The sequence below is a fragment of the Nevskia soli DSM 19509 genome (genome assembly GCF_000711955.1).
GTDB lineage: Bacteria > Pseudomonadota > Gammaproteobacteria > Nevskiales > Nevskiaceae > Nevskia > Nevskia soli.
Genome location: NZ_JONR01000001.1, coordinates 398,444 through 454,222, shown reverse-complemented (window position 1 = coordinate 454,222; position 55,779 = coordinate 398,444). Strand labels below are relative to the sequence as shown.

General features: G+C 65.4%; 43 protein-coding genes, 1 tRNA gene and 1 pseudogene (1 of these 45 running past the window's edge). 15 read left to right on the top strand and 30 right to left on the bottom strand.

Going from position 1 to position 55,779, the window contains the following annotated elements; genetic code table 11:
• Positions 1-13: 13 nt before the first annotated feature.
• The 10 genes from BP26_RS0102055 to BP26_RS0102010 form a co-directional block, all read right to left on the bottom strand.
• Positions 14-439 carry an ExbD/TolR family protein gene (locus BP26_RS0102055; RefSeq protein WP_169740624.1) on the bottom strand — a complete coding sequence of 142 codons (426 nt, stop codon included), beginning with the start codon at positions 437-439 and terminating at the stop codon, positions 14-16.
• Between the two features lie 152 nt (positions 440-591).
• Complete coding sequence (locus BP26_RS0102050) at positions 592-1,311, bottom strand: MotA/TolQ/ExbB proton channel family protein (protein WP_029918916.1); 720 nt, start codon at positions 1,309-1,311, stop codon at positions 592-594.
• Between the two features lie 269 nt (positions 1,312-1,580).
• Positions 1,581-4,469: a TonB-dependent receptor gene (locus BP26_RS0102045; RefSeq protein WP_084182694.1), complete on the bottom strand. Its 2,889-nt coding sequence runs from the start codon at positions 4,467-4,469 to the stop codon at positions 1,581-1,583.
• A 141-nt stretch (positions 4,470-4,610) separates the two neighbouring features.
• Positions 4,611-5,105, bottom strand: a complete 495-nt coding sequence (locus BP26_RS0102040; protein WP_029918914.1) for a RidA family protein — start codon at positions 5,103-5,105, stop codon at positions 4,611-4,613.
• Positions 5,106-5,158: 53 nt separating this feature from the next.
• Entirely contained in the window at positions 5,159-5,587 is a 429-nt protein-coding gene (locus BP26_RS0102035) for a c-type cytochrome (RefSeq protein WP_036515919.1), read from the bottom strand.
• A 32-nt stretch (positions 5,588-5,619) separates the two neighbouring features.
• Positions 5,620-7,215, bottom strand: coding sequence for a flavin monoamine oxidase family protein (locus BP26_RS0102030; RefSeq protein WP_029918912.1), 1,596 nt, complete (start codon positions 7,213-7,215; stop codon positions 5,620-5,622).
• An 86-nt stretch (positions 7,216-7,301) separates the two neighbouring features.
• On the bottom strand, positions 7,302-7,490 hold the full coding sequence (locus BP26_RS0102025; RefSeq protein WP_029918911.1) for a hypothetical protein: 189 nt from the start codon (positions 7,488-7,490) through the stop codon (positions 7,302-7,304).
• A 183-nt stretch (positions 7,491-7,673) separates the two neighbouring features.
• On the bottom strand, positions 7,674-8,768 hold the full coding sequence (locus BP26_RS0102020) for a FecR family protein (protein WP_029918910.1): 1,095 nt from the start codon (positions 8,766-8,768) through the stop codon (positions 7,674-7,676).
• Positions 8,769-8,788: 20 nt separating this feature from the next.
• Positions 8,789-9,370 (bottom strand): RNA polymerase sigma factor, encoded by a 582-nt coding sequence (locus tag BP26_RS0102015; protein ID WP_029918909.1) that lies wholly within the window; start codon positions 9,368-9,370, stop codon positions 8,789-8,791.
• 78 nt (positions 9,371-9,448) lie between these two features.
• The gene (locus BP26_RS0102010; protein WP_029918908.1) at positions 9,449-10,867 is read right to left on the bottom strand and encodes a DUF2252 domain-containing protein; all 1,419 of its coding nucleotides are present in this window, start codon (positions 10,865-10,867) and stop codon (positions 9,449-9,451) included.
• Positions 10,868-11,125: 258 nt separating this feature from the next.
• On the opposite strand from BP26_RS0102010, the gene BP26_RS0102005 reads away from it, so the two are divergent.
• The 3 genes from BP26_RS0102005 to BP26_RS0101995 are packed head-to-tail and all read left to right on the top strand — an operon-like array spanning position 11,126 to position 15,860.
• Positions 11,126-12,058: a histone deacetylase family protein gene (locus BP26_RS0102005; RefSeq protein ID WP_029918907.1), complete on the top strand. Its 933-nt coding sequence runs from the start codon at positions 11,126-11,128 to the stop codon at positions 12,056-12,058.
• A gap of 4 nt (positions 12,059-12,062) precedes the next feature.
• Complete coding sequence (locus tag BP26_RS0102000) at positions 12,063-14,381, top strand: bifunctional acetate--CoA ligase family protein/GNAT family N-acetyltransferase (protein WP_029918906.1); 2,319 nt, start codon at positions 12,063-12,065, stop codon at positions 14,379-14,381.
• Between the two features lie 24 nt (positions 14,382-14,405).
• The gene (locus tag BP26_RS0101995; RefSeq protein WP_051748059.1) at positions 14,406-15,860 is read left to right on the top strand and encodes a phospholipase D-like domain-containing protein; all 1,455 of its coding nucleotides are present in this window, start codon (positions 14,406-14,408) and stop codon (positions 15,858-15,860) included.
• Positions 15,861-15,875: 15 nt separating this feature from the next.
• Here the strand turns inward: BP26_RS0101995 and BP26_RS0101990 are convergent, their stop codons facing one another.
• The 3 genes from BP26_RS0101990 to BP26_RS0101980 are packed head-to-tail and all read right to left on the bottom strand — an operon-like array spanning position 15,876 to position 19,975.
• Positions 15,876-18,185 carry a xanthine dehydrogenase family protein molybdopterin-binding subunit gene (locus BP26_RS0101990; RefSeq protein ID WP_029918904.1) on the bottom strand — a complete coding sequence of 770 codons (2,310 nt, stop codon included), beginning with the start codon at positions 18,183-18,185 and terminating at the stop codon, positions 15,876-15,878.
• Entirely contained in the window at positions 18,178-18,651 is a 474-nt protein-coding gene (locus tag BP26_RS0101985) for a (2Fe-2S)-binding protein (protein WP_029918903.1), read from the bottom strand. Before BP26_RS0101985 ends, BP26_RS0101990 begins: the two co-directional genes overlap by 8 nt.
• A gap of 25 nt (positions 18,652-18,676) precedes the next feature.
• The gene (locus tag BP26_RS0101980) at positions 18,677-19,975 is read right to left on the bottom strand and encodes a cytochrome c (protein WP_029918902.1); all 1,299 of its coding nucleotides are present in this window, start codon (positions 19,973-19,975) and stop codon (positions 18,677-18,679) included.
• A gap of 450 nt (positions 19,976-20,425) precedes the next feature.
• On the opposite strand from BP26_RS0101980, the gene BP26_RS26335 reads away from it, so the two are divergent.
• Positions 20,426-22,504, top strand: a complete 2,079-nt coding sequence (locus BP26_RS26335) for a TonB-dependent siderophore receptor (RefSeq protein ID WP_157572310.1) — start codon at positions 20,426-20,428, stop codon at positions 22,502-22,504.
• Positions 22,505-22,858: 354 nt separating this feature from the next.
• Here the strand turns inward: BP26_RS26335 and BP26_RS0101970 are convergent.
• Positions 22,859-22,934: transfer RNA gene (locus BP26_RS0101970), tRNA-Ala, on the bottom strand.
• 268 nt (positions 22,935-23,202) lie between these two features.
• Between BP26_RS0101970 and BP26_RS0101965 the strand changes: the two genes are divergently transcribed.
• The gene (locus BP26_RS0101965; RefSeq protein WP_029918901.1) at positions 23,203-23,457 is read left to right on the top strand and encodes a hypothetical protein; all 255 of its coding nucleotides are present in this window, start codon (positions 23,203-23,205) and stop codon (positions 23,455-23,457) included.
• A 416-nt stretch (positions 23,458-23,873) separates the two neighbouring features.
• Complete coding sequence (gene clpB / locus BP26_RS0101960; protein ID WP_029918900.1) at positions 23,874-26,471, top strand: ATP-dependent chaperone ClpB; 2,598 nt, start codon at positions 23,874-23,876, stop codon at positions 26,469-26,471.
• Here the strand turns inward: clpB and BP26_RS0101955 are convergent.
• Entirely contained in the window at positions 26,468-27,448 is a 981-nt protein-coding gene (locus BP26_RS0101955) for an NAD-dependent epimerase/dehydratase family protein (protein ID WP_029918899.1), read from the bottom strand. The two genes, clpB and BP26_RS0101955, sit on opposite strands and share 4 nt — an antisense overlap.
• A gap of 174 nt (positions 27,449-27,622) precedes the next feature.
• On the opposite strand from BP26_RS0101955, the gene BP26_RS0101950 reads away from it, so the two are divergent.
• Positions 27,623-27,874, top strand: a complete 252-nt coding sequence (locus BP26_RS0101950; protein ID WP_029918898.1) for a hypothetical protein — start codon at positions 27,623-27,625, stop codon at positions 27,872-27,874.
• A gap of 12 nt (positions 27,875-27,886) precedes the next feature.
• Here BP26_RS0101950 and tadA read toward each other — a convergent pair whose 3' ends face one another.
• From tadA to BP26_RS30995, 3 genes and pseudogenes are all read right to left on the bottom strand, one after another.
• Entirely contained in the window at positions 27,887-28,315 is a 429-nt protein-coding gene (gene tadA, locus BP26_RS31005; RefSeq protein WP_051748093.1) for a tRNA adenosine(34) deaminase TadA, read from the bottom strand.
• A 99-nt stretch (positions 28,316-28,414) separates the two neighbouring features.
• Positions 28,415-28,741 (bottom strand): annotated as a pseudogene (locus BP26_RS31000) (endonuclease domain-containing protein); the annotation flags it as partial.
• A gap of 294 nt (positions 28,742-29,035) precedes the next feature.
• Entirely contained in the window at positions 29,036-29,128 is a 93-nt protein-coding gene (locus tag BP26_RS30995) for a DUF559 domain-containing protein (protein ID WP_084182710.1), read from the bottom strand.
• Between the two features lie 586 nt (positions 29,129-29,714).
• On the opposite strand from BP26_RS30995, the gene BP26_RS0101940 reads away from it, so the two are divergent.
• A complete protein-coding gene (locus BP26_RS0101940; protein WP_051748055.1) occupies positions 29,715-31,502 on the top strand; it encodes a cholesterol oxidase substrate-binding domain-containing protein in 1,788 nt (595 codons plus the stop codon).
• 112 nt (positions 31,503-31,614) lie between these two features.
• On the opposite strand, the gene BP26_RS0101935 is transcribed toward BP26_RS0101940, so the two are convergent.
• From BP26_RS0101935 to guaB, 5 genes are all read right to left on the bottom strand, one after another.
• Positions 31,615-31,971, bottom strand: a complete 357-nt coding sequence (locus BP26_RS0101935) for an ArsC family reductase (RefSeq protein ID WP_029918895.1) — start codon at positions 31,969-31,971, stop codon at positions 31,615-31,617.
• Between the two features lie 388 nt (positions 31,972-32,359).
• Positions 32,360-34,210, bottom strand: coding sequence for a UvrD-helicase domain-containing protein (locus tag BP26_RS0101925; protein WP_029918894.1), 1,851 nt, complete (start codon positions 34,208-34,210; stop codon positions 32,360-32,362).
• Positions 34,207-36,480: an AAA family ATPase gene (locus BP26_RS0101920; RefSeq protein WP_036515809.1), complete on the bottom strand. Its 2,274-nt coding sequence runs from the start codon at positions 36,478-36,480 to the stop codon at positions 34,207-34,209. The genes BP26_RS0101925 and BP26_RS0101920 overlap by 4 nt, the downstream gene beginning before the upstream one ends.
• A 163-nt stretch (positions 36,481-36,643) precedes the next feature.
• Positions 36,644-38,218: a glutamine-hydrolyzing GMP synthase gene (gene guaA, locus BP26_RS0101915; protein WP_029918892.1), complete on the bottom strand. Its 1,575-nt coding sequence runs from the start codon at positions 38,216-38,218 to the stop codon at positions 36,644-36,646.
• 66 nt (positions 38,219-38,284) lie between these two features.
• Positions 38,285-39,781 carry an IMP dehydrogenase gene (gene guaB / locus BP26_RS0101910; RefSeq protein WP_029918891.1) on the bottom strand — a complete coding sequence of 499 codons (1,497 nt, stop codon included), beginning with the start codon at positions 39,779-39,781 and terminating at the stop codon, positions 38,285-38,287.
• 161 nt (positions 39,782-39,942) lie between these two features.
• On the opposite strand from guaB, the gene xseA reads away from it, so the two are divergent.
• On the top strand, positions 39,943-41,322 hold the full coding sequence (gene xseA, locus BP26_RS0101905) for an exodeoxyribonuclease VII large subunit (protein WP_029918890.1): 1,380 nt from the start codon (positions 39,943-39,945) through the stop codon (positions 41,320-41,322).
• Positions 41,323-41,382: 60 nt separating this feature from the next.
• Here the strand turns inward: xseA and thpR are convergent, their stop codons facing one another.
• From thpR to BP26_RS0101890, 3 genes are read right to left on the bottom strand one after another with little or no spacing between them, the layout of a single operon-like run.
• Positions 41,383-42,087, bottom strand: a complete 705-nt coding sequence (thpR, locus tag BP26_RS27235; protein ID WP_051748051.1) for an RNA 2',3'-cyclic phosphodiesterase — start codon at positions 42,085-42,087, stop codon at positions 41,383-41,385.
• Positions 42,084-42,803, bottom strand: a complete 720-nt coding sequence (locus BP26_RS0101895; protein ID WP_157572308.1) for a thioredoxin domain-containing protein — start codon at positions 42,801-42,803, stop codon at positions 42,084-42,086. Before BP26_RS0101895 ends, thpR begins: the two co-directional genes overlap by 4 nt.
• 18 nt (positions 42,804-42,821) lie before the next feature.
• A complete protein-coding gene (locus tag BP26_RS0101890) occupies positions 42,822-44,063 on the bottom strand; it encodes a threonine ammonia-lyase (protein ID WP_029918887.1) in 1,242 nt (413 codons plus the stop codon).
• Positions 44,064-44,220: 157 nt separating this feature from the next.
• Here BP26_RS0101890 and ettA point away from each other — a divergent pair, with 157 nt between their 5' ends.
• The 4 genes from ettA to BP26_RS0101870 all read left to right on the top strand — a co-directional run bounded on the left by ettA (position 44,221) and on the right by BP26_RS0101870 (position 50,101).
• Complete coding sequence (ettA, locus tag BP26_RS0101885) at positions 44,221-45,885, top strand: energy-dependent translational throttle protein EttA (RefSeq protein ID WP_029918886.1); 1,665 nt, start codon at positions 44,221-44,223, stop codon at positions 45,883-45,885.
• Between the two features lie 197 nt (positions 45,886-46,082).
• Entirely contained in the window at positions 46,083-46,847 is a 765-nt protein-coding gene (locus BP26_RS0101880; RefSeq protein ID WP_029918885.1) for an ATP-binding protein, read from the top strand.
• A 173-nt stretch (positions 46,848-47,020) separates the two neighbouring features.
• Positions 47,021-48,253: a magnesium transporter gene (locus BP26_RS0101875; RefSeq protein ID WP_051748047.1), complete on the top strand. Its 1,233-nt coding sequence runs from the start codon at positions 47,021-47,023 to the stop codon at positions 48,251-48,253.
• A 162-nt stretch (positions 48,254-48,415) separates the two neighbouring features.
• Positions 48,416-50,101 (top strand): DUF885 domain-containing protein, encoded by a 1,686-nt coding sequence (locus BP26_RS0101870; protein WP_245611673.1) that lies wholly within the window; start codon positions 48,416-48,418, stop codon positions 50,099-50,101.
• Positions 50,102-50,586: 485 nt separating this feature from the next.
• Here the strand turns inward: BP26_RS0101870 and BP26_RS0101865 are convergent, their stop codons facing one another.
• Positions 50,587-51,084 (bottom strand): DUF1249 domain-containing protein, encoded by a 498-nt coding sequence (locus tag BP26_RS0101865; protein ID WP_084182691.1) that lies wholly within the window; start codon positions 51,082-51,084, stop codon positions 50,587-50,589.
• Positions 51,085-51,144: 60 nt separating this feature from the next.
• Here BP26_RS0101865 and BP26_RS0101860 point away from each other — a divergent pair, with 60 nt between their 5' ends.
• Positions 51,145-52,776, top strand: a complete 1,632-nt coding sequence (locus BP26_RS0101860; RefSeq protein ID WP_029918881.1) for an alpha-D-glucose phosphate-specific phosphoglucomutase — start codon at positions 51,145-51,147, stop codon at positions 52,774-52,776.
• Between the two features lie 101 nt (positions 52,777-52,877).
• Here the strand turns inward: BP26_RS0101860 and BP26_RS0101855 are convergent, their stop codons facing one another.
• The 3 genes from BP26_RS0101855 to ppsR form a co-directional block, all read right to left on the bottom strand.
• A complete protein-coding gene (locus BP26_RS0101855) occupies positions 52,878-53,183 on the bottom strand; it encodes a hypothetical protein (RefSeq protein ID WP_029918880.1) in 306 nt (101 codons plus the stop codon).
• A gap of 107 nt (positions 53,184-53,290) precedes the next feature.
• Positions 53,291-54,313, bottom strand: coding sequence for an NAD(P)/FAD-dependent oxidoreductase (locus BP26_RS0101850; RefSeq protein WP_051748045.1), 1,023 nt, complete (start codon positions 54,311-54,313; stop codon positions 53,291-53,293).
• Positions 54,314-54,638: 325 nt separating this feature from the next.
• Complete coding sequence (gene ppsR, locus BP26_RS0101845; protein WP_029918878.1) at positions 54,639-55,454, bottom strand: posphoenolpyruvate synthetase regulatory kinase/phosphorylase PpsR; 816 nt, start codon at positions 55,452-55,454, stop codon at positions 54,639-54,641.
• Between the two features lies 1 nt (position 55,455).
• Between ppsR and BP26_RS0101840 the strand changes: the two genes are divergently transcribed.
• Positions 55,456-55,779 carry the 5' portion of a DMT family transporter gene (locus tag BP26_RS0101840; RefSeq protein WP_245611672.1) on the top strand. The gene runs 6 nt beyond the window's last position, so only the first 324 of its 330 coding nucleotides appear in the window; the start codon lies at positions 55,456-55,458; the stop codon falls past the right edge of the window.

Sequence of the window (55,779 nt, the reverse complement as noted above, 5' to 3'; positions counted from 1 at the left end):
GACGTCTTTGCGCTCATGGACATAACGTCACCTTGCCGAAGCCGGAGCTGCCGACGATGGCCATCAGGTCGACCACGCGGTCGTAGACGGATTGGGGATCCGCGCACACGGTGACCAGCTCATCCGGGAACTGCTGCGCGATATCGTGCAGGCGCGCCGGCAGGTCGGCATACGGCACCGCTTCCTTGGCATCGTCGTTGTGCTGGATGAAGTAATTGTTCTGCAGATCGAAACTGACGCCGAGCTTCTCCGGCGGCTTGTCCGACTGGAACAGGCTGGGTTTGGGCAGGGTGATGGGCAACTGGTTCATCATCAGCGGCATCGTGACCATGAAGATGATCAGCAACACCAGCATGACGTCGACCAGAGGCGTGACGTTGATTTCCGCCACGGGCCCCATCTCCCCTTCGTCTCCGCCCGAAGAGGATTTGACGCTCACGCCCATGGCGAAAACTCCAACTGCCAGTGGCTAGTGGCCAGTGACCAGTGGCTAGTCACATCAAAAGACGGGCGCAGCCCATCCTGCTTTTCACTAGTCACTGACCACTGACCACTGACCACCTTCTTGCTCTTCACGGCCGCTCTCCCCGCTCAGGCCGCAATGGCCGGCGCGAAGCGCTTGGACAGGCGCCCGGCATAGATGCCGATGACGGTGTTGAGGCGGCCGACATAGCGGCCCATGTTGGTGGCGAAGCTGTTGTACGCCATGATCGAGGGGATGGCGGCAGCCAGGCCGATGCCGGTGGCGATCAGCGCTTCGGCGATACCCGGGGCCACGGTGGCCAGGCTGGTATCGTGCGCCGCGGCGATGCCGGTGAAGGTGTTCATGATGCCCCACACCGTGCCGAACAGGCCGATGAACGGAGCCGAGGAACCCACCGTCGCCAGGAACGGCAGGCGCTTGTTGATGCGGCGGGTTTCATTGGACAGTTCCAGGCGCATGGCGCGCTCGACGCGGTCGCGTACTTCGTGCAGCGCTTCGTGCTCGTGCTCGCCGGAGCCTTCGCGCCATTCCAGGTTGCCGGCGGCGATGATCTTGGCCACCGGGTGCGTGTCGCTGTAGTTGATGACGTCTTCCAGGGTGCCGTTTTCCAGCGTTTGTTCCAGGCGCTTCGCGGCGCCGAAAGCGGCGGTGAAGGCGAACAGCTTCTCGAACATCACGGTCCAGCACCAGAACGAGAAAAACACCAGGATCACCAGGACCACCTTCACCACCGGATCGGCCTGGGTCACCAGGTGCTGGATGGAGAGGTCGGCGGGATTGATCGCTTCGGCGGCATCCGCTGCCACGCTGAGAATGGAAACTGCCATTTTTGACTCCGGATAAGGGTTTGTTGAATGCCTTGCAAATTCCGGGCAAATGCCCGGCCAATCTCGAACTCGCTTCAATGTCGTGCGGCAGCGACCGCTGGCCTCGCGAACGGCGGCGCGCAATCACATCCGCCTGCTTGAAGAACGCGCCAGCATGGAGAAACGGAAATGGGAAACCGCCCAGGGCAATGTCGGAGAACGGAAAGCGCATGATCCGTCCGGTTTGTCTGGAGCACAGGCCACGGCGGCAGGCCGTGCGAAACGACCGCTCAGCCGTCGAAGCGGTACGACAGCCGCAGGTAATAGAAGCCGCCGAAGTACCCGTATGGCGAGAAGCCGCTGTACTTCTGCGACCCCAGATACTTGCTGCCCGGCCCCAGATCGCCGCGGAACGCCAGCGAAGTCTCCGGCGGATACTGGTCGAACAGGTTGTTGGCGCCGATCCCGACGGTCAGCCCCCGCTCGAAACGCCAGGCCACGTCGAGATTGGTGATCCAGGCCGGCGGAATCTCCTCGTAGATATCGCTGTCGGCCTTGGAACTGTCCACCACGTGGCCGTAGCGCACCACATGGAGGTTCGCGGTGAGCGGTCCCTTCAGCCAGGTACCGCCGAGGATGATCTTGCTGCGCGGCGTCCCCGCCGTGAGATAGCCCTGCTGCGCCGCATCGAACAGCTGGAAGCCGGGGCTGGTCTGGGCCAGGTCGGCCAGTTGCGGCGGATTGGGCTCGATGCGGGTGAAGCTGGTCTGGTTCCAGTTGCCCTCGGCGATCCAGCGCACCAGGCCCCAGGCGCCGAGGCGGGTGCGCATATTGGCGATGACGTCCATGCCCTGGGTCCGCGTATCGGCGGCATTGGTGAAGTACTGCACATTGGTCGCCGGATCGACGCCGGCCTGCTGCAAGGCGGTGCCGATACCCGGATCCAGCTCCTCGCTGAGAATGCCGGTTTCGAGGATGCGGTGGCGCACGTAGATGCGATAAGCATCGACCGTGATGTCGATGTCGCGCGTGGGCGTGGCGACGAAGCCCAGGCTGTAGTTGCTGGAAGTCTCCGGCCGCAGCGGCGTTGCGCCCAGGGCGCGCGCCTCGGTCGAGGCCACCGGCGCCGTCACCACGTCGATCGCCGTCAGCACATTGTTCACGGTCTGGAAGAAGGTGCTGGAGGTTGCGTACAGCGACTGCCCCACGGTGGGCGCGCGGAAGCCGTTGTTCACCGTGCCGCGCACCGCCAGGAACGGCAGCAGCTGGTAGCGCATTGAGATCTTGCCGGTGCGGGTATCGCCGAAGTCGCTGTAGTGCTCGAAGCGCACCGCGACGCCGACATCCCAGCGCGGCAGCACCTTGGCCTCCAGGTCGAAGTAGCCGGCGACATTGTCGCGATAGGCATGCCCGGCGCGGTCCGGGCTGAAGCCGTTGTAGGACTGCGCACCGGGGCTGGGATGCTTGGTGGTGTCGGGGTAGCAGGGATCGGAAGTATCGGTGGTGGCCACCGGCGCGCAGAACGAGGTATAGCTGCCGGTTTCGTAGGAGCCGAGCTCGCCCGGCTTGATCGCATAGGAGTTGTTGCGGTATTCGGCGCCCGCCGCGACATGCAGGGGCTCGCTCAGGCCCACCTGGAAGGCGCGGCTGAAATCGATGTCGTTGGTGAACTCGGTATTGATCCAGCTGCCGTCGTAGAAACTGGTGGGCGAGGCCGGGCCCAGCGTGGCGTTGATGGTATGGTCGGTGAAAACCGCCGCGTCATCCTTGCCGTAGGTGCTGCTGACATCCCAGGTCCAGCCGTACAGATCCGCGCCCTTGGCGCCGACGGTGGTGGAGAAGTCGATTTCATGGATCGCTTCGCGCGGCTCGAAGCCATCCGGGTAGACCGACCAGTCGTAAGGTGGATCATTGTTGCCGTCGGGATAGCGGAAATTCTCGTAACCGTTGCCGTGGCGCGCCGTAAACGTGGAGAACGAGTAGAGATGGGCGCCGCCGTCGAGCCGCAGGCCGGCGTTGTAGCCCAGGTTGAGCGCGCGCGTCAGCGGCAGGCCGTCGATGATCTTGTCGTGGCTGACCGTGGCTTCACGCGGGTCTGGTGCACCGCTGGCCTGGGCATAGTAGAACGGCCCCTCGGCATCGGCGGAGCGGTCGGTGAAGTTCTGGCTGAACAGCTCCCCGCTGAGATGCACAAAGCCGCGACTGCCGAGCTTGAACCCGACATCGCCGCCATCCTGGCTGGTGAAGCCGTCCTTGAAGTCGTAGATGCCGTTGCGGCTGGTCAATTCACCGCCATGGTCATCGCGCTTGAGCACGACGTTGATCACGCCGGCGATGGCGTCCGAACCATATTGGGCGGAAGCGCCGTCGCGCAGCACCTCGATGTGATCGATCGCCGCGAACGGGATCATGTTCAGATCCACCGGCTCCGACCCCTTGTTGATCGAGGAGTTGGCATTGACGATGGCGCTGGCGTGGCGGCGCTTGCCGTCCACCAGCACCAGCATCTGGTCGGCATTGAGGCCGCGCAGGTTGGCGGGACGGACGATGGCGCTCTGGTCCTGGCCGGCGATGGCCGGCAGGTTGAAGGACGGCAGGATCAGGTCGAGCGCGTCGCTGAGCGTGCCCGCGCCGGTGGCCTGCAACTCCTCCGCCGTCACCACGTCGATCGGCGCGCTGCTCTGCACCACCGAGCGCTTGACGCGCGAGCCGGTGACCACCACGGCGTTGAGGTTGTCGGTTTCCTCCAGCGCCTCGCCGCGGCTTCCCGGCGGCGCCGTCGCAACGGCCATTGCAGGCGCCTCATCGGCCCCCGGTGCCGCTGCGGGTTCGTCCTGCTCCGCGGCCCGTTCGGTCACCGCAACCGTCCTGCCACCGATCGATTGGCTGGTATAGGGGGTATTGCGCAGCAGCCGCAGCAAGGCGGCCTGGGGCTTCATGCGACCTTTCACGCCCGGGGAATGGGCCGTGGACAGCCCGCTCGCCGCCGCGACCACCTGGACGCCGCTCTGCGCCGAGAACTGCGTCAGCGCCGTCGCCAGGACCTGCGGCGCAATGTCGAAATCAACCGCGGATTCCGGTTCCTCGGCACGCGCGCACAGCGCCATCGCCGCAAGCAGCAGCAACCACCGCGCCCAGGCCTTGGGCGCCAAAGCCCGGGCATCTTGCGCAATTCTCATCAAGCTGGCGCATGTCCGTCGAACTGGCCGCAGCAGGCCTTTGCCAGGACCGTTGCAAAAAGCGTGCTCGCGGCCGCGGCCCTGCCCCGCAGGCCGGGGCCGCTCCCTCGCTCAGTATCGCCGCCGCCCGGCGGCTTCGGCCTAGGGACGAACTGCCGCCACCTCGATCTCGATCAGAAACCCCGGGTTGGCCAGCGCCGCCACCTGCATCGCCGAACGCGTCGGCAGGTTGGGCTGTTCCGCGGTGCCGAAGAACTGGGTATAGCCCTCCATCATCCCGGCGAAATCCATCTTGCCGCCCTTGGCCGGGTCGCCCGCCATGAACACCTGCATCTTGACCACGTCCTTCATGCTCAGCCCCATGCTCTTCAGGCTGGCCTCGATGGTTTTGAGCGCGCCGATGGTCTGCGTCTTGGTGTCGCCGTACGCGGCATTGGAATCCTTCGGCTGGGTGTCATCCACCACCGGCGGCGTCATGCCGCTGAGGAAGATCAAACTCTTGCCGGCCGGTATCTCCACACCCATGGAAATGGGAAACTTGGAACCGTTGGGAAGCTTGTAGCGCACCACCTCGGCCTGCTTGCCGCAGCCGGAGGTGCAGGCCAGCACGGCGGCGAGCGTCAGGCCCAGACCCATATTGCGCAATGTCAGTTTGCTGTTCACGTCGATTCTCCCTTGTGATTGGACGGTCATTCGGATGCGGCGGGTTTCTTCGGCCGGAGCGCTTTCACCTCGGCCGGCGTCACCTGGTCGGTGTAGTTGTTGCCGAAATGGCTGCGTACGTAGTTCGCCACCGCGGCGACCTGGTCGTCGTCGAACATCGCGCCGAAGCTGGGCATGGCCTTGTTGCCGTTGACCACCATGAAGGCCGGATAGACCTTCGAGGCCAGGCGCGGATTGCCCGCAAGCGCCGGATAGGCGCCGGCGCCGACGGCGCCCTGCCCCTGCGGCATGTGGCAGCCCTGGCAGACGCCCTGGAAGATCGCCTCGCCGGTGGTCTCCTGGAACTTGAAGCCGTTGCTGAAGGAATGGTCGACCGCCTGCGCCGCCTGGCTGGTCAGGCCCAGCATCAGGCCGGCGCACAGGGCTAGCCGCGCACTGCGTGAAATCGGAGTCATGAGCTTGTCCTTGTTCGGGATGGGGCCGCGCATCAGCCGTTGACCACGCGCTGGTGCAGGCGCGAGATGGCGTTGAGCGAGGAAGTGATGGCGCCTTCCTGCCAGGCCGGGATGTAGGAAACATGCTCGCCGGCGAGCAACACCCGGCCGTCGATCCGGCAGATGTTGTCGTAATGCTGCTTGCGCTTCTCCTCGGTCCAGGCGCCGGCGCAACCCAGGATCCAGGGGACGCGGTGCCAGCCGACCGCGATGCCGTTCTCGATCTCGTCCTTGTACTGCGGGTGGATCTGCGCGCCGAACTCGATGGCCTTCTTCACCCGTTCCTGCGGCGACAGCGCGGTGAACTCGTAGGCGTTCGGCCCGAAGGTATAGGCCCCCAGCAGCACGCCCTTGCCCGAACCGAAATAGCCGGTGTTGGGATAACCGATCATGTTGTTGGGCAGGTCGGTGAAAGTCACGCCGCCGTAGATCGACTCGTCCTGCTCCCAGAAGCGGCGCTTGGCCTGCAAGCCCACCTTGATCGAAGCCTCATAAGGCAGCGCGTTGATCGCATCATGCATCGGCGCGCTCACATCCAGGTCGATCTGGCTCAGCACCGAGGCCGGGATGGTGCACAGGCACCAGTCCGCACTGACCTGGGTCGGCGCACCGCCGGTCTTGGCGTCCACATAGGTGGCGGTCACCTTGTGCCCGTCCTGCTTGATCGCGGTGACCTTGCAGTTGAAGCGTACCGCGTCGCCGACCTCGCGGGCGAAGGCCTTGGAAATCATGTCCATGCCGCCGACCGGCTGGAACAGCGTGGTCTGGAATTCGTAGATGTGGCCGTGCACCAGGTAGCGCCACAGGCCGGACTTGAGGATCTCGTCGATCGAGATCGGCTTGGACGGCACCGGCTTGCCGATGGTGCCGCCGTTGGGATCATGGTCATAGCCGCGGCGGCCGCTGGACTCCAGGCCCATGCGGTAGGTGTAGTCGTTCTCCAGCGCACCCCAGCCCTTCAGCGATTCCAGCAGGATCTCGCGATCCTCCTTGGTCACCAGCTGATCCATCTTCTTCTGCTTGGTCGACTTGGCCAGCAGCTCCGCCACGCCGCCGTTGAAGTCCGCCTGGATATGGCGGTAGCGCTGCGGCTTGCCGCCGAACGCCTTGCTGGAATGCAGGTAGGCGTTGTAATTGACCTGGTTGAACGGCTCCAGCACCACGCCCAGGCGCTTGCAGTAATCGAGGATGGCGTTGTGGTGATACGGCAGGCGCCACGGGCCCGGATTGAGATACAGGCCAGGATCGAATTCGCACTTCTGCTCGAAGCCGCCGAGCTCGGTATAGCTGTCGCCGCCGCGCAAGGTCCAGTTGCGGCCGCCGACGCGCTGGTTGTACTCCAGCACCTGCACCTTGTAGCCCGCCTTGCGCAGCTCCAGCGCCGCCACCAGGCCGGCGAGGCCGGCGCCGAGGATCAGCACCGAAGCGCCCTTGGGGTCGCCCTCCAGCTTGATCGGCCCCTTGTAGTCCGACTCCGGCACCATATCGAGACTGGCCATGGCGCGGTAGGCCACCGAACTTCCCGCCGCCGCGCCGATCATCATCAGTAGCTCGCGCCGGCTCATCGAACCGATTCCTGCCCCGCTCATAGATGCTCCCTGTTGTTGTGGTTGAAGCGTTATGGCGAACCCGGAGGATTCGCCCTGACTATACCCCTAGCTGCTTTTTCCGGCGGTCATGCGATCTGCCGCAGGTGCCGCACCATCGCCGGCGCGTCGCCGAGGCCGGCGCGCACATGCGACCGGGCCGCGGCCACGGTAATGCCCATCTGCAGGGAAATTTCACGGTAGGTGAGGCCACGCTGGTACAACCGCGTGGCGGCGTCGGCCACAAGGCCGCGCTTTCTCTCGCTGCGTTCGCTCATGATTGGTTCGCCAGAAAAAGGGATCAAATCAAGAACGGGCGAAACCATCAAAGCGGAAATGGCTTTACCGCGACGGCAGCAGGCCGCGCCAAAAAGCCGCCGACGAAAGCCGCGCGCGCACAACGGCAACGCCGCTACACGCGGCAATCAATCACAACAGGGAGTACTACGAAGGATGCGGCGTCAGAGCGACGCCGGCGGACCATGCGCATCCGCAGCTTCGACGCGCCGATAGAGCAGCACGCGCCCGTCGGCCGTTTCACGCGCCGTCACCGGGAACACCTTCTGGATGGCGGCGAGCCACTCGTCCTCATGCCCCTGCACCACCGAGCCGGTAAAGCGCAGGTGCTCCAGCGACGGATCGGCGATCTGCACCTCCCGCCCCGCATAGCGGTTCAGGTTGGCGATCACCAGGCCCAGGTCCTCGTCGAGGAAACTCATGCTGCCGGTGCGCCAGGACACCGCCGCCACGCGGTCCGCCGGCCGAACCGTCAGGCTCGGGCTGCCGCGGTCGGCCACCACCAGCTGCCCGGCGGCGACACGGATCACGCCGTCCTTGGGCAGGCCCGGGCTGTGGCCGGCCGCACCGGCGAGCTGGCTGGCGCCATCCTCCACATCGACGGCGCCATGGGTCACGATCACTTCGATCTTGTCGCCGGTCTTGCGGATGTTGAACGCCGTGCCGACCGCGATCACCTTGAGCCGCCCGACCTGCACCACGAAAGGCCGGTCCGGATTGTGCTCCACCTCGAAGAACGCCTCGCCGTCCTTCAACTGGAGATTGCGGCTGGCCTGGGTATAGTTCACCGCCAGGGCCGAGTCGGCGCCGATGGCGACGCGCGAGCCGTCGGCCAGGCTGACATCCTCGATCTGCGCCTTGTGGGTGACATAGGAGATGGATTGCAGCGCCGCCGGATCCGCAGCGCCCGGGCGCCACAGATTGGCGCCGGTGAGCACGATGGCGCCTAGGCCGGCGGCCAGGGCAAATCCGGTCACAGCCGCCAGGTAACGCCGCCCGCGCGATGGCCGCTTGCGGCGCGCCTCGGGTTCGCCGAGCAGTTCGCGCACCATTCCGGCCCGGGTTTCGGCATCGAGCGCGGCGAGACGTCCGCCCAGGCTTTCGATCCGTTCGAAGGCGCGCAGATTGGCCGGATCGCTCTGGCACCAGTCGAGCCAGCGGCTGATTTCCTCGGGCGCGACGTCATCCTCGCGCAAACGCACCCACCACAGGCTTGCCTGCTCCGTCTGCGTTGGTTTGAATGTGTCCGCGGGATTCATGCGCGCTCCTCCAGCGAGCATTATCCTTTATTTTCGTCCAGACATTCTCGGCAAACCGTCAGCGCACGCGCCACATAGTGGCGGATCATGCGATCGGTCAGCTGCATCATTTCGGCGATGTCGCGCACGCTATGGCCCTCGAATACATGCAACAGGAACGCGCGACGGCACTTTTCCGGAAGTCTTTTCAGTGCGGCCTTGACCACATCCAGTTCCTGCTGCCCCAAAACCTCGCGGTCGGGCCCCGGCCGGCTGAGCAGGTCCTCGAAGAAATCCTGCGGCGCATTGCGCTCCCGCACCTGCCGGTGGCGCAGGCGGTCCACCGCCAGGTTGGCCGCGATGGAAAACAGGTGCGCCCGGAGAAAGCTCACCGCCGAGGCATCTTCCAGGCGCAGCAGCCGCACGTAGGCCTCCTGCGCCACTTCCTGCGCCTCGGCCTCGGAACTGAGCTTGGCGAAAAGGAAGCGGACCAGCGAGCGGTTGTGTTCCTCGAACAGGCGGCGCACCAGTTCGGAGCGCATCGCCCCGTCGACCGGCTGATCCGCGTGGCCTTCTTCGACCGGAACCTGTGCAGCGATGGAGTTGGACAGGATTTGCATCATCCGCCCTCCCAGAGTGGATAGTCTGGAAAGGGGCTAACGCAAAAACCGCGCCCGGCAGGCGGCGGCGAACCAAAAATCTCAGCTGGCTTCCGACCTCGCCTCGATGCGTCCGGCCCGGATCGCCCGACGCAGCAGGGCGTGGTCGCGCTCGGTCTGGTCGGCGTAATGGCTGGCGAAGTCCACCAGCGCATCCTCGAAGGCATCGCCCGAGCCGAGATAGCCGGCCAGCGTCACCGCGTCGGCCGAGCGCGCATGCGCGCGCGCCAGCGCCCAGCCGCAGGCCTTGGCGTAGTTGCGCATGTTGTCCGGCCGCATGCCCTCGATCACCGGCTTCACCTTCACGTCGCGCAACTGGCGGATGTAGAAGCAGCGGCCATCGTCATCCTGCGTCCAGCCCAGGAACAGGTCGCTGGCGGTCTGCATGATCTGCTGGCCGATGACCACGCGCTGACCATGGTCGGCATAGGGGCTGCCGCCGCCACTGGCCTCCAGCACGGAAGCCATCGCCTGCTTGTATTGCAGGAACAGCGAGTCGCCGTTGCCGGACATGAGCAGGATCACGCCGCACTCGGTGCCGACGCTGCCGACGCCCACCACCTTCATCGCCACGTCGACCACGCGATAGCGCTCCAGCAGCAGGCGCCGCGCCGGCAGCAGCGAATCCAGGTAACGCCGCACCGCATGCTCCACCTGGGCGCGGTAATGCCGGTCCTTCTGCACATCCTCAGCATGGAAGATCAGCGGCGGATCGTCACTGATGCGCGGCTGATCGCCGCTGATATAGGTCAGCTTGGCCAGTTCGTGCGCATGCGCCGTCCTGGAGATGGCCTGCTCGATCTTGCGCTCGTCGAAGTAGCCGAACTCCCGGCCCTCGCCGCTCTCGATCAGCTCTTCCAGGTCGATCGAGGCATACCAGGCTTCCAGCACCGACATGCCGGCGAACTCGATCATGCGCCGGCGATAGGAGCGCACCGCCCACCAGGCTGCCTCGCGTCCATCGTCGTCGTCGAAGCCGTTGGAGCGGCCGGCCAGCACGAAGCTCGCCGCCAGGCGCTTGACGTCCCACTCCCAGTACGAGACCGCGGTCTCGTCGAAATCGTTGATGTCGAATACCAGCTTGCGCTCCGGCGTGGCGAAGCCGCCGAAGTTGAGCAGGTGGCAGTCGCCGCAGGCCTGCAGCTTGAGCCCGGTCACCGGCGTCGTCGCCAGGTCACCGGCCATCACCGCCGCGGCGCCGCGATAGAAGGTGAACGGCGACACCATCATGCGGCCATAGCGGATCGGCAGCAGACCGGGCAGCCGCCCCTTGCTCGAGGCGATCAGCAGGGCGATCGGATCGGCGCGCCTGGCCGGCGCCTTCCACGCCGCATGGGACTTGCGCGGACAGCGGTCGCGCAGCGCCTTGCCCGCCGCCAGGCGGTCCTCTACCGGCAGCAGATAGGGCAACTTAGGGTGCGCCTCGGGCAGGCGAATTTCGTTCTGGCGCGGCTTCTTCATATTGCCTTCCTCTCTAGGCAAGTGCGTCATATTTTTACGGTAGCGCGGCCGACACCTCCCGGCGCCACCGGAGCGACGGCGCAGTGTACTTGACCCGCGTCAATGAAGAGACAGGCCCGATACGCGAGGATGGACCGCAGCCGCAAGGCTCTCCGGTCTTCCACCACCGACATGCGCGGATACGGCGGGGCTACACTATCCGCAGCATGGCAACGTCGAGCGCCCCGGCCCGTCGCCGGCAGCGCCAGGAGAAGCTAATTGAGCCCGTTCCGCCCCGTCGCCTGGATCACCCATCCCGCCTGCCTGCGCCACGGCGCCGGCCAGAACCATCCAGAGTGCCCGCAGCGTCTGCAGGTGATCGAGGAACGTCTGCGCCAGAAAGGCCTGCTCGACTTCATGCAGCAGATCGAGGCGCCCGCCGCCACCGTGGAGCAGCTGCTGCGGGTGCACGACCGCGCCCATGTCGAGCGCGTACTGCACGCCGATACCACGCACGGTCCCTTCTGGCATGACCCGGACACCGCGCAGGACGCCGACACCCTGGAAGCCGTCCTGCATGCCGCCGGCGCCGGGGTCAAGGCCGTGGACCTGGTACTGTCCGGCCAGGCCGGCTTCGCCTTCTGCGCGGTGCGTCCGCCGGGCCATCACGCCGAGCGCGGCCGCGCCATGGGCTTCTGCTTCTTCAACAGCGTCGCCGTCGCCGCGGCGCACGCCATGGCGCAGGGGCTGGAGCGCATCGCCATCCTCGACTTCGACGTGCACTACGGCAACGGCACCGCCAACATCTTCGCCGGCGACGAGCGCGTGGTGCTGTATTCCACCTACCAGAACCCGCTCTACCCCTATTGGCAGAGCCCCGGCATCGACAACCTGGTCGACGTGTCCCTGCCGCCCCATTCCGGCAGCGCGCAGTTCCGCGCCGCGGTAAGCAAGCACTGGATCCCGCGCATGCTGGAGCAGAAGCCGCAGCTGATCCTGGTCTCCGCCGGCTTCGACGCCCATGCCGAGGACCCGCTGGCCGGCCTGCAATTCAGCTACGAGGACTATGCCTGGGTCGCCGGGCAGATCCAGGATGTGGCCGAAGCCTGCTGCCCGGGGCGCGTGGTGGCCACGCTGGAAGGCGGCTATTCGCTGCACGCCCTGGCGCGCTGCGTCGAGCAGTTCCTGCAACCCTTCGTGACCGCGACATGACGCCGTGACCATCCGCAACCTGGAGGCGTACCTGAAGCCGCGGCGGGTGCTGCTGCTGGGAGAGCCGCTCGGCAGCACCGCGCAGGAGCTGATCGCCAACCTGCGCCAGGCCGCGCCGCCGGGATTGCTGGTGGAATCGACGCGGGAACTGGAAGGCGGCGAACCCGGCGTCCTCGGCATCGTCGGCGATCCCGCCACGCTCGACGAAGCCATGCTGGCCCAGCTTGCCGCCCGCGGCTGCCGCGCCCTGATCTGGCCGCACGACACGCGTCCCGACACCGCCCTGCTCCAGGCCGCCCGCGCCCACACCACGCGCCTGCTCGGCCCGCGCAGCCCCGGCATCCTCAATCCCGCCGCCCGGCTCAATGCCACCGTCCTGCCGGCGGCCCTGCTGCCGGGCACCATGGCCCTGATCGTGCAGTCGCAGTCGGTAGCCTCCGCCGCCATCGATTGGGCCACCGGCCGCCGCTTCGGCTTCTCCTGGGTGGCCATCACCGGCGGCGAGAGCGACGTCGACATCGCCGACCTGCTCGACTATGCCGCGCTCGACCCGCACACCCGCGCCGTGGCCCTCGAAGTGGGCCGCATCCGCGGCGCGCGCAAGTTCATGTCGGCGGCCCGCGCCTGTGCCCGCGCCAAGCCGGTCGTGGTCCTGCAGACCCGGCAGGCCGACTGGCACGGCAAAGGATCCGACCCGGTCCGCTCCGCCGCCTTCGCCCGCGCCGGCATGGTCGAATGCCTCAGCCTGCCGGGGCTGTTCGACGCCTTTGCCGCGCTGTACCGCCTGCCGCCGCTGCAGCACGGCCGCGTCCTGGTGGTCAGCAATGGCTCCGGCATCTGCGCCCTCGGCGTCGACGCCGTCCTGCGCACCGGCCTGCAGGCGGCGGAACCGGACGAGGCCACCTGGACGCGCGTCCGCGCCCTGGTACCCGAGCTGAAACGCCTGGGCGGCGGCGCCGACCTCGGCGAGCCGGCCATGGACACCGTCATCGCCGCCCTGCGCGAATTCCTGCGCGACAAGGCGGTGGACGTGGTGTTGTTCGTGCGCAGCCCCGGCGCCGGCCGCAGCCACACCGCCGTCGCCGCCGAACTGGTCAAGGCCGGCTTCGACGAGCGCCTGCTCACCGTCTGGCTCGGCCTGGAAACCGCCCTGCCGGCGCGCAAACTCAGCGCCGAAGCCAACCTCGCCACCTTCATCTCCGCCGACGCCGCCGCCCGCGCCGTACGCTACCGATGGGAATACGCGCGCAACCGCGAACTGCTGACGCAGACCCCGCCGCGCGGTCCCACCGCGCCCACCGACGCCGCCGACATCGCGCGGCGCCTGCGCCGCATGCTCGACGCCGGCACCACCGAATTGCGCGGCAAGGACGCGGCGCGCCTGCTTGCCGCCTACGGCCTGGACAGCCACAACCCGCGGCCACGCCGCGACCTGCGCCTGGACGTACGCGTCGCGCGCCATGCCGAACTGGGCATGCACCTCGGCATCAGCCTGGTCACCCCCGGCTTCTCCGCACCCGCCGGCTATGGCTTCATGCCGCTCGATCCCTTGCTGGCCCGGCGCATCCTGGCCGATGCCGGGCTGCACGCCGACGCCGAGGCGGCGGCGGGAGACCTCGAGGCGCTGGCCCAGGCCTTGGTGCGGATCGGCCAGTTCGCGCTGGACCAGCCCCTGCTGGCCGAACTGCGCCTGCGCCTCTCCGCGCACGGCGGCATCGCGCAATGCATCCAGGCCGATACCCACCTGCAGCTGGCCGCCGCCACCGGCGCCGAGCGCGCGCGGCTGGCCCTGGCCCCCTATCCCGCCGCGCTGTCACACATTCTGGTGCGTGGTACCGAGCGTTACCGGGTGCGCCCGGTGCGGCCCGACGACGAGCCGGCCCTGATCCGCCTGCTCGAAGGCCTCGACCCGGAAACCGTACGCCTGCGCTTCTTCGCCTACATCCGCCACTTCAGCCACGACCTGGCCGCGCGCATGACGCAGATCGACTACGACCGCGAGCTGGCCCTGGTCATCACGCCCGAGAAAGGTGCCGAAAACCTCATCGGCATGGGCACCCTCTCCGCCGACCCGGACGGCGCCCGCGCCGAGTTCGCCGTGCTGGTGGACAAGGAACATTGCGGCCTGGGCCTCGGCCGCCACCTGCTGGAGCAATTCCTCCAGCATGCCCGGCAGCAGGGCATCGGCACCGTCTTCGGCGAGGTGCTGGCGGAAAACAGCACCATGCTGGGCCTGGCCCGCAGCCTCGGCTTCTCCACACACGCGATCCCCGATGATCCGGGCTGCATGCACGTCGAGATCGCCATCCAGGGTGCAGCCTGACCCCATTCCTGCGAACATGAGCGGATGCTAGGAATCGCCCTGACTCCCGCCGTCAAGGAAACCCTGTTCGGCGTCTATGCCGTGGCCGCCATCGTCGCCGCCAGCCATGCCCTGCTGCACAAGCGCGACCCGCGCGCCGCCTGGGGCTGGATCGCGGTGTGCTGGCTGTTCCCCCTGGCCGGCGCGATCCTCTATTACCTGTTCGGCGTCAACCGCGTACAGACCAGGGCCGTGCGCGTGTTCGGCAACGAGCTGCCGACGATGGTGCCGCGCTGCCCGGACCAGCCGCCGCGCATCAGCGGCGCCGACCCCGAGGAAGTCCGCGAACTGGTGCGCCTGGGCTGGGCCATGTCCGGGCGCCGGCTGCGCGGCGGCAACCGCATCGACCCGCTGCACAACGGCAGCGAAGCCTATCCCGCCATGCTCGCCGCCATCGCGGAGGCGCGGCACACGGTGGACATGTCCAGCTACATCTTCCGCGACGACGCGGTGGGAAAAACCTTCGCCGAAGCCCTGGGCGCCGCGCAGCAGCGCGGCGTCGCCGTGCGCGTGATGCTCGACGGCCTCGCCGACCTCGCCTACCACCCCCGCGGCAGCCGCCTGCTGCGCAGGCACGGCCTGCAGCCCGCGCTGTTCCTGCCGCTGCGGCTATGGCCGCCGATGCTGCACATCAACCTGCGCAACCACCGCAAGCTGCTGATCGTCGACGGCGAGATCGCCTTCACCGGCGGCATGAACATCCAGCAGGGCCATCTCGCTGCCGCAAAGGGTGAACCGCTGATCGACGACCTGCACTTCCGCGTGCGCGGCCCCCTGGTGGCGCAGCTGGCGCAGGTGTTCCTCTCCGACTGGTCCTTCGCCGCCGGCCAGCCGGCGCCGGATCCCGTTGATGGCAATCCCTGCGAGGAAGAGCCGGAGCCAGCGCAAGGCGATCACGCCAGCCGCGTCATCACCGAAGGCCCCAACGAGGACATCGACCGCCTGATCATGGTGCTGATCGGCGCCCTTGCCACCGCGCACGACCGCGTCTGGTTCATGACGCCCTACTTCCTGCCGCCCTCACCCCTGCTCAGCGCCCTGCAGTCCGCCGCCCTGCGCGGCATCGACGTCAGCGTCATCATCCCGCAGCGCAGCGACCAGCGCTGGATGGACTGGGCCACGCGGCACATCCTGCGCTTCCTGTTGCGCCGCCAGGTGAAAGTCTTCCTGCGGCCGCCGCCCTTCGCCCACACCAAGCTGCTGATCGTCGACGACTGGTATGTGCAGTTCGGCTCCGCCAACCTCGACACGCGCAGCCTGCGCCTCAACTTCGAGCTGATGGTGGAGAGCTACGGCGAACCGCTGGCGACGAAGATGGCGGGACACTTCAATGACGTGCGCGCCACCAGCCATCCGGCGAAACCGGAAGACCTGGCCAGCCGGCGCTTCCCGGCCCGCTTCCGCGACGCCCTGTGCTGGCTGTTTTCGCCCTATCTCTGAATCCAGCCGGCACCGCTAGACGCCCTTCGCCGGCTCCCCTTTCAGCGCCAGCAGCACATCCGCCGGCCGGATCGGAATATGCCGCAACCGCGCGCCCACCGCCGCGAAGATCGCATTGCCGATGGCAGGGCCGACCACCGTCGTTCCGGGCTCACCCAAACCCACCGGCACCTCGGTGCTCTGCACGAACTCGATATCCAGCTCCGGCACATCGCGCATGCGCAGCGGCGTATAGGTATTGAGATTGCTGTCCTTGACCTGACCGTTCACGAACTCGGTGCCCTCGTGCAGGGCCATGCTCACGCCCCACAGCGCCGCGCCCTCGGTCTGCGCCAGCGCGCCGTCGGGATGCACCAGGGTCCCCGCGTCCACCACCAGGGTCAGCTTCTCCAGCTTCACCACCCCGGTCGCGCGATCGACCTTGACCCGCGCCACGCAGGCGCACCAGGTCGGCATGTCGCGCTCCTGGCCGAAGGTGGTGGCGACGCCGATACCGGTGTCCTGCGGCAGCGTGCCGCCCCAGCCCGCCTTTTCCGCCGCCCGCTTCAGCACATGCGCCATGCGCGCCGCGCCGCCGGTGGCATTGGGCGCAGTGCCCGCGTTCTTGCCCTGGGCGTCGAGCAGGCCGAGCCGGAACGCCACCGGGTCGATGCCCGCGGCATGCGCCGCCTCGTCCATGAAGCTTTCCAGCGCCCAGTTGGTCCAGCCCGGCCCCACCGAGCGCAGCCAGCCCGGGCGGAAGGTGTTGTTGGCCAGGTCGTTGGAGATGGCGCGCACGCGATGCGCGCCGACCGTGTACCAGTGATCGGCGCCGGAAATGGAAAACGGATCGTAGGGCTCGCCGTTCTTGCCCTTGGGCATGAACACCGGGATCATCACCTGCGTCGGCCAGCCGGCGGTGGCGTGGTGCTCCATGCCGAGCACCTTGCCGCCTTCGCCGAAAGCCATGCGCAGGCGCTGCACCGAGGCCGAACGCGGCGAGTCGAAGTGCACGTCGTCGGGGCGGGTGAAGACCAGCTTCACCGGCTTGCCGATGGCCTTCGAAGCCAGCGCCGCCGGCACCGAGTAATCGCCGTTGAGGCGCCGCCCGAAACCGCCGCCGAGCAGGTAGGTGCGCAGCACCACCTTGTCCTCGCCCACGCCCAGCGCCTTGGCCAGCGTCGGCAGGATCAGCGACTGCCACTGGTTGCCGGTATGGATCTCCCAGATGCCGTCCTTCTCGAAGGCCAGCGCATTCACCGGCTCCAGCTGGAAATGCAGCACCGTGCTGGTGGTATAGCTGCGCTCCAGCGTGGTCTTCGCCGCGGCGAACGCCTGCTCCACGCCCTCGTCGGCCACCACCAGCGAGCCGCCCTTGGGATCGTCGATCAGCTTCGCGCCGTGATCGAGGATGTCCTTCTCCGACACTTTCGCCGCCTCGCCGGTGGCCCATACCACCTTGACCTTGTCAGCCGCGTGGTTGGCGGCGGTGAAGGAATCGGCGTACACCACCACCCAGCCGGGCACGGTACCGGAAGGATCGTCCAGGGCGACGCTCTTGATATAACCCTTGACGCCCTTGGCGGCTGAATCGTCGATGGAAGTGACGCTGCAACCATTGCGCGTCGGCGGCAGCTTGGGCCGCGCGTAGACCATGCCGGCCACCTCGGCGTCCAGCCCGTAACGGGCGGTGCCGTTGGTCTTGCCGGGGATGTCGATGGCCTTGGTCGGCACGCCGATCAAACGCCGGTCGGCCGGCTTCTTCAGCGGCATCGCCTTGAGCTGGTCCGCGCTGTAGCTGCGCGTGAGATTGCCCTTGCGCACGATATCGCCGTAGCTGATCGACTTGTGGCCGGCCGTGATCATGCCGTCGCGCGCGACGCAGGCATCTTTGCCCACGCGGAGCAGCTTTGCCCCTTCCTCGATCAGGGCGATGCGTCCGGCCGCGCCGGCCTGGCTCAGGTAAGGAAAGCTCTGCCACACCGACCAGCTGCCGCCGGTCACCATCAGGCCCCACTTCGGATCGGTGTCGACATAGTCGAGCCGCACTGACTCCCATTTCACTTCCAGCTCGTCGGCGACGATGCGCGCCAGCGCGGTGCCCACATGCTGGCCCATCTCGGCGCGGATGATGTTGACGGTGACGATGCCGTCCTGGTCGATGTGGTACCAGATGGTCGGTTCGAACGCATGCTGCGCCACCGCCGTAGCCGGATCGGCCAGCACCAGCCCGGCCCCGGCGAATGCCAGGGTGAAGCCGGTGCCCGCGGCGCCGATGAGGAAGCCGCGGCGCGACATCAGGCCGGCCGGTACTGCCTGGTCCTGGTACTTGGCGAACTTATTCATGGGCGGCCGCACCCTGCATTTCCGCGGCGGCGAGCTTGATCGCCTTGCGGATGCGCACGTAGGCCATGCAGCGGCACAGATTGCCGTTCATCACCGCGTCGATATCCGCATCGGTCGGATTGGGGTAATCCTTGATCAGCGTCGCCGCCTGCATGATCTGGCCGGACTGGCAGTAGCCGCACTGCGGCGTCTGCGTTTCGATCCAGGCCTTCTGCAGCGGATGCTGGCCCTGCGGATCCAGGCCCTCGATGGTGATGATGGACGCGTCCGCCACCGCGGCGAGCGGCGTGATGCAGGAGCGCACCGCGCGGCCGTTCAGGTGCACCGTGCAGGCGCCGCACATGCCGATGCCGCAGCCGAACTTGGTGCCCTTCATGCCGGCCAGATCGCGGATCACCCACAGCAGCGGCGTATCGTCCGCCGCGTCGATGGTGAGGGGACGGCCGTTGAGATTGAACGTGGTCATCGTTGCGCGGCTCCGGGCTGCGTCTTCATGGTGCTGCGGGGCTTTGTTTGCGGGCGCCGGCAATGGCGGCCGGCACATCGTTCCAGGGCGGCTGCATGGTGCGGCTGCCGCGCAGATAGGCGGCGAGCGCGGCGATATCCTCGTCGCTCAGGGACTTGCCGAAACCGGGCATGTAGGCACCCGGCATGCCGTCGTTCTGCCCGATGCCGCCGAGTACGATATGGATGAAGCTCCCCGGATCGGGGCCGTTGACCGTGCTGCTCAGCGCCAGCTCCGGCCGTGCCGGCAGCGGCGCCGCTCCGCCGTTGTAGTGACAGGAGGCGCAGGCGGACAGATACACCTGCGCGCCATGCTCCGGCACCACGCCCGGATCGCGCTGCGCCAGGGCCATTGCCCTGGCCAGGGCCTGGTCGGCATTCGCCGCCTGCGCCGCCGAGCCGTTGCGGTCGGCGAAGTAGACGGCGATCGCGCGCACATCCGCATCCGGCAGCTTGGCCAGCCCCTGGATCACCTCGGACATCGAGCCCGCGGCGACGCCGTGGTGCACCGAAGCGCCGCTGCGCAGGTAGGCGTAGAGATCATCCTGCGTCCACGGCAGCGGAGCCGGGTTGGAGGCATTCAGCGCGGGCGCCAGCCAGCCCTCGATCGGCGCGCCGGCATACAGCGCATCCTTCCGCTCGCCGCCCAGGCCGTTGCGCGGCGTATGGCAGGCGGAGCAGTGCCCCAGCCCTTCCGCCAGGTAGGCGCCGCGATTCCATTCCTCGCTCTTGCCGGCCTGCGCCTGGTACACACCCTTGTCGAAGAACAGCAGCTTCCAGCCCACCTGCAGGGCGCGGATGCTGAGCGGGAACGGCAATGTATTCGGCGGAGCCACAGCCTTCACCGGCTGGCGCGTCATGAAGTAGGCGTACAGCGCCTTCACATCGTCGTCGCTGACCTTGGCGAAATGCGTATAGGGAAACGCCGGGAACAGGTGCGCGCCGTCGCGCGCCACGCCGTCGTGCATGGCCCGGGCGAACGCCGCCTCGGACCAGCGCCCGATGCCGGTATCCGGATCGGGCGTGATATTGGTGCTGTAGATGGTGCCGAAGCCCGATTCGAGCCCGAAGCCGCCGGCATAAACCTGGCCGCCCTTGGCGGTATGGCAGGTCGCGCAGTAGCCGGCGCCGGCAAGCTGCTTGCCCCTGGCGACGAGATCTTGAGGAAAGGCCGATGCCGCCGGCGGATCGATCGGCGCCAAAGACGGCCGCCAGGCCAGGGCGAACAACCCGCCGATTCCCACGAGAGCGAGAACCACCACGGTGATGACTATGCGCTTGAGCAAATCCGCTCCCCCATCAAATCCATTCGGATGGTCGCAGCCCTGGTGAACCAGGCTGAGCCGGCGCCGCAACGGCCCGACTTTACTCTTTCACGCGGGGCATATCCATTGCGCGTCGCAGCAGGAACCCAGCCCCGGCGCCCACTTTGCGGCTCAACCAAACGAGGCACACAGCAAGCCGTCCAGTCAATATGAAAAGCCCGATGGACTTCGAGCGCCGACGAGCTTCACGCACCATCCGACCATGGAAACCCCAACGCCAGCTTCATCAAAGCCGCGCTCGCTTCATTGACACGAAGATGAGAATCATTATTATGTAGACGCATGTCCGGCCAAGCTGTAGACGGTCCGGCTCTATCTTCCGTAGATACGCCCAGCCAGCCAGCCCCAAGCAGCCCGCCACGGTGATCGAACCATCCACGATCACTCCGGCCCGGCCGGATTGGGGAATTTGTGCGACACAACTGTCGGAAGCTGCTCCTCGGAGCGGCCTGGGGTCTCGCCGTCGCGGCCACGGACACCGTGGCGCAGGAATCGACGCAGCTCCAAACGGTGACGGTCACCGGCGCGGCGGATGGCGCGATGGCGACCGAGGCCGGCACGGCGACCAAGACCGATACCCCGCTCACCGAAACGCCGCAGTCGATCTCCGTGATCACCGCCGACGAGATCGCCGCGCACGGCGCCAGCAGCATGATGGAGGCGCTGCGCTATACCGCCGGCGCCGCGGTGGAGACCTACGGCCCGGACGGCCGCGGCTACGACTGGGTCAAGCTGCGCGGCTTCGACACCTTCCCCAGCCAGTTCCGCGACGGCATGCGGATGTTCAACTACGACTTCATGGAGCCCTACGGCCTGGAGCGCATCGAGGTGCTGCGCGGGCCCAGTTCGGTACTGTACGGCCAGTCGGTGCCGGGCGGCCTGATCAACGGCGTCAGCAAGCTGCCGCTGCGCTCGGCGCAGCGCGAGGTGGAGTTGTCGGCCGGGAGCTTCGGCGCGCTGCAGGGCCAGTTCGACTTCACCGGGCCGGCGCTGCGCGACGGTGCACTCGACTACCGCCTGATCGGCCTGCTGCACGAGGGCGGGAACCAGATCGAGTTTCCCGACGGCCACGGCTATCCGGCGCGGCGGCAGTATTTCGCGCCATCGCTGACCTGGCGCCCGGCCGCGGACACGCGCATCACCGTGCTGGCCGAGCGGCTGCACGTCGCCGGCATGTTCCCGAACCTCGCCTCCGCTCCCGACGGCGGCCCGACCGAGGTGGTGATCGACGACCGCGGCTACGACGCGGACATCACCAAGCTGTGGAACGTCGGCTGGCAGGTGGACCAGGGCCTGGCCGGCGGCGCGCTGGTGTTACACCACAAGCTGCGCTTCAACCATCGCGACGAGGCGCAGCCCTATCTCAGCGCCCTGGGCTACAACACTCCGGACCAGCCGACGCTGCTCGACCGCTACGCCTCCAGCTACTTCAGCGGCGCCAGCAGCTGGATCACGGACAACACCCTGGAGTGGAAGACACGCACCGGCGCTGTCGCCCACACCCTGCTGGCCGGCGTCGACTACGGCAGCAACCACTATCACGACGACTATTATTACGGCGACGCGCCGCCGCTCGACATCGCGCACCCGGTGTACGGTCAGGACATTCCGCTGCCGACCGAGGAGCAGTCCGGAACGCGGCAATACCAGAGCCAGCTCGGCGTCTACCTGCAGGACCAGGCCTACTGGCAGCAGTGGATCGTCACCGCCAGCCTGCGCCGCGACTGGGCGCACGACCGCAACAGCGATCCGGTTTCCGGCACGCCGACGCAGCAGTTCAACGCGGCCTTCAGCGGCAGGGTCGGCCTGATGTGGAAGAGCGCCCTCGGCGTCACGCCCTACCTGAGCTGGTCGCAGTCGTTCCAGCCGAACAGCGGTACCGACTTCGACGGCAAGCCGTTCAGCCCCACGCGGGGCCGGCAGTACGAAGTGGGCGCGAAGTACGCCACACCCGGCGACCGCGCCATCTACACGGTCTCCTTCTTCCGCCTGCTGCAGGACAACGTACTGACCAAGGATCCGGCGCACGAGAACTTCAGCGCCCAAACCGGGCAGGTCCGCTCGCAGGGCGTGGAACTGGAAGGCAAGGGCCGGCTGACACGCACGCTGGATCTGAGCGCAAGCTACACTTGGAACCCGGTCAAGGTCACGCGCAGCAACGACGTCGACCTGGGCAAGGTGCCGATCCTGACGCCGCAAACCAACGCCTCGCTGTGGCTCAGCCACACCACGCGCGAAGGCTTGCTGGAGGGGCTGGGGCTCAGTGCCGGCGTGCGCCACCTCGGCGCCACCTGGGGCGACACCGGGAACACGCTCCGCAACAAGCAGCTGACCCTGATGGACCTGGCGGCGCGCTATCCGCTGCGCGGCTTCGAACTCGGCCTCAACCTCAACAACGTGTTCGACCACACCAGCTTCATCGCCACGCCTTACGGCAACTACCTGACGGCCAAGCGGGTCATCGCCGGCAGCCTGCGCTACCAGTGGTGAGCGGCGCGGCCGGGGTCAGAAGGTGCGCTTTCCCGGCACGCTGAATGTTCGTGTCGATGTCATCGACATCTCGGAGCACCAGCGCCCGCTCGGGGTCGTCATGACGGATTTCATTCCGGCCCTGTCGGGCACCCACTTGGGGAGATCGCACCTCTGGCCGCAACGAGGGCCCGGAGAGGGTTGCCGGCGAGGACCGCCCGCCCTGCTTTGCCGGCCCGCAGCAAGCTGCTTACGGAAGGCTGTTGTCCGCCGGGCTTGATTCGGACTTTGGCCGTCGACCCGTCGGCCGGACAAAAAAAAGATTCAGCTTTATGGGCTGAATCCCTTGATCTTGATCGATTGGCACTGGCGGATTGGTGGAGCGGAGGAGGATCGAACTCCCGACCTCTGCATTGCGAACGCAGCGCTCTCCCAGCTGAGCTACCGCCCCACACGTACCGCGTCCGCTATTTTAGCAGGCTTCGCCGGAATTTTTACAGGGCCGCGCGCGCTTTCGGCCGAGCCTGCTGTCGCGGACGCCCGCGCCAACTTGCGCGCAACTGCCCAAAAAACGACCGTCGGCGGCGGCAAAAACCGGACCACGGCCCGGTGGCTGCTACGCCAACGGGGCGCCGCACGGCGGGGGGCTTCCCCTCGGAGCAAAAGCCTGTTACAAGGCGCGCAAATTTGGTCCTTTTCGTGACGGAGACTGGCAGCACATGGCTGGAAGACCCGGGAAGAAGCAGCAGCAACCCGCAAAACCCGCTTTTGACGAATTCGGCGAAGAAACCGAAGGCTTCGAGGAAGACGTGCCCGCCGTGGACGCGAAGGGCAACCCCCTCCCCGGCAACCGCTCGCGCGACTGGCGGGATGTCGAGCGCTACCGCGAAGTACGTGAACTGAAGAAACTGATCGGCGAAGACTTCGACCACCTCTTCGACAGCGACAGTCCGGGCCGCCGCAACAAGAAGTAAGGGCCCGCTGAAAAGGCTTCGCACCCGCGGCGAAGCCTCGGGTCCGCCCCCCCCCCCCCCCCTCCAAGGCCCTCATGAATCCGGACGCCTTGTCCGGTAATCGCCGCCGGGCGTATCTCCGGGTGCCGCCCGCACCTCCACGCCACCCTCGTCCGCAACCCCTCCCCGTTGCAGACGGCGCCGGGTATCCGCATGGCGCGCTTCGACACCGTTCGCCCAGGCTTCGCCATGCATGGGCTGCCGAGCTGCGCCACGGCCCCGCCGTGATCGCAAAGCAGCCTCCCGAAAGTCGCGGCGACGCTTGAAAGCAATTCCTTAAGCCCTATCTACAAGGCATTCCGTAGTATTGATATCAAACAGCCCGGCCCCGGACGGCCGGTTCTTGAACAGGACGTTCCACAAACGAGGTGCGCAGCATGCGCATGGACAAGCTGACCAGCCGTTTCCAACAGGCCCTGGCCGAGGCGCAGAGCCTTGCCGTGGGCCGCGACAACCCGCAAATGGAGCCCGCGCATGTAATGCAGGCCCTGCTCGACCAGGACGGCGGCTCCACCGCGCCGCTGCTGGAACAGGGCGGCGTCAACATCAACGTGCTGCGCAGCAAGGTCGATACCCTGCTCGACGGCCTGCCCAAGCTGAAGGACGCCACCGGCGAGGTCCAGGTGGGCCAGGACCTGTCGCGCCTGCTCAACCTCACCGACAAGCTGGCCCAGCAGCGCAAGGACCAGTTCATCTCCACCGAGTTGTTCGTGCTCGCCGCCCTTGAAGACAAGGGCACGCTGGGCAAGGCCCTGCGCGACGCCGGCGGCCGCAAGGAGCTGCTGGAGAAGGCCATCGAAGCCATGCGCGGCGGCCAGAAGGTCGATTCCGCCGGCGCCGAGGAACAACGCCAGGCGCTGGAACGCTACACCATCGACCTGACCGAACGCGCCCGCTCCGGCAAGATCGACCCGGTGATCGGCCGCGACGAGGAAATCCGCCGCATCATCCAGGTGCTGTCGCGCCGCACCAAGAACAACCCGGCCCTGATCGGCGAACCCGGCGTGGGCAAGACCGCCATCGTCGAGGGCCTGGCCCAGCGCATCATCAACGGCGAAGTGCCGGAAGGCCTGAAGAACAAGCGCCTGCTTTCGCTGGACCTCGGCGCCCTCATCGCCGGCGCCAAGTTCCGCGGCGAGTTCGAGGAGCGCCTGAAGGCCGTGCTCACCGACCTGTCCAAGACGGCCGGCGCGGTGATCCTGTTCATCGACGAAATCCACACCCTGGTCGGCGCCGGCAAGGCCGAAGGCGCCATGGACGCCGGCAACATGCTCAAGCCCGCCCTGGCGCGCGGCGAGCTGCGCTGCATCGGCGCCACCACCCTGGACGAATACCGCAAGTACATCGAGAAGGACGCCGCACTGGAGCGCCGCTTCCAGAAAGTGCTGGTGGGCGAGCCGAGCGTGGAAGACACCATCGCCATCCTGCGCGGCCTGAAGGAGCGTTACGAGGTGCACCACGGCGTGGACATCACCGACGGCGCCATCATCGCCGCGGCCAAGCTGTCGCACCGCTACATCACCGACCGCAACCTGCCGGACAAGGCCATCGACCTGGTCGATGAGGCCGCCTCGCGCATCCGCATCGAGATCGACTCCAAGCCGGAGGCGCTGGACCGCCTCGACCGCCGCCTGATCCAGCTCAAGATCGAACGCGAAGCCCTGAAGAAGGAAAGCGACGAGGGCGCCAAGCGCTCGCTCGCCGCCCTGGAAGAGGAAATCGCCAAGCTCGAACGCGAATGCTCCGACCTCGAGGAGAAGTGGAAGGCGGAGAAGAGCAGCGTTGCCGGCAGCGCTGGCGTCAAGGAAGAACTGGACCGCGTGCGCACCGAACTGGAAGCGGCGCGGCGCGCCGGCGACCTGTCGCGCATGGCCGAATTGCAGTACGGCAAGATTCCCGAACTGGAGAAAAAGCTCGCCGCGGCTTCAGAAACCGCCCAGCAGAAATTCGAGCTGCTGCGCACCAGCGTGGGCGAGGAAGAGATCGCCGACATCGTCTCGCGCTGGACCGGCATCCCGGTGAGCAAGCTGATGGAAGGCGAGCGCGAAAAGCTGCTGCGCATGGAGGAAGTGCTCGGCACCCGCGTGGTCGGGCAGAAGGAAGCCCTGGCCGCCGTCTCCAACGCCATCCGCCGCTCCCGCGCCGGCCTGGCCGATCCCAACCGGCCGATCGGCTCGTTCCTGTTCCTCGGCCCCACCGGCGTCGGCAAGACCGAGCTGTGCAAGGCCCTGGCCTCGTACCTGTTCGACACCGAGGAGTCGATGGTGCGCATCGACATGAGCGAGTTCATGGAGCGCCACGCGGTGGCGCGCCTGATCGGCGCCCCTCCCGGCTATGTCGGCTACGACGAAGGCGGCTACCTCACCGAGGCCGTGCGCCGCCGTCCCTACTCCGTGATCCTGTTCGACGAAGTCGAGAAGGCCCACCCGGAAGTGTTCAACGTGCTGCTCCAGGTGCTGGACGACGGCCGCCTCACCGACGGCCAGGGCCGCACCGTGGACTTCCGCAACACCGTGGTGGTGATGACCTCCAACCTCGGCTCGCAGCTGATCCAGGACCTGATGGGCCAGGCCTCCGCCGGCAAGGAAAACGACTACGCCGCCATCAAGGAAGCGGTGATGGAAGTGGTGCGTCAGCACTTCCGCCCGGAATTCATCAACCGCATCGACGAGTCGGTGGTGTTCCATCCGCTGGGTGCCGCGCAGATCCGCGCCATCACCGAGATCCAGACCGTCGGCCTGCGCAAGCGCCTGGCCGAACGCAGCATCGGCCTGGAGATCAGCGATGCCGCACTGAGCAAGCTGGCGGAAGCGGGCTACGATCCGGTCTACGGCGCACGCCCGCTGAAGCGCGCGATCCAGACCCTGGTGGAAAATCCATTGGCCCGCGACCTGCTCGACGGCAAGTTCGCCGCCGGCGACACGGTGAAGATCCACGTCAAGGACGGCGTCGTCGCCTTCGACCGCGCGGCTTAAGCAGTCGCCGGGCTCGCCGCCATCTCGGCGAGCCCGGCTTCCCGCGTTACCAATCCGGCATACCCGATCTCCCGCCGTGCCTTGGCATCGTTCACCGTCACCTGCTCACCGGTGAGGATGACCGCGGTACGCGACACCGGCGGCCGCCCCTTGAGCGGGAACGTCCGCCAGGCGAACTCGCACACCGCGGCCAGCGCATAGATCAGCCCGCGCGGCACGCCGCGCGAGCCCGGCTCCACGCCCTGCGTCCGCGCCATGGCGGTGATAAAGGTGCGGAACTCGACCGGCGCGCCATCGGTCAGGAAATAGATTTCGCCCGGCTTGCCGCGTTCGGCCGCCAGCAGTGCGCCCTCGCAGACGTTGCGCACATGGCAGGTGGAGGTGAGGAAGCGGCCGCCGCCGATCCAGGCGAACTGCCCCTTGCGCATCACTTCCAGGATCTTCGGCAGCAGCGCGGTGTCGCCCCGGCCCCAGATGAAGCGCGGGCGCACCACCACCACTTCGAGACCGTTGCCATTGGCCGCCAACGCCACCGCCTCGGCCTGCGCCTTGCTCGAAGGATAGAGCCCGATCGGCCGCGCCGCGCGCGGGCGCGTCTCATCGGCATCATGGATCGGCGTGCCGTCCGCCAGCACCGCTTCGGTACTGACGTGCACCAGGCGCCGCACCCCCGCGGTGCGCGCCGCTTCGATCACCTGCGCCGTGCCCGCAACATTGATGCGGTGGAATTCGGCGGGATCCCCCCAGTCCTCCACCTTGGCCGCGCAGTGGAACACCACCTCGGCACCTGCCATGCCCGCAGTCATCGCCGCCACGTCGGCCAGATCGCCGGCCTGCGGCTCGGCGCCCAACCCGCGCACGGTCCGCATGGCGCCCGGTGTACGGGCCAAGGCCACCACCGTATCTCCGCGGCCTTTCAGCATGGCGATCAGATTGCGGCCTACAAAGCCGGAACCGCCAGTGACGAAAACCTTCATGGTCGTTGCCCTCGCAGATATGCCATCGGGTCTTTCAAAAGCCATGCGGCGCGGGCCGCCGTCAAAACCGGCAAAACCCGCCATCCGAAACAGGGGGTAGCGTCATCCCGGACAGTACCCCATAAAGCAGACTGTATTTGCCATTCACCCTGCGGAAAAGCCGCCAGGAGCCTCATGCGACAGCATTACGAATACCGCGTCTGCCAGGTCCAGCAATCGCGTGTGACCTATGTCAACGGCACCTGGCAGGGCAAGCTGCCGCCGGGCGGCGACAAGGTCGAAGCGGCGCTCGCCAGCTGCATGCAAACCTGGGATTACCTGCATGGCGCCGGCGAGGACGGCTGGGAACTGGTCGGGGCGCTCGCGCAAGGTTCCACCAGCACCACCGTCCACCAGGTGCTCTACCTCAAGCGCAACAAGGCCTGATCAACGGGCCGATCAGCGCCGCGAGCGGAAGAACTCGCGCAGCACCGCTCCACATTCGTCTTCCAGCACCCCGCCGCTCCACGCCACCACGTGATTCAACCGCGGCCGCGCGATGACGTCGTAGACCGAATCCACCGCCCCCGCCTTGGGATCGCGCGCGCCGAACACCAGGCGTGACACACGGGCGTGCACGATGGCGCCCGCGCACATCACGCAAGGCTCCAGGGTCACATATAGCGTGGTGCCGGGGACCCTGTAATTGCCCAGTGCCGCAGCGGCAGCGCGCATGGCGATCATTTCGGCATGGGCACTGGGATCATGCAGGGCAATCGGCTTGTTCCAGCCCTCACCGAGGACGGCACCGTCCTTCACCAGCACCGCTCCCACCGGAACCTCACCCTCGATCGCCGCGCGTCGAGCAAGGCCGAGGGCATGGCGCATCCATTCCAGATCCGCCGCGCCCAATTCCCCCTCCCCTTGCGACCGCAGGGAGTCCCCGTGGTACGGGAGGGGGCTAGGGGGAGGGGTCAGCTGTTGCAAAATACTTTCCAACACACCCTCGATCTCACCCAACACCTGATTATTCCAGAACCGCACAACCCTGAATCCCTGCGAACGCAACCACGCATCCCTTTCCTGATCATGCTCAGCCTCAAGTTCCAGATGCTGCCCCCCATCGACCTCAACAATCAACCTGGCCTCGAGACACAAAAAGTCCGCGAAGTAAGGCCCAATCGGAACCTGCCGGCGAAATTTCCACCCCTGCAACTGCCCACGACCGAGCCGCCGCCATAGCTCACGCTCGGCCTCGGTCATGTCGGCTCGCAACTGGCGCGAGCGGCGAATCTGAATGGGATGTTCTGCCACAGCCAACCCCTCCCCTGGCCCCTCCCGTCCCACGGGGACTCCCTGCGGTCGCAAGGGGAGGGGAAAACCCCAGCCAACTTGGCAGCCAGCGAAGGATCGATAGGGGCAGTTTAAGGCACGCCGCCACGCGATATCCAAACATCGTCATCCATCGCGGGCTTGAATTTGCGATGTTGTTCAACTTCGCTTGAAGTAGCGCATCCCGCTTCCAGCCAACATCGACCTCCCCAGACTCCCCCTCCCCTTGCGACCGCAGGGAGTCCCCGTGGGACGGGAGGGGGCCGGGGGGAGGGGTCAGCTGTTGCATGTGCTCTCCAGTACACCCTCGATCTCACCCAATACCTGATTGTTCCGGAACCGCACAATCCTGAAGCCCTGCGAACGCAGCTAGGCCTCGGTCATGTCGGCCCGCAACTGGCGCGAGCAGCGAATCTGAATGGGATGTTCCACCACAACCAACCCCTCCCCTGGCCCCTCCCGTCCCACGGGGACTCCCTGCGGTCGCAAGGGGAGGGAAAAACCCTAGCCAACTTGGCAGCCAGCGAAGGATCGGTAGGCGCAGTTCAAGGCACGCCGCCGCCCGATATCCAAACATCGTCACCCATCGCGGGCCTGAATTTGCGATGTTGTTCAACGCCACTTGAAGCCATGAACAACATGTCCGAAGGCCTTGTTGCAACATCCGATTTTCACGATTCGCAAGGTTCGGAAGCACCAAAAGGCCCGCTGCGCACAGCCCGAAAACCTAATTCGTTCGGATGAGGTTCATGCCCGGAAACGGGCATAGCTTCCCTGCCCTATCAGGGAAGTGATCCAGGACGAACGGCCAGCAGTCGACTCGGTACTCAGCAGTTTCAATACCAAAGCCGCGCCCGTTTTCTCCGGCGTTCCGCAACGACATTCGCTGTAGTTGCGAGTTGGAAGTAGGGCTTGTTGTCAATCGGCAACCTATTCACTGACTGGGAGATGACCAATGGCAAGATCGACGCAGGAAAGCGGCAAGACTCCTTCGCATTCCCCGGAAACCACTGAAGCGACAGGCTTGTCGCGGCGCAAATTTCTCGGCGGTGCCGGCAAGGCAGCCGCCGCCGGCGCCCTGGTGGGATGGCTACCGGCATTCCGTATCGGCGCGGCCGAAGCGGCGTGCTCCACGCCGACGGGTTTTCCATCCGGCATCACGCTATACCAGCAGGCCTACATCAACTGGGCGCGCGACATCGCGGTAGACCCGATGTGGACCTGCGCGCCAGCCACGCCGGCCGATGTGGTCACCGTCTGCAACTGGGCCAGGGCCCAGGGCTACAAGGTCCGTCCCGTGGGCGCGATGCACAACTGGTCGCCGCTGACCGTAGCCCCTGGCGCGACCTGCCCCAACATCATCCTGGTCGACACCAAGCAGCACCTCACCGCCGTGTCGGTCAACACCTCGGGCACTCCCAAGACCGTCACCGCGCAGACCGGCATCCTGATGGAAGCCCTGCTGACCACGCTCGAAGCCTCCACCCTCGGCGTCAACGCCTGCCCCGCTCCCGGCGATCTCACCCTGGGCGGCGCGCTCGCCATCGACGGCCACGGCACCGCCATTCCGAAGACCGGCGAAACCCTGGTCTCCGGCAACACCTACGGCTCGCTCAGCAACCTGATCCGTTCGTTGACCGCGGTGGTATGGGATACCGCCAGCAGCCAGTACGTGCTGCGCACCTTCCAGCGCACCGACGCCGGCTGCGCCGCCCTGCTGACCCACGTCGGCCGCGCCTTCATCACCGAGGTGACGCTGCAGGTCGGCACCAACCAGCGGCTGCGCTGCCAGAGCTGGTTCGACAAGACCGCCGCCGAGCTGTTCGCGCCGGCGGGCTCCTCCGGCAACACCTTCACCAGCTACCTGAACAGCGCCGGCCGCGTCGAAACCATCTGGTTCCCGTTCACGCCGAAGCCCTGGCTCAAGGTCTGGAGCATCGCGCCCAGCAAGCCCTGGACCTCGAGCCAGGTGAACCAGCCGTACAACTACTCCTTCAGCGACGGCATCGACCAGTCCATCGTCGACGCGCAAGCGCAGGCGGTGCTCAACGATCCCACCACCACGCCCAACTTCGGCCTGACCCAGTACAACGTCGTCGCCGCCGGCCTGGTCCTGACCAGTACCTGGGACATCTGGGGCTGGTCGAAAAACACCCTGCTCTACATCAAGCCGACCACGCTGCGCGTCACCGCCAACGGCTACGCGGTGATCACCAGCCGCGCCAACATCCAGCGCGCCATCAACGAGTTCTACGTCATGTACTCTGCCAAGCTCAGCGCCTACCAGGCCCTGGGCCAGTACCCGATGAACGGCCCGGTGGAAATCCGCGTCACCGGCCTCGACCGCCCAAGCGACGTGGTCGGCATCAGCGGCGCCCCCTCGCCGCAACTCTCCGCCCTGCGCCCGCGCCCCGATCATCCCGAATGGGACGTCGCCGTGTGGTTCGACATCCTCACCATCCCCGGCACGCTCTACGCGAACCAGTTCTACAGCGAAGTCGAACAGTGGATGTATTCCAACTACGCCAGCTACGGCTCGGTACGGGTGGAATGGTCCAAGGGCTGGGGCTACACCACCTCCGCCGCCTGGTCGGACCCGACCGCGCTGGGCACCACCATCCCCAACAGCCTGCGCACCGGCCAGGCCGTCGGCGACAACTGGGATACCGCCAAGGCAACGCTGGACCTGTTCGATCCGGCAAGACTGTTCAGCTCGCCGCTGCTGGATACCTTGCTGCCTTGAAGAAGATTTGAGGAAATCAGGAATCGTCACCCCGGCGAAAGCCGGGGTCCAGTCCTTTACCTGCCCTGGACCCCGGCTCTCACTGGAATGACGCTTTTGATCAAAAGCCTTGTCAGGAAAATCGAGCCGCGTAAACCTCGGGCTTGAATCCCACCAGCGGCGCACCCGTGCCGGTCTCCAACACCGGCCGCTTGATCATCGAGGGCTGCGCCAACATCAACTTGATCGCCTTGGCCTCGTTCAGCCCTTCACGATCCGCTTCGGGCAGCTTGCGGAAGGTGGTGCCGGCACGGTTCAGCACCGTCTCCCAACCCACCGCCTTGATCCATGCTTCGAGATGAGTGCGATCAATAGCCGCAGCCTTGTAGTCGTGGAAGGCGTAATTCACACCGTGCTCTTCGAGCCAAGCACGGGCCTTTTTCATGGTGTCGCACGCCTTGATGCCATAAATCGTCACGCTGCCGGACATATACCCCACTCCATTGCATACCTAGGGTGTGAAGGATAGGTCAACCGCGCGATCCAAAAAAGTGCCACGCCGTCGATACCATCCAGGACATTGTGCTTTGGTCGATCATGGTATGCACCGGCAAATTGCGTAACTCGTCCATCTGACGATGCATTAGCACTTCTACTTCTGTGATCGAGTCCCAGAGCAACGTATCGTCAATTGCCCCATCGTCCCGCTCCGCGATCCGGCAGAGCGGCAGCCCGGCTGGCGCTTCAACCACCGACCGACCTCCACATTCGCGGCGACGAAATCTTCACCGGAATACCCTTTGACGAGCCTGAACGACGTGATTTCGATTTGGACCCGCTCAGTATCGGAATGCAGCTTCGTTCTGTAATTGCGATGATCAGGGCACGCCGACATGCATTTCATCCGCCTTGAACCATCCGTTCGCGAGCAAATTCGCTTTAACGTGATCAGGTTGGTCCGCATAGGCTACGAGCGCAAGCGAGCGCTCCGCACGACTGCAAGTCACATAGAAGAGGCGACGCGTGGAAGCAGTTGTGGTGTCCTCTGAGCCAGTGCCAAAGAGCTTGTCATACTTGAAAAGAAAACCGCGGGCCTCGCGATCATCCATGATGACCATCACCCTCGGGAACTCCAAGCCCTTTACGCCCTGATGAGTATCGAAACGTGCTTTGCGACCGACATATTTTGCGTATGCGCGAATCTGCCCAAAAGGTACCCCAAGAAACGCGGCCACACCCTTTTCCCTATCCGCACGCTCCTCTTGTTCGTCTTCTTCATCGATGTCGGCGCCAGTGGCAGCGCCCGCCAAGGCGACCTTGATTACGTCCGGAAGAACGAATAGGCCTGTCGCGGCTATACACTGAACCACTTCGCCAAATGTGGTATTTGGCTTGTTGTCGATAAGATTGACAAGAACATCGACTGCGACTTGTGCCTTCCCGAGTTGCTCGACCTCATCTTCTGCGTCTTTCAGCGCACTCGCGCTAACAAGCGGCGACACCGCGCGAACAACTCTGGCAATAGAAAATTTATCCCCTTTGGCGTCACATAGAGGAAGAACAAGATTCGAAAAGAAGCTCAATAAAGGCAGGGACCCGTCGAGCAGGCCAGTTCGGAATTGCGCGACGGAGGAGAGTGCGCCGAAAAGATCGTCGAAGCCCATTCGAAGCGCAGCCATCCGATGCTCAAGGATCAAGATCTTCACGGCCCCATCATCCAACCACCCATCATCGGCGGTAAGCTTGGCCATGTGAGCGCAGACCGCTTGTTCGGCTACAGCTTTATCTGTTCTCGCAGATGGAAAAAGAAATATCCGGACGTGACCTTCCGGTGCGGTGCTGCGAGGAATTTGGACCTGCTTATCGGCACCCTCTCGAACCTTATTTATCAGTTCGACCACCCTTCGCGGGCATCGGAAGTTAAGTTTCTTCGTGGGCGTTGCCCAATCTGAAGGAATGTTCTCGCCAAGGCCTGGCTGTCCATCCCCATAGATGCGTTGCATCATGTCCCCAAATAATCCGACGACAACCTCTCCCTTATGAGCTGCTTGAAAAGCGAAAAGCGCCTCGACAATGTGCCGATTAGTATCCTGACTCTCGTCAACCAAAATGTATGGATACCCGTCGCACAAGATTTGACGCAGCGTCGGCCTAGTACGCACAAACTCCCCGGCAAGTTTCAACACCTCGGCGTGATTGAGAGAATCGCGACTACGGTTATCGCTGTCAGGGCTGTAGACAAACTTCTTGATGGTATCGAGGCGCGCAAGCCTCCGCTGTTTCGAAGCTATATCTGCCAACCGCTCTGCAGAGGCTTTCGTCCCCTTTCGCCCACTCGCCTCCTTCACCTCCAACTCAGCGATCCCAGCCCGAAGCTCTACGCGCAGCCATTCTCGAATATCGTGGTTGAATCCATCAACCAACGTCCACGCGAAACTGTGGATCGTTGATACAGCAATGACTGGATCAAACTGCGTCCTGCGTATGATCTCATCTCGAGCAGCCTTCGTATAAGTGATGACGGCGACCCGCTTGCCGTGCATCCGCAACTTCTTCCCCATCGAGTCGCGCAAGTGGTCGAGGGCTGCTACAAGAGAGCGCGTCTTACCCGATCCAGCGCCAGCAAATAGAAAAAAGCTCTTAGGCGATTGAGGATTCAAGCACTGCCTGATTTCCTCATCCACATGGAGATCAAGGTCATCCGTTTTCAACGGAGTAACCGTACTCATGTCGCACCTGTCTTGGGCGCCAGGTCAGCCTCCTTGCGCTCGAGCTGTTTTATCAACCACAACAAGCCATGCTCGATATATACAGGTACCTGCAGCTTCTCGACATCCTTGCTGTAAAGCAGCTCAAGAGCGAATTCAGCTTTGTCGCCTTTACTGATCTCGCCCCTCGCCAGCTTCGTGAGTTCAGCCGCGGAAATCGCCTGATCGACAATTTCTTGGAACCTGCCTGCCAGCCCCGTCGCCACGCGTCCCTTAAAGAATGCGATGTTCCGATAGAGCAATGCATCTTCGAACGTATTCGCGAGCACTTCTTCCTCTACGGCCCCGACCTTAATTTTTGTACTTGTCTGATAGGCTGCACGAACAGCGTAACCATTTGGATGGACCAGCGCTTTTGCGTCCTCTGAAAGCTTGATTAACTCATCGACCGAAGTCTTATTCGGCGTCCATGTTCGCAGGGTCTCATTACGAGCCTCTTGGCCCTCACCAAGAGAGGGGCTTTCACTCTTTTGGGTAATAGGGTCCTTCGCGTCGAGGTCGGTGATAATTAGCGTAGTCAGACCGAGAGCCTCAACGAGCGCCTTGAATCGGTGCGCATGGCTTCCGCCAATTTCCAGCCAAGTGATATAGCAGCTGCGGAGGTATTCGAAGGCATCGAGTTCCTCCACAAAGTGCGGTACCAGGATGCGTTCGGCGTTACCTTCGATAAAAATCGCAGCGTCCGCAAAGAACAGATCGCAATGCGTCGCCTTTAGATACCGCGTAACGAATTTTTCTGTCTGATCAGATTTCCCGAACACATTTGAAAGATTGACCACACATGCCGTGGGCGTTTTGCGCTTTTCACTCGACGGAAGCCGACGGAAATAGCGCAATGCGGAAAAGTCGCAGGCGTGTGCGACATGACTAGAGTGCGTGCTGACTACAAGCTGCGTGCGGAACGCAGTCGACTCACCCAGTGCCGGATCGTTGCGGAGCACATCGTACGCATGTTTGATAAAAACTTGCTGGACTTGAGCGTGGAGGTACGCCTCAGGCTCTTCCACGAGCATCAGGTGAAGCGGCGGCGGAGGTTTTATCTCGATGCTAGCGACACTAGCTTTCCCGACCCGCATCCACGCATCGCGGCAGCTCATCAGGCCAAAAACTATGGAAACGAGATTTTGGTAGCCTAGACCATTCGAATCCTCGGGCAGCCGATGGATACTTCCATCCGTAGCGCCGGGAATCTCATACTGGACTGCTGAAGCGTGGTTCAACCCGTCCTGTAACTGGAGCTTTGTAGCTATCTTCAACTTGGGGTCCGATATACCAGGATAGCCAAGCTTCTGAAGTTCCTTAAGGGCCTTGCCAAACGATTCTGAGAGGCGCTCGTCGAAGACCTTCCTCGCCTTATCCAAAGCCTCAATGGCCTTGATGTCAGAGAGTTCTGGCGTGTCCTGCCAGTCAAGATGGTTGTCATAGTAGGAACGCAACTGCGTAGAGAGGCGCCGGCCACTACGAGATTCCACACCACTATCTTCGCGTTGAACGCGAAGCGTGGCTGGGGAACCGAAGCCACGTTGCGCACTAATCTCGTCAATCTGGATCAAGCCGTCCAACGGGTTGCCGTCCACCGGCTCAAGTCCGGCGGGGAGTTCCTGCATCGCTGCTATGCCATTTGAAGGTTCGACGACCTTAGCCGGGTCTAGTAGATAGGCTTTGACCTTAAAGAACGACCTGACGCGTCGATCAAGAAAGTCAATCAGGGTCAGCGGCCAGAGTTCTAACTGCGGCGGCTCGCCTTTGCCCTCAGCCGCCTTGATGGCGCCTGCGGTGGTTTCGGCAGCCTTCACTCTGGCTGCCAAATATTCCTTCTGAAACTTGCTCCAATCATCAGGCTCATAGCGTAGGCGTACCCCTAGCGAGCCGGATTTCCAATCTAAAGTTGGAAGAAGCTTCTGCACATAATGCATCTCCCCCTTCCCTACCTCCAACCACACGTCGAGTTGGGGCAAAAGATTAGATAGATTAGGGATTGGAATTTCTTTGTTGGCTTTCAGCGCTGCTTCCCAAGCATCGCCTTCCGCATTCAGCGCTTGCCAGTGTGCAAGGCTGAAATCGTTGATCGAAAAGCCTCTTGAATCGACGAAAAACCGACTAAGCGCAGTCATAGCGGACGTCTTTCCGCTATTGTTTGCACCAACAAATACAGTTTTCTCGTGCGCGAACGCGATGCGTGTAGCGACAAGCTTCCTAAAGTTACCAATTTCGACTTGTGAGATGCGCATTTTGTCCCCTCCCCGGCAGCACCTTAGTGCTTACTTGGAGGTCAATCAAGCAATGCGATTGCCCATCGAATTCTCGCGCAAAGGATAATAGTCCAACGCCATCTCAAGTCATTGTCTTCTTTACAAAAAGACATGATTTGGCACACTAGCATCGGCTAAATTTTTACTCCCACTCGATCGTCGCCGGCGGCTTCCCCGAAATGTCGTACACCACCCGCGACAAGCCCGGCACCTCGTTGACGATACGCCGGCTGCACACGTCGAGCAGCTCATACGGCAAGTGCGCCCAACGCGCCGTCATGAAGTCGATGGTCTCCACCGCGCGCAGCGCCACCACCGGCTCGTAGCGGCGGCCGTCGCCGGTGACGCCGACGCTCTTCACCGGCAGGAACACGGCGAAGGCCTGGCTGGTCTTGTCGTACCAGCCGGCATTGCGCAGCTCTTCGATGAAGATGTGATCCGCCAGGCGCAGCGTGTCCGCCGCGTGCTTGGTGATCTCGCCGAGGATGCGCACGCCCAGGCCGGGGCCTGGGAAGGGATGGCGCTGCACCATCTCCGCTGGCAGGCCCAGTTCCACGCCGATGGTGCGCACCTCGTCCTTGAACAGCTCGCGCAGCGGCTCCACCAGCTTGAGCTTCATGTGCGCCGGCAGGCCGCCGACGTTGTGATGGCTCTTGATGACGTGGGCCTTGCCGGTCTTGCCGCCGGCGGACTCGATCACGTCCGGGTAGATGGTGCCCTGGGCGAGGAAGTCCACATCCTTAATCTTGCCGGCCTCTTCATCGAACACTTCGATGAACAGCCGGCCGATGATCTTGCGCTTGGCTTCCGGGTCGCTGACGCCCTTGAGCGCTTCGAGGAAGCGCGCTTCGGCGTTGACGCGGATCACCTTGACGCCGAGGTTCTTGGCGAACACCTGCATCACCTGGTCGCCTTCGTGATGGCGCAGCAGGCCGTGGTCGACGAAGACGCAGGTGAGCTGGTCGCCGATCGCCTTGTGCAGCAGCGCCGCCACCACCGATGAATCGACGCCGCCGGACAGGCCCAGCAGCACCTTGCCGGTGCCGACCTGCTCGCGCACGCGCTTGGTCGCATCCTCGATGATGTTGTCGGCGGTCCAGGCATTGCCGCAGCCGCAGATCTCGTGGATGAAGCGCGAGTAGATGCGCTTGCCCTGCGTGGTGTGGGTGACTTCCGGGTGGAACTGGATGGCGTAGTAGTGCCGTGACTCGTCGGCCATGCCCGCGTTCGGCACGTCCTTGGTCGAGGCGATCAGCTTGAAGCCGGGCGGAATCTCGGCGACGCGGTCGCCGTGGCTCATCCACACGTCGAGCAGGCCGTGGCCCTGCTCGTTGGTGCGGTCCTGGATATCGCGGAACAGCTCGCTATGGCCGCGAGCGCGGATCTCGGCGTAGCCGAATTCCTTGACGTGCCCCGGCTCCACCCTGCCGCCGAGCTGCGCCGCCATGGTCTGCATGCCATAGCAGATGCCCAGAACCGGCACGCCCAGCGACCAGACGCTCTCCGGCGCGCGCGGCGAGTTCGGCTCGGTCACCGACTCCGGGCTGCCGGAGAGGATGATGCCTTTCGGCGCAAAGGCGCGCACGTCGGCGTCGCCGATGTCCCAGGGATGAATCTCGCTGTAGACCCCCAGCTCGCGCACACGGCGCGCGATCAACTGGGTGTATTGGGATCCAAAATCCAGGATGAGGATTTTGTCGGCGTGAATGTTCTTCAATGTAGTCACCAATGCAAAGCCCCGCGCGAGGCGGCAATCAGACGGCCATCAATCCCGCTTACCGCCCTACGTCGACTCGCTGCGGTAATTCGGCGCTTCCTTGGTGATGGTCACGTCGTGGACGTGCGATTCCTTGATGCCGGCGCCGGTGATCTTGACGAAGCGCGTACGGGTACGCAGTTCCTCGATGTTGGAGCAGCCGGTATAGCCCATGCAGGCGCGCAGGCCGCCGAGCATCTGGTGCACGATCGCCCCCATCGGGCCCTTGTAGGGCACGCGGCCTTCGATGCCTTCCGGCACCAGCTTCTCCACTTCGGAGGTGGTGTCCTGGAAGTAGCGGTCCTTGGAGCCATACGCCTGCGACATGGCGCCCATCGAGCCCATGCCGCGGTAAGACTTGTAGGAGCGGCCCTGATACAGCTCTTCCTCGCCGGGCGCTTCCTCGGTACCGGCGAACAGGCCGCCGGCCATCACCGCATAAGCGCCGGCCGCCAGGGCCTTGGCGAAGTCGCCGGAGTAGCGCACGCCGCCGTCGGCGATGAGCGGGATGCCCTTGCCGATCAGGGCGGAGGCCACCGACATCACCGCGCTGATCTGCGGCACGCCGACGCCGGCCACCACGCGGGTGGTGCAGATGGAGCCGGGGCCGATGCCGACCTTGACCGCATCCGCGCCCGCGGCCACCAGGGCCAGGGCGGCGTCGCCGGTGGCGATGTTGCCGCCGATCACCTGCAGCTGGTCGCCGTACTTCTGCTTGATGCGCGCCACGCGGTCGATCACCCCCTTGCTGTGGCCGTGGGCGGTATCCACCACCACCACGTCCACGCCGGCCTCGATCAGGGCGGCGATGCGGTCATCGGTATCCGGCCCGGTGCCCACCGCCGCGCCGACGCGCAGGCGGCCATGCTCGTCCTTGCAGGCGAGCGGATGTTCGGTGGACTTCTGGATGTCCTTCACCGTGATCATGCCGGTGAGCTGGAACTTGCCGTTCACCACCAGGATCTTCTCGATGCGGTGCTTGTGCAGCAGCGAAATCACTTCCTCGCGCGGCGCGCCTTCCTGCACCGTGACCAGGCGCGGCTGCGGCGTCATGATCTGCGACACCGGCTGATCCATATGCGTTTCGAAGCGCAGGTCGCGGCTGGTGACGATGCCGACCAGCTTGGCCCCGTCCACCACCGGCACGCCGGAGATGCGGTTGGCGCGGGTCAGCGCCAGCACCTCGGCGATGGTCATGTCCGGCGGCACCGTGATCGGGTCGGCGATGATGCCGGACTCGTACTTCTTCACCCGGCGCACTTCGGCGGCCTGGCGCTCGGCCGTCATGTTCTTGTGGATGATGCCCATGCCGCCTTCCTGCGCCAGCGCGATGGCCAGGCCGGCTTCGGTGACGGTGTCCATCGCCGCGGACAGCAGCGGGATGTTCAGCGTGATGCGGGAGGTCAGGGGCGTGCGCAGGTCGACCTGGCGCGGCAGCACCTCGGAATAGGCGGGCTGCAACAGAACGTCATCGAAAGTGAGGGCTTCGAGATCGATGCGGGAGTCTGGGGACTGGCGCGACATTTACGGCTCCGGCAAAGCGATATTATACAGACTTGGGCCGCAACTCTCATCCCCTTTCCGGGGCCCGGTCCCAAGCACCATTGTGTCGGCATTTGCCGGGCGCCCGGCCGCGTCACCCGCGGCCCTCACCGCCCGTGCAGACGTTAATATGGGCGCACACCATGTCCGACGCTTCCCCCATCGGTTCCAATTCGCGCACCATCTACGCCGTTTCCGACGTGGCGGAGATCCTGCGCGGCCTGCTGGAAGACAGTCTGCCCAACCTGTGGGTGCAGGGTGAAATTTCAAACCTGGCCAAGCCGGCTTCGGGCCACTGGTATTTCACCCTCAAGGACGAGCGGGCGCAATTGCGCTGCGCCATGTTCCGCAACTCCAATCTTTATGTGCGGCCGCCGCCCGCCAACGGCGACGCGGTGCTGATCCGCGGCAAGGTGGGCATCTACCCGGCGCGCGGCGAGCTGCAGATGATCGTCGATCACATGGAGCCGGCCGGCACCGGCGCCCTGCTGCGCGCCTTCGAAGCGCTGAAGGCGCGCCTGGCGGCCGAAGGCCTGTTCGACCAGGAACTGAAGCGGCCGCTGCCGGAAACGCCGCGCCGCATCGGCCTGATCACCTCCGGCACCGGCGCCGCCGTACACGACGTCCTCACCACCCTCGCCCGCCGCTGGCCGCTGGCCGAGGTGTTCCTCTACCCGGTACCGGTGCAGGGCGCCGAAGCGCCGCCCGCCATCGTCCGCGCACTTTCGGAACTGCCGCGGCGAGCGCCGGTGGATGTGATCCTGCTGGTGCGCGGCGGCGGCTCCCTGGAAGACCTGTGGGCCTTCAACGAGGAAGCCGTGGCGCGGGCCATCCGCGCCTGCGCCGTGCCGGTGGTCACCGGCGTGGGCCATGAGGTCGACGTCACCATCGCCGATTTCGTCTCCGATCTGCGCGCCGCCACGCCGACTGCGGCGGCGGAGCTGGCCACGCCCGATATCGCCGAATGGGCCGCACGCGTCGAAAACACCGGCGAACAACTGCTTTACGCCATGCAGGAAGGGCTGGAACGCTCGGCGGAGCAGGTCTCGCGCATGCAGGCGCGCCTGGGCATCCTGCATCCCGGCCGCCGGTTGCAGGAACGCGCACAACGCCTGGACGAGCTGGACGAGCGACTGCGCCACGCCTGGATTTCACGCCTGGGCACCCAACGCGATCGCCTGCAAGCCCAGTCCGGCCGCCTGCTGCGCGCCGATCCCTCGCTGCGCCTGCAGGGCGAACGACGCCACATCGATTCGCTCGCCATGCTGCTGCGCAGCCGCATGCAAACCCTGCTGGGAGACCGCGGCGCCCGACTGACGCAGGCCCAGGCCCTGCTCGACAGCCTCAATCCGGAAGCGGTGCTGGCGCGCGGCTACGCCATCGTGCGCGACGAACACGGCGCCGTCCTGCAGGATGCCGCGCAGGCCCGCCCCGGCTCGGTCATCGAAGCGCAGCTGGCGCGCGGCAGCGTAACCGCCGAAGTGCGGGAAGCGCGCAACAACCGTAGCCCGGGAAGCGCGTAGCGCTACCCGGGGATTCGGTGCGGGAGTCTCCCGGGTAGCGCTACGCGCTTTCCGGGCTACCTAGCCGGAATCCCTTTCAGGTTCTGGAGCGTCCGGTTGAGACGCCTCCGGTTCCTGGGCCTGCGGCTCCGGAACTTCCGGCTCGGGAAATTCAAGCGCCAGCTTGCCGTGATCCAGCCGCAGCGGCCAGCGCTGCACGATCTTGTAGCGCGACATGCCCGGCTTGAGCACGCTCTTCACCAGCACGAACTCCCTCACCGGCCAGTCGATGCGCACCGGCGGCGCGTCCGGCGCCTCGCGCACGCCGCGCATGCAGGTGACGTGCGGAGTGAATTTTCCGGCCACCACCGGCAGGCCGAAACGCAGCAGCTCGCGGTCCAGCTCGGCCTTGAGCTGGGTCAGCTCCGCCGGCAAGCTCTGCGGCCCGATCCACACCACGTTGGGTCCCTCGAAGTGGCCCACCGTGTCGAGCTGCAGCCGGAACGGCCGCACCCGGATTTCCGAAGCCGCCCGCTCGGCCGCCTCGGCCTGGCGCGGCTCGATCTCGCCGAGGAAGGCCAGCGTCAGGTGATAGCGCTCGGTGCGCACCCAGGAGGCACGCGCCGCATCGCCCGGCGGAATCACCATGGCCGCCCGCGCCAGCGCCAGGCGCACGCTCTCGTCCGGCCACAGCGCGAAGAACATGCGCGTGCGCGCCACGCGCGAGCGCCGCGCCCCGGTAATCGGCTCGGGGAACAGCGTCAGTTGCGAACCACCCTTGCTCAAAGCGCCTGCCCTCCCGCCTTGGCCGCCGGCAACGGCGCGGCGGCCCCCAGGTAGCTGCGCAGCCGGGCGTCCGAGGGCGCGCCGATCACCAGGAAACCGTCCGGCATGATCACCGTGGGGAATACCAGCTGTCCGGCGAGCTTGCGCAGCACCGCTTCGTTGTCGGTCACGCCGCTGATGCACAAAGGCGCCGGCGCGGCCGGCACCGTGAACCCCATGCCGAACAGGCGCTCGAAGCCGGCCCTGCGGTCCGGCTCGCACATCGCCGCGTTGATCGCGTCCCAGTCGTTGTCGCCGAGCGAACTCGGGATGTACTGCACCGCATAACCCTGGGCGATGACCGCCTTGAGGCGCCCTTCCAGCGACTTGCAGGGCCCGCAGCCGGGCGCGGTGAAGACCTGGATCACCGGCGCATGCGCCGGATCGCCATAGGTCACCCGCACCGGGGCGGACTGCGCGGCTGCGAAGTGACCATGGCGCGTGGCCGCGCCCTGGTAGCCGACCACGGTCAGTACACCCCAGGCGGCCAGCACCGCCCCAAGCGCCCAGCGGCCGTGGGTACGAGCCGCCGCCTGCTCGGGCGTCAGGTCCCTGCTCCGCCACAGCATCAACTGCTGCACCGCCAGGAACACCGCGACGAACAGCAGCAGGCGCGACATCAGCGCCCAGTTGGGCGCCGAGTACAGCACACGCAACGCAAAAAGCCGGACATCCACCAAAGCTTCCCTCACCCTCTATTCGAATTCGCCGTAACCGCCGTAAACCCGGCGCACCACGTACCCCGCCCCCTGCAGGTCGGCGATGATCTGGTTGGAATGGGCCTCGTCCTGCGCCTCGATCAGCATTTCCAGGGTCGCGCTCTTGGCATGCCGGCCGGCGGACAGGCGCTCATGGTGCACCTGTACGATGTTGCCGCCGCTCTGGCCGACGCTGCCGGCCACCCGCGCCAGGAAGCCCGGGCTGTCCTCGATCTCGATCGACAGGCTGACCAGCCGTGATTCATGCACCAGCTGGCGCAGCAGCACCGAGGCCAGCAGGCGCGGATCGATGTTGCCGCCGGTGACGATCAGGCCGACCTTGCGCCCGGCGTACTTGGCCGGATCGGCCAGCAGGGCCGCCAGGCCCGCGGCGCCGGCGCCTTCCGCCACCACCTTTTCGACGTTGGCGAGCAGGCCCACGGCACGCTCGATGGCCGACTCCTCTACCCGCACCAGCTCATGCGCATGGGCGCGGATCACCGGCAGGGTCAGCTTGCCCATGCCCTTGACCGCGATGCCCTCGGCGATGGTCGGGCCGCCGCGCACCAGGCTGTGGTCGCCCTGGATGGCGGCATAGGCCGAGCAGTAGCCGGCCGATTCAACGCCGACGATGCGCAGGTCCGGGCGCATGGCGTGCGCCGCCACCGCATTGCCGGAAAACAGGCCGCCGCCGCCGATGGGGATGAGCAGGGTATCCAGCTCCGGCACCTCCTCGAGCATTTCCACCGCCACCGTGCCCTGCCCGGCCATGACGTGCTTGTCGTCATAGGGGTGCACCAGGGTCATGCCCTTGCCCTCGATCAGCTCGCGCAGCAGGAAATCGAAGGAATCCGCCAGGGTCTCGCCGTGCAGGATCACTTCGCCGCCCAGGTCGCGGGTATTGCGCACCTTGGTGAAGGGCGTGTTCTTCGGCATGACGATGACGCTGCGGATGCCGAGCCGGGTGGCGTGGTAGGCCACCGCCTGGGCATGGTTGCCGGCCGACATCGCCGCCACGCCGGCCCGCCGCTCGGCCTCGGACAGCCGCGCCAGCTTGTTGACCGCGCCGCGCTCCTTGAACGAGGCGGTGAACTGGAAGTTTTCGAATTTGAGCCAGATTTCGGCCCCGGTGAGCTTGGACAGCACCTTGGAGGGGGTACAAGGAGTGCGCAGCACCTGTCCCTCGATCAGGCGGGCGGCATCGCGGACATCGTCCGCTGTGATGGCCAATTCGGTCATGGATATTGAGAAATGCAGGATTGGCACTAGTATCGCTTATACGGTTTGGGGCGTGTGCCTGCGCCCACCCCTGCCGGCTCCGCTACAATTCGCCCCCGGCCGCCTGCGTTACCGCGACGGCACCTCCAATTCGACACCTTTTAGTGCGCCAGAAGCCATGAGCCAGTACGTCTACACCATGAACAAGGTCGGGAAGACCGTCCCGCCGAAGAAAGAGATCCTGCGGGATATCTCGCTCTCCTTCTTTCCCGGCGCCAAGATCGGCGTACTCGGCTACAACGGCGCGGGCAAATCCACCCTGCTGCGCATCATGGCCGGCGTCGACAAGGAATTCAGCGGCGAAGCCCGGCCGATGCCCGGCCTGAAGATCGGCTACCTGCAGCAGGAGCCGCAGCTCGACCCGACCAAGACCGTGCGCGGCAACGTCGAGGAAGCCGTTTCCGACATCACCAACGCCCAGGCCGAGCTGGACAAGGTCTACGCCGCCTACGCCGAGCCGGACGCCGATTTCGACAAGCTCTCGGCGCGCCAGCAGGAGCTGGAAGGCATCCTCGCCGCCAGCGACGGCCACAACCTCGACGTGATCCTGGACAAGGCCGCCGAGGCGCTCAACCTGCCGCCCTGGGACGCCGACGTCACCAAGCTGTCCGGCGGCGAGCGCCGCCGCGTGGCGCTGTGCCGCCTGCTGCTGTCCAAGCCGGACATGATCCTGCTGGACGAGCCGACCAACCATCTGGACGCCGAATCGGTGGCCTGGCTGGAGAAGTTCCTCAACGACTTCCCCGGCACCATCATCGCCGTCACCCATGACCGCTACTTCCTCGACAATGTCGCCGGCTGGATCCTGGAGCTGGACCGCGGCTACGGCATTCCCTGGCAGGGCAACTACTCCTCCTGGCTTGAGCAGAAGGACAGGCGCCACGAGCAGGAGCAGAAGACCGAGGACGCCCACAGCAAGGCGATGAAGGAAGAGCTGGAGTGGGTGCGCAAGAACCCCAAGGGCCGCCAGACCAAGTCCAAGGCGCGCGTGCAGGCCTACGAGGAACTGGCTTCGCAGGAATTCCAGAAGCGCGCCGAGACGCGGGAACTGTACATCCCGCCCGGCCCGCGCCTGGGCGACCTGGTGATCGAGGTCAACGACGTCAAGAAGTCCTACGGCGACCGCACGCTGTATGAAGGCCTGACCTTCAAGGTGCCGCGCGGCGCCGTGGTCGGCATCATCGGCGCCAACGGCCGCGGCAAGACCACCCTGTTCCGCATGCTGCTGGGCCAGGAACAGGCGGATTCCGGCACCATCCGCGTCGGCGAGACGGTGAAGTTCGCCCACGTCGACCAGTCGCGCGATTCGCTGGACGGCGACAAGACCGTGTTCCAGGAAATCAGCGGCGGCAACGACATGATCCGCGCCGGCAGCTTCGAAATGCCCTCGCGCGCCTACATCGGCCGCTTCAACTTCAAGGGCGAGTCGCAGCAGAAGCGCATCAAGGATCTCTCCGGCGGCGAGCGCAATCGTCTGCATCTGGCCAAGCTGCTGCTGGCCGGCGGCAACGTGCTGCTGCTCGACGAACCGACCAACGACCTCGACGTGGAAACCCTGCGCGCGCTGGAAGAAGCGGTGCTGGGCTTCGCCGGCTGCGCCATGATCATCTCGCATGACCGCTGGTTCCTCGACCGCGTCGCCACCCACATCCTGGCCTTCGAGGACAGCGGTGAAGTGGTGTACCTGGAAGGCAATTACCGCGAGTACGAAGACGATTTCCGCCGCCGCACCGGCTCCGAGCCCGGCGTCAACCGCCGCTCGCGGCATAAAAAATTGGCTTAACAAACATAAAAAAAGCGCGGCGCCTTGCGGTGCCGCGCCAACTCTGGCGTCCGATGAATCATTCGCGGACGCTTTCCGCCCCTGGGATCACAGTAGGGCGGGACGGCTACGCGGCGGTATCCCCCGGCTGAGGGGTGTTGGAAGATTTCAGGGCGCAAACTGTGCGCTGGTTCTCGTTCGCAGGAGAAAAGCTGGACATGGCTGCCGATCAAGCCCTCGCCTACCGCTGGCGCAACGGTTCCCTCCAACCGATCACCTTCCCGTCCCACGGGCGCCTCGACGAGTTGCTCGGCATCGAGCGGCAGAAGACCGAGTTGCTGGCGAATACACGCCAATTCGTCACCGGCCGCCCCGCCAACCACGCCCTGCTCACCGGCAGCCGCGGCACCGGCAAGTCCTCGCTGGTGAAAGCCCTGCTCGGCGAATTCAGCGGCCAGGGGCTGCGCCTGGTGGAAGTGCATCCGCACGACCTCACCGACCTGCCCGACGTGGTGGCGCCGCTGCGCGAGCGTGCCGAGCGCTTCGTGCTCTACGTCGACGATTTCTCCGTGGCGCAGAACGATCCCGCCCTGGCGGCGCTGAAGGCCGCGCTCGACGGCGGCATCGAGGAACCGCCGGACAATGTGCTGATCTACGCCACCAGCAACCGCCGCCACCTGATGCCGGAATTCCGCAGCGAGAACGAGGAGTTCAAGTTCGTCGACGGCGAACTGCATCCGGGCGAATCGTCCGAGGACAAGATCGCACTGTCGGAACGCTTCGGCCTGTGGCTGTCGTTTCCGCCGTTCAACCAGGAGATGTACCTGGAACTGGTGCGCCTGCACCTCAAGCGACTGGGCCATACCGCCTGGGACGAGGCAACCGAAAAGGCCTCGCTGCGCTGGGCCCTCGCGCGCGCTTCGCGTTCGGGCCGCGTGGCGCACCAGTTCGCCAGATCCTGGGCGGGACAGGCCGGAAGCTGACTGCCTCCGGGAAATCCGGCGTGGCGCCGCGGCGCGGGATACGCCCAAACCGCCCTTTTCCCGCCATGAAATTTCCCGCGGGCAAGTGTGCGCTGCGGCGCACCCGGGCTTTGCCGCTGGCTGTCTGCGGCCGGTAAGATCGGGCGGAACGCCGTTCCGAACGAGGCAGCCCGATGTCGCAGCCGAAGACTCCCGCATCACCGCGGCAAGACGAAGTGCGCATGCTCACCCGGTCGGTGCGTCAGCGCGCACCTTCCGATGCCTTCATGCTGCTGCAGGGCAAACCCGACGCGCTGGTGGCGGCGGTACTGGGTGAGCTCGATCCGCATACGCGCAAGGCCCTGCTGGAACGCTATTCCGAAACGCATCGCGCGATCCTGTGCGCCATCGACGGGCGGTTGCAGGCACCGGATGAAACGGCGCAGCACCACCACGAGGACAGCGTCGGCGCCCTGATGATGCCGCCGGAAGCGGTGTTCCCGCTGGGCGTGAACGTGGCGCAGATCGTGGACAAGGTCCGTACGCTCGCGGACCGCCATGTGCTGGTGATCTACGCCTATGTGGTCGATGAAGAGAACCGGCTGCGTGGATTGGTGACGATGCGCGACCTGCTGCTGGCCACGCCGGAAGCCCGGGTCGAGGACGTCATGCTGGCGCAGCCGTTTTCCCTGACGCCGCAGATGACGGTGGAGGACGCGATGCATGAAACCGCGCGCCGCCATTATCCGCTGTACCCGGTGTGCGACGAGCAGGGCGCCCTGCTCGGCACGGTGGCCGGCGCTGCGCTGTTCGAGGCGCGCGCCTACGAGATCAGCGCGCAGAGCGGCTTGATGGTCGGTGTGGGCAGCGAGGAGCGCTTGCTGTCGCCCTGGCCGCGCAGCCTCAAGCTGCGCCACCCCTGGCTGCAGGTCAATTTGCTCACCGGCCTGGTGGTCGGCTTCATCGTCAGCCTGTTCAGTACCACGCTGAGCCAGCTGGTGATCCTCACCGCCTTCCTGCCGATCCTTTCCAGCGTGGCCGGCAACACCGGTTGCCAGACCCTGGCGGTGACGCTGCGCGGCATCGCCCTGGACGAATACAAGCGCGACGTGGCCGGGCGGCTGCTGCGCAAGGAATTGCTGCTCGGCGCGCTCAACGGCGCCATCATCGGCCTGGTCGCCGGGGCGGTGATGTATTTCTATGCGGTCAGCGAGCACGCCGTGCATCCCTGGCGGGCCGGCCTGGTGGTGATGATGGCGATGACCGGTGCCTGCCTCACCGGCGGCATCGCCGGCGTGGCGGTGCCTTCGATCCTGCGCCGCTTCGGCGCCGACCCTGCGACGGCGTCGAGCATCTTCCTGACCACCACCACCGATATCGTCGGTATCAGCCTGTTCCTGGGCCTGGCTACCATCATCCTGATCTAAAACTGTTGCAGGCCGATTCGCGGCAACGGCAGCGTTGTATGCTGTGACTACAAAGCGGCGTCCCTCATGGGCCAGCGCATGGCCCGGTTCGTCCGCAGCCAAAAAAGGGGTGTGACCATGATTCCTCGCAAGACAAGCAGGCAGCTGCTTGCCGGTTGCTCGGTGCTAGCATTGCTCGCCGCCGCGACGCCGGCGCTCGCCGCCGACACCGCAGCAGCCGATCCGAAGTGGGCCGGGTTCCTCGACAGCTACCAGGAAGGCTATTTCCAGCTCGAGCCGGCTTCCGCCGTGCAGGCCGGGCGGCATGAATTCGACGGCAAGCTGCCGGACTGGAGCGCCGCCGGTATCGGCAAGGAAGTCGCCTGGCTGAAGGCCGAACAGAAGCAGGCGCAAGCGTTCAAGCAGGCTTCGCTGTCACCGCAGCAGCGCTTCGAGCGGGAATACCTGCTGGCGCGCATCGACGGCGAACTGTTCTGGCGCGACGAGGCGCAGGAGCCGTTCCACAACCCGTCCTACTATCTCGACGGCAGCTTCGATCCCAGCGTCTATTTCGAGCGGCCCTACGCGCCGCTCGAGACGCGGATGAAGGCGTTCACCAATTACCTGAAGGCCATTCCCACCGCGGCCGCGCAGATCCGCGCCAACCTGAAGACGCCGCTGCCGAAGACCTATGTCGCGCGCAGCATCGCCGCCTTTTCCGGCTACGCCGACTTCTTCCGCAACGATGCGCCGCAGGCTTTCGCCGGGGTCAGCGACCAGGCCTTGCAGGCCAATCTGAAGGCCGCCATCGAACCCGCCGCGCAAGCGATGCTCGGCGTCGCCGACTGGCTCCAGGGCGAGCAGCCCAAGGCCACCGACAACTTCGCCCTCGGCCCGAAGCTGTTCGCCGACATGCTGTGGCGCACCGAGCGCGTGCGCACGCCGCTGGCCGAGCTGGAAAAGGTCGGCAAGGCCGACCTGGCGCGCAACCTGGCGGCGCTGAAGGAAGCCTGCGCCGAATTGCTGCCCGGCGGCGGCATCGAGGCCTGCGTCGCCAAGGTGGAAGCCGACAAGCCGCAGGGCGGCGCTGTGGAAGGCGCGCGGGCCCAGCTCGACCAGTTGCGCCAGTTCATCCTCGACAAGAACCTCGTCACCATCCCCAGCGAGGAAAAAGCCCTGGTCAACGAAGCACCGGCCTACCAGCGCTGGAACTTCGCCTACATCAACATCGCCGGCCCCTACGACAAGGGCATGCCCTCGACCTACTACATCGCCCCGCCCGACCCGGCCTGGCCCAAGGCAGAGCAGGACGCCTACGTGCCGGGCAAATCGGTACTGCTGTTCACCTCGGCGCACGAAGTCTGGCCCGGCCACTTCCTGCAGTTCCTGCACGCCAACCGCTCGCCGTTCCAGTTCGGCCAGATCTTCGTCGGCTACGCCTACGCCGAAGGCTGGGCCCACTACACCGAGGAAATGATGTGGGAAGCCGGCCTCGGCGACGGCGCCCCCGATGTCCACGTCGGCCAGCTCTCCGAAGCCCTGCTGCGCGACGTGCGCTTCCTCTGCGCCATCGGCATGCACACGAAGGGCATGACCGTGCAGACCTGCGAAACCATGTTCCGCGAACAGGCCTACCAGGACGCCGGCAACGCCCGCCAGCAAGCCGCCCGCGGCACCTACGACCCGGCCTACCTCAACTACACCCTGGGCAAGCTGATGATCCGCAAACTGCGCGGCGACTGGACCGCCAGCCACGGCGGCCGGGCCGGCTGGCATGACTTCCATGACCAGTTCCTGTCGTATGGCGGCCCGCCGATTCCGCTGGTGCGGGAGCAGATGCTGCCGAAGGACAAGGGCGGGCTGTTTTAGGTTTCAGGGCCGAAAAACACCATGGTGAGGGGCTGCGCGAATGACTCAATGTCATTCGCGTGGCACCGAACGCCCGGCCATTGATGGCCGGGCGGGGTTAGGAAATCTGGCGAGGTCTCGCCAGGGATGGCCATTGCGAGCTCGCGTTTGGCTGTTGTAAGTTCAGGATCTGAAAAACACCATGCGTGCCATGCGTGCCAAGGTTTTTTGTTGGCACGCATGCGGCGAGCGACGTGTATTTACCGTGGTTTGTCCGTGCGGTGAGGATGTCAAAACTGGATCCCCGCCTTCGCGGGGATGACGATGGCGGCGAGTGTGTGCCTGGCCCCTCGATACACCCGCTTCGCGGGCACTCGGGGCGAACGGAGGGTGGTGCAATTCAAATAGAAAAGCGCCCCTCACCCCAGCCCTCTCCCCACTTCGTAGGGAGAGGGGGAGCAGCGCGGATGCGAACGGGGCGGCTGCCCCGGGTTTCGGCTACAACTCTACTGCTGCAGATTCGCAGGCTTGGTGCGCGGGCGCGCGGCAACTGAAAAGCCATGGCCGTGTTCGAGCAGGTATTCGAGCCAGCGGGACAGCATGTGGTTGCGCGCCCACTGGTCATGCAGGAACTTCCCCACCTCCGGATCCGTCTCGTCAACCGCCAGCCACGGCAGCCGCTTGCCGCAATGCAGGGCCTCGGCCACGCGGGCGTCGCGGTAGACCTTGACCCACATATCCGGCTCCAGCCGCTTCCCCTCCGGCGTATTGAACTCGTAGGTCAGCCGCAGCTCTGAGGTATACGGCGCCCGCTCCACCATGGTCAGGATCAAGGGGAGATCGGTGGCGCTGCGCGACACCGCGCGCTCGAACGGCAGTTCCAGTTCCGGAACCAGGCGTTCGAGCAGCTGGTAGTTGCGCTCGTAAAGGTCCAGCAGATGTGCGATCCGCCGCGGCTTGCCGCAGCAGGGACAGCGATCTGCGAATGTCGTATCGAGTTGCATGTTCGGACTATAAGATACGGTTTCAACGCGCGACAAATATGCGCGCCCAAGAGAAGAAGCATGCCAATCCGCGAACTACAGACCAAGCCCTATAACGACCAGAAATCCGGCACTGCTGGATTACGCAAGAAGGTTGCCGTGTTCCAGCAGCCGCATTATCTCGAAAATTTTTTACAGTCCATTTTCGACGTCGAGACCAGTCTGCGCGGCAAGACCCTGATCATTGGGGGCGACGGCCGTTATTACAACCGTGAGGCGATTTTCACCGCCATCGCCATGGCCGCGGCCAACGGCGTGGCCAAGGTGGTGGTCGGCCAGGGCGGGCTGCTTTCCACCCCGGCCGCCTCGCACCTGATCCGCCTGCGCAAGGCCGGCGGCGGCTTCCTGTTCACGGCCAGCCACAACCCGGCCGGGCCGGACGGGGACTTCGGCATCAAGTTCAACGTCGCCGGCGGCGGCCAGGCCCCGGAGGGGCTGACCACCCGCATCTACGAGCACAGCAAGACCATCCAGCGCTACCGGGTGGCCGAGGGCGCCAATCTCGACCTCGACCGGCGCGGGCTGCAGAAGCTGGAGGAGATGGAAATCGAGGTGGTGGACTGCGTCGAGGACTACTCGGCCCTGATGCAGAGCCTGTTCGACTTCGACCGCATCCGCGAGTGGATCAAGAAGGGCGGCACGCTGCGCTTCGACGCCATGCACGCGGTGACCGGCCCCTACGCCCAGCGCATCCTGGTGGAGCAGCTCGGCGCGGCGACGAATGCGGTGATGAACGCCACCCCGCTGGAGGATTTCGGCGGCGGCCACCCCGACCCCAACCTGATCTACGCCAAGCACCTCGTCGACCTGGTCCACAGCCCGGCCTCGCCCGACCTGGCGGCCGCCAGCGACGGTGACGGCGACCGCAACATGATCCTGGGCCGCGGCATCTTCATCTCGCCGGGGGACTCCCTGGCCATGCTGGCGGCGCACCTGGACAAGCTGCCGGGCTATCGCGGCGGCCTCAAGGGCCTGGCCCGCTCGATGCCGACCTGCCGGGCGGTGGACCAGGTGGCCAAGGCGCTGAAGGTGGAATTCCACGAGACGCCCACCGGCTGGAAATTCTTCGCCAACCTGTTCGACGCCGGCCGCCTGACCCTGTGCGGCGAGGAGAGCTTCGGCACCTCCTCCTCGCATGCGCGCGAGAAGGACGGGTTGTGGGCGGTGCTGGCCTGGATCAATGTGCTGGCGGTCACCGGGCTGTCGGTGCGGGAGATCGCCGAGCAGCACTGGCGCCGCTTCGGCCGTCATTACTTCGCCCGCCACGACTACGAGAATCTGTCCACCGCCACCGCCGCCAGCGTGACCCAGGCCCTGGCCGACGCCAACGCGCACCTGCCGGGCAAGACCTATGGCGACTGGACGGTGACCCAGGCGGACGAATTCAGCTACCACGACCCGGTGGACGGCAGCATCGCCGTGCACCAGGGCCTGCGCGTGGTGTTCGGGGACGCGGCGCGCATCGTGCTGCGCCTGTCCGGCACCGGCACCGAGGGCGCCACCCTGCGGCTCTACCTGGAGCGCTACGAGAAGCTGGAGACGGCGCTGGGCTGGGAGACGGACAGCGCGGTGGCGCCACTGGCCAATGCGGCGGAGCAGATCGTGCGGATCGGCGAGCTGACCGGGCGCAAGGCGCCGAATGTGATTACATAAAGCAGTGGTTAGTGGCTAGTGATCAGTGGCTAGTAAAAGCCCCGCCCGGCGCAGCAGCCGTTTGACTAGTCACTAACCACTAATCACTAGCCACTGCCTTTTTACCCCTTCTGCCGCTCGCCGCGGGCTTCGCTGCGGCACTGGGTGGCGGCGCCATCCTTCTCGGCCTGGCAGGCATCGGGATGGATGCTGCAGAAGTATTCGGCCACGGCCAGTTTCTGCTTGAGGCAGCTTTCGTAGCTGGCGCCGTGGGCCGAGGCCTTGCCGGCCTTTTTCATGTGCTTGTGGGCGTGGGCGGCCGGGGCATCGGCTGCGGGCGTGGCGCCGGCATCCTGGGCGAGCGCCGATGCGGAGAACAAGGCGGCGCTCAACACAAGGGTCAGGGCAATGCGGTTGTTCAGCTTCATCGGACATCCCTCCATGGGTCAGTGGCGACGGGCTTTAGTACCCGACGCATGAATTATGCCGCAGATTCGGCTGTTGGCGCGGTTTTTAGCCCGTCGCGCCTAAGACACTAGTCCGGCACCCCAAGTTTCTTGTGCATGGAGGTGCTGGTGGTGGTGTATTGCAGGTTGATCTTCTCGTTGGGAAAGAGCTGGTGCTTGATGGCGAACGCGGCCAGGGCGCCCTCGTGGAAGCCGGACAGGATCAGCTTCTTCTTGCCGGGGTAGTAGTTGATGTCGCCCACCGCGTAGATGCCGGGGGTGGAGGTCTGGAATTTCTCGGTATCGACTTCGATCTGGTGCTTGTTGAGGGTCAGGCCCCATTCGGCGATCGGTCCCAGCTTGGGGCTGAGGCCGTAGAAGGCCAGAACGTGGTCGACTTCCAGGACGTGCTTGACCTGGTCGATCCCGGTGACGTTGATGGAGGTCAGGCGGCCCTCGGTCTCGCCGTAGCCGAGCACGCTGCCGAGCAGCAGCTTGGCCTTGCCGGCGTCGACCAGTTCCTTGAACTTCGACACCGAGGCCGGGGCCGCCTTGAAGGCGGCGGAGCGGTGGATCAGGGTCACTTCGCTGGCCTTGCCGACCATCTGCAGGGCCCAGTCCAGGGCCGAGTCGCCGCCGCCGCAGACCACCACCTTCTTGCCCTGGTGCAGGCTGGGGTCCTTGACGCGGTAGAACAGCTGCTTGTCGTCGTACTTCTCCAGGCCTTCCAGGCGCAGCAGCACCGGCTGGAACGCGCCGACGCCGCCGGCGATGATCACGGCCTTGGTGTTGAACTCGGTGCCGGTGGAGGTGACGAGATGGAAGCTGCCGTCTTCCAGCTTGCGCACTTCCTGCACCTGCTGGCCAAGGTGGAAAGTGGGCGAGAACGGCTTGATCTGCTGCACCAGGCGGTCGACCAGTTCCAGGGCGCCGACCGTGGGGAAGCCGGGGATGTCGTAGATCGGCTTGTCGGGATACAACTCGGCGCACTGGCCGCCGATGATGGGCAGCGCATCGATGACATGGGCGCGCAAATCCAGCAGGCCCAGCTCGAATACCTGAAACAGGCCGCAAGGACCTGCGCCGACGATGACGACATCAGTCTGAATCATGATTTCCTATGCCAGTTGATCGCTCTGCCCGCTAGAGCCGTTGCTTGTTTGAAAAGTCCGGTCATGGATGACCGGTATCTTGTACAGGATGTACACCGTGACCGGTTCTTGGACAGGACGTCCACCAAGTCTCCCAATTCTAGCGTTTGTGACGCAGCGGGGATCATCCGTTGGGCGTAGTCGCGCCGGAATCCGGCTGCGCGCCGCGGAACAAGATTGAAGCGGGGGGTGCCCGTCCCTGGGCCTGTAGTCCCTTGAAAGAGAGGCTAAGCGGCCTCTCTTACGGGGCCATTACATCCCTGCGCAACCGAGGTTACCGGAGTGCTTACCGCCGCAGTCCCTTTTCCTGGATCACGGTGGCGGCGATCTCCTCGATCGACATATTGGCCGAATTGACAAAGGGCACGTTGCGGCGACGGTAGAGCTGCTCCACCTGGCGCAGTTCGTAGCCGCACTGGGCCAGGGAAGCGTACTTGGACCCCGGGCGGCGCTCGCTGCGCACCTGGGACAGGCGCTCCGGGTCGGAGGACAGGCCGAACAGCTTGGATTCGAAGCCTTCCAGCGCCTTGGGCAGGCGCAGATGCTCCAGGTCGTCCTCGGTAATCGGGAAGTTGGTGGCGAAAATGGCGTGCTGCAGAGCCAGGTAGAGCGTGGTCGGGGTCTTGCCGCAGCGCGAGGGGGCGATCAGGATGACGTCGGCCCGGCCCAGGGCGCGGGTGCTCTGGCCGTCGTCGTGCTCCATGGCGTAGTTCATCGCGTCGATGCGCGCATGGTAGCGGTCAGCGTCGGCCATGCCGTGGGCGCGGCCCTGGGCGTGGCTGGACTTCAGGCCCAGTTCGGCCTCGATCGGCGGGACGTAGGTGTCGAACAGGTCCAGGAACTGCACCTGGGCGCCGCGCAGGATGGCGCGCACCTCCTCGTTGACCGTGGTGCTGAACACGATCGGCCGCGCGCTGGCCGTGGCGGCGAGGTGATTGATATAGTCCACCGTCACCCGCGCCTTCTCCGGCGTGTTGATGAACGGCAAGGTGGTCTTCGCGAAGTCCACTCCCTCGAACTGCGTCAGCAGCGTACCGCCCAGCGTTTCGGCGGTGATGCCGGTGCCGTCGGACACGAAAAATACGGTTCTCTGCACACTCATAATGACGACTCAGTTGCCCTGGTTGTACCTGTTTCTCGCCGGCGTATTCGAAATCGGTTTTACCACGATGATGAAGCTGTCCAACGGCTTTTCGATGGAACGGCCGGGCTATGTGGTGGCATTCTGCCTCTTCGCCCTGGCCAGCTTCAGCATGATGAACCTGGCCATCAAGGGTATCCCGCTGGGGACCGCCTACGCCATCTGGACCGGCATCGGCGTGCTCGGCACGGTAATCGTCGGCATCGTCTGGTTCGGCGATCCGACCACCCCGGCCCGGCTGGTATTCATGGCGATGCTGCTGATCTCCATCATCGGCCTTAAACTA

What these genes read in the sequence shown, in the direction of transcription:
- BP26_RS0102050 (WP_029918916.1), bottom strand. Translation starts at nt 1,311, where the DNA reads ATGGCAGTTTCCATTCTCAGCGTGGCAGCGGATGCCGCCGAAGCGATC.
- BP26_RS0102045 (WP_084182694.1), bottom strand. Translation starts at nt 4,469, where the DNA reads ATGAGAATTGCGCAAGATGCCCGGGCTTTGGCGCCCAAGGCCTGGGCG.
- BP26_RS0102040 (WP_029918914.1), bottom strand. Translation starts at nt 5,105, where the DNA reads ATGGGTCTGGGCCTGACGCTCGCCGCCGTGCTGGCCTGCACCTCCGGC.
- BP26_RS0102035 (WP_036515919.1), bottom strand. Translation starts at nt 5,587, where the DNA reads ATGACTCCGATTTCACGCAGTGCGCGGCTAGCCCTGTGCGCCGGCCTG.
- BP26_RS0102030 (WP_029918912.1), bottom strand. Translation starts at nt 7,215, where the DNA reads ATGAGCGGGGCAGGAATCGGTTCGATGAGCCGGCGCGAGCTACTGATG.
- BP26_RS0102025 (WP_029918911.1), bottom strand. Translation starts at nt 7,490, where the DNA reads ATGAGCGAACGCAGCGAGAGAAAGCGCGGCCTTGTGGCCGACGCCGCC.
- BP26_RS0102020 (WP_029918910.1), bottom strand. Translation starts at nt 8,768, where the DNA reads ATGAATCCCGCGGACACATTCAAACCAACGCAGACGGAGCAGGCAAGC.
- BP26_RS0102015 (WP_029918909.1), bottom strand. Translation starts at nt 9,370, where the DNA reads ATGATGCAAATCCTGTCCAACTCCATCGCTGCACAGGTTCCGGTCGAA.
- BP26_RS0102010 (WP_029918908.1), bottom strand. Translation starts at nt 10,867, where the DNA reads ATGAAGAAGCCGCGCCAGAACGAAATTCGCCTGCCCGAGGCGCACCCT.
- BP26_RS0101995 (WP_051748059.1), top strand. Translation starts at nt 14,406, where the DNA reads ATGCTAGGAATCGCCCTGACTCCCGCCGTCAAGGAAACCCTGTTCGGC.
- BP26_RS0101990 (WP_029918904.1), bottom strand. Translation starts at nt 18,185, where the DNA reads ATGAATAAGTTCGCCAAGTACCAGGACCAGGCAGTACCGGCCGGCCTG.
- BP26_RS0101985 (WP_029918903.1), bottom strand. Translation starts at nt 18,651, where the DNA reads ATGACCACGTTCAATCTCAACGGCCGTCCCCTCACCATCGACGCGGCG.
- BP26_RS0101965 (WP_029918901.1), top strand. Translation starts at nt 23,203, where the DNA reads ATGGCTGGAAGACCCGGGAAGAAGCAGCAGCAACCCGCAAAACCCGCT.
- clpB (WP_029918900.1), top strand. Translation starts at nt 23,874, where the DNA reads ATGCGCATGGACAAGCTGACCAGCCGTTTCCAACAGGCCCTGGCCGAG.
- BP26_RS0101955 (WP_029918899.1), bottom strand. Translation starts at nt 27,448, where the DNA reads ATGAAGGTTTTCGTCACTGGCGGTTCCGGCTTTGTAGGCCGCAATCTG.
- BP26_RS0101950 (WP_029918898.1), top strand. Translation starts at nt 27,623, where the DNA reads ATGCGACAGCATTACGAATACCGCGTCTGCCAGGTCCAGCAATCGCGT.
- tadA (WP_051748093.1), bottom strand. Translation starts at nt 28,315, where the DNA reads ATGCGCCATGCCCTCGGCCTTGCTCGACGCGCGGCGATCGAGGGTGAG.
- BP26_RS0101940 (WP_051748055.1), top strand. Translation starts at nt 29,715, where the DNA reads ATGGCAAGATCGACGCAGGAAAGCGGCAAGACTCCTTCGCATTCCCCG.
- BP26_RS0101935 (WP_029918895.1), bottom strand. Translation starts at nt 31,971, where the DNA reads ATGTCCGGCAGCGTGACGATTTATGGCATCAAGGCGTGCGACACCATG.
- BP26_RS0101925 (WP_029918894.1), bottom strand. Translation starts at nt 34,210, where the DNA reads ATGAGTACGGTTACTCCGTTGAAAACGGATGACCTTGATCTCCATGTG.
- BP26_RS0101920 (WP_036515809.1), bottom strand. Translation starts at nt 36,480, where the DNA reads ATGCGCATCTCACAAGTCGAAATTGGTAACTTTAGGAAGCTTGTCGCT.
- guaB (WP_029918891.1), bottom strand. Translation starts at nt 39,781, where the DNA reads ATGTCGCGCCAGTCCCCAGACTCCCGCATCGATCTCGAAGCCCTCACT.
- xseA (WP_029918890.1), top strand. Translation starts at nt 39,943, where the DNA reads ATGTCCGACGCTTCCCCCATCGGTTCCAATTCGCGCACCATCTACGCC.
- BP26_RS0101890 (WP_029918887.1), bottom strand. Translation starts at nt 44,063, where the DNA reads ATGACCGAATTGGCCATCACAGCGGACGATGTCCGCGATGCCGCCCGC.
- ettA (WP_029918886.1), top strand. Translation starts at nt 44,221, where the DNA reads ATGAGCCAGTACGTCTACACCATGAACAAGGTCGGGAAGACCGTCCCG.
- BP26_RS0101880 (WP_029918885.1), top strand. Translation starts at nt 46,083, where the DNA reads ATGGCTGCCGATCAAGCCCTCGCCTACCGCTGGCGCAACGGTTCCCTC.
- BP26_RS0101875 (WP_051748047.1), top strand. Translation starts at nt 47,021, where the DNA reads ATGTCGCAGCCGAAGACTCCCGCATCACCGCGGCAAGACGAAGTGCGC.
- BP26_RS0101865 (WP_084182691.1), bottom strand. Translation starts at nt 51,084, where the DNA reads ATGCAACTCGATACGACATTCGCAGATCGCTGTCCCTGCTGCGGCAAG.
- BP26_RS0101860 (WP_029918881.1), top strand. Translation starts at nt 51,145, where the DNA reads ATGCCAATCCGCGAACTACAGACCAAGCCCTATAACGACCAGAAATCC.
- BP26_RS0101855 (WP_029918880.1), bottom strand. Translation starts at nt 53,183, where the DNA reads ATGAAGCTGAACAACCGCATTGCCCTGACCCTTGTGTTGAGCGCCGCC.
- BP26_RS0101850 (WP_051748045.1), bottom strand. Translation starts at nt 54,313, where the DNA reads ATGATTCAGACTGATGTCGTCATCGTCGGCGCAGGTCCTTGCGGCCTG.
- ppsR (WP_029918878.1), bottom strand. Translation starts at nt 55,454, where the DNA reads ATGAGTGTGCAGAGAACCGTATTTTTCGTGTCCGACGGCACCGGCATC.